Origin of the sequence: Arthrobacter sp. 2RAF22, assembly GCF_052115325.1 — a bacterium.
In the GTDB taxonomy this organism is placed as follows: Bacteria; Actinomycetota; Actinomycetes; order Actinomycetales; family Micrococcaceae; genus Arthrobacter.
This window is the reverse complement of sequence record NZ_JBFRGL010000004.1, coordinates 112,812-158,234: the sequence shown is the minus strand read 5'-3', so window position 1 is coordinate 158,234 and position 45,423 is coordinate 112,812. Positions and strand designations below refer to the sequence as shown.

The 45,423-nt window shown below is 64.9% G+C and carries 40 protein-coding genes; 10 read left to right on the top strand and 30 right to left on the bottom strand.

The window, feature by feature from the left end; translation table 11 throughout:
• Window positions 1-199 precede the first annotated feature (199 nt).
• The gene (locus AB4068_RS06145; RefSeq protein ID WP_059388524.1) at window positions 200-1,099 is read right to left on the bottom strand and encodes a LysR substrate-binding domain-containing protein; all 900 of its coding nucleotides are present in this window, start codon (window positions 1,097-1,099) and stop codon (window positions 200-202) included.
• 125 nt (window positions 1,100-1,224) lie between these two features.
• Here AB4068_RS06145 and AB4068_RS06140 point away from each other — a divergent pair, with 125 nt between their 5' ends.
• A complete protein-coding gene (locus AB4068_RS06140) occupies window positions 1,225-4,704 on the top strand; it encodes a bifunctional proline dehydrogenase/L-glutamate gamma-semialdehyde dehydrogenase (protein WP_441432930.1) in 3,480 nt (1,159 codons plus the stop codon).
• 58 nt (window positions 4,705-4,762) lie between these two features.
• On the opposite strand, the gene AB4068_RS06135 is transcribed toward AB4068_RS06140, so the two are convergent.
• Both AB4068_RS06135 and AB4068_RS06130 read right to left on the bottom strand, forming a co-directional pair.
• Window positions 4,763-5,674, bottom strand: coding sequence for an oxygenase MpaB family protein (locus AB4068_RS06135; protein ID WP_284988806.1), 912 nt, complete (start codon window positions 5,672-5,674; stop codon window positions 4,763-4,765).
• Window positions 5,675-5,800: 126 nt separating this feature from the next.
• A complete protein-coding gene (locus AB4068_RS06130) occupies window positions 5,801-7,267 on the bottom strand; it encodes an MFS transporter (RefSeq protein ID WP_441432929.1) in 1,467 nt (488 codons plus the stop codon).
• Between the two features lie 97 nt (window positions 7,268-7,364).
• On the opposite strand from AB4068_RS06130, the gene AB4068_RS06125 reads away from it, so the two are divergent.
• The 3 genes from AB4068_RS06125 (at window position 7,365) to AB4068_RS06115 (ending at window position 9,907) form a co-directional block, all read left to right on the top strand.
• Window positions 7,365-7,745 carry a MarR family winged helix-turn-helix transcriptional regulator gene (locus AB4068_RS06125; protein ID WP_306963252.1) on the top strand — a complete coding sequence of 127 codons (381 nt, stop codon included), beginning with the start codon at window positions 7,365-7,367 and terminating at the stop codon, window positions 7,743-7,745.
• Between the two features lie 131 nt (window positions 7,746-7,876).
• Window positions 7,877-9,325, top strand: coding sequence for a peptidoglycan DD-metalloendopeptidase family protein (locus AB4068_RS06120; RefSeq protein WP_441432928.1), 1,449 nt, complete (start codon window positions 7,877-7,879; stop codon window positions 9,323-9,325).
• Between the two features lie 96 nt (window positions 9,326-9,421).
• Window positions 9,422-9,907 carry a glutathione peroxidase gene (locus tag AB4068_RS06115; RefSeq protein ID WP_306963255.1) on the top strand — a complete coding sequence of 162 codons (486 nt, stop codon included), beginning with the start codon at window positions 9,422-9,424 and terminating at the stop codon, window positions 9,905-9,907.
• On the opposite strand, the gene AB4068_RS06110 is transcribed toward AB4068_RS06115, so the two are convergent.
• From AB4068_RS06110 to AB4068_RS06100, 3 genes are read right to left on the bottom strand one after another with little or no spacing between them, the layout of a single operon-like run.
• Window positions 9,904-11,589, bottom strand: coding sequence for an amidohydrolase (locus AB4068_RS06110; RefSeq protein WP_441432927.1), 1,686 nt, complete (start codon window positions 11,587-11,589; stop codon window positions 9,904-9,906). The genes AB4068_RS06115 and AB4068_RS06110 overlap by 4 nt on opposite strands.
• A 49-nt stretch (window positions 11,590-11,638) precedes the next feature.
• Window positions 11,639-12,277, bottom strand: coding sequence for a TetR/AcrR family transcriptional regulator (locus AB4068_RS06105; protein ID WP_441432926.1), 639 nt, complete (start codon window positions 12,275-12,277; stop codon window positions 11,639-11,641).
• A gap of 22 nt (window positions 12,278-12,299) precedes the next feature.
• Complete coding sequence (locus AB4068_RS06100) at window positions 12,300-13,772, bottom strand: APC family permease (RefSeq protein ID WP_441432925.1); 1,473 nt, start codon at window positions 13,770-13,772, stop codon at window positions 12,300-12,302.
• Window positions 13,773-14,109: 337 nt separating this feature from the next.
• Here AB4068_RS06100 and AB4068_RS06095 point away from each other — a divergent pair, with 337 nt between their 5' ends.
• Window positions 14,110-15,051, top strand: a complete 942-nt coding sequence (locus AB4068_RS06095; protein ID WP_284988656.1) for a phosphodiesterase — start codon at window positions 14,110-14,112, stop codon at window positions 15,049-15,051.
• 13 nt (window positions 15,052-15,064) lie between these two features.
• On the opposite strand, the gene AB4068_RS06090 is transcribed toward AB4068_RS06095, so the two are convergent.
• The 3 genes from AB4068_RS06090 to AB4068_RS06080 are packed head-to-tail and all read right to left on the bottom strand — an operon-like array spanning window position 15,065 to window position 19,196.
• On the bottom strand, window positions 15,065-16,606 hold the full coding sequence (locus AB4068_RS06090; protein ID WP_441432924.1) for a DUF2142 domain-containing protein: 1,542 nt from the start codon (window positions 16,604-16,606) through the stop codon (window positions 15,065-15,067).
• A gap of 45 nt (window positions 16,607-16,651) precedes the next feature.
• The gene (locus tag AB4068_RS06085; RefSeq protein WP_332602463.1) at window positions 16,652-18,235 is read right to left on the bottom strand and encodes a stealth family protein; all 1,584 of its coding nucleotides are present in this window, start codon (window positions 18,233-18,235) and stop codon (window positions 16,652-16,654) included.
• Window positions 18,236-18,287: 52 nt separating this feature from the next.
• Entirely contained in the window at window positions 18,288-19,196 is a 909-nt protein-coding gene (locus AB4068_RS06080) for a hypothetical protein (RefSeq protein ID WP_307052855.1), read from the bottom strand.
• Between the two features lie 170 nt (window positions 19,197-19,366).
• Here AB4068_RS06080 and AB4068_RS06075 point away from each other — a divergent pair, with 170 nt between their 5' ends.
• Window positions 19,367-19,666 (top strand): type II toxin-antitoxin system VapB family antitoxin, encoded by a 300-nt coding sequence (locus AB4068_RS06075; RefSeq protein WP_059388531.1) that lies wholly within the window; start codon window positions 19,367-19,369, stop codon window positions 19,664-19,666.
• Entirely contained in the window at window positions 19,659-20,393 is a 735-nt protein-coding gene (locus tag AB4068_RS06070; protein WP_441432923.1) for a LytR C-terminal domain-containing protein, read from the top strand. The genes AB4068_RS06075 and AB4068_RS06070 overlap by 8 nt, the downstream gene beginning before the upstream one ends.
• A gap of 39 nt (window positions 20,394-20,432) precedes the next feature.
• Here the strand turns inward: AB4068_RS06070 and AB4068_RS06065 are convergent, their stop codons facing one another.
• The 16 genes from AB4068_RS06065 to AB4068_RS05990 all read right to left on the bottom strand — a co-directional run bounded on the left by AB4068_RS06065 (window position 20,433) and on the right by AB4068_RS05990 (window position 35,835).
• Complete coding sequence (locus tag AB4068_RS06065; protein WP_059388533.1) at window positions 20,433-21,074, bottom strand: TetR/AcrR family transcriptional regulator; 642 nt, start codon at window positions 21,072-21,074, stop codon at window positions 20,433-20,435.
• A gap of 115 nt (window positions 21,075-21,189) precedes the next feature.
• Window positions 21,190-21,888, bottom strand: a complete 699-nt coding sequence (locus AB4068_RS06060) for a DsbA family oxidoreductase (protein ID WP_307052940.1) — start codon at window positions 21,886-21,888, stop codon at window positions 21,190-21,192.
• Between the two features lie 203 nt (window positions 21,889-22,091).
• Window positions 22,092-22,622 carry a GNAT family N-acetyltransferase gene (locus AB4068_RS06055; RefSeq protein ID WP_441432922.1) on the bottom strand — a complete coding sequence of 177 codons (531 nt, stop codon included), beginning with the start codon at window positions 22,620-22,622 and terminating at the stop codon, window positions 22,092-22,094.
• 122 nt (window positions 22,623-22,744) lie between these two features.
• Entirely contained in the window at window positions 22,745-24,079 is a 1,335-nt protein-coding gene (locus tag AB4068_RS06050) for an MFS transporter (RefSeq protein ID WP_441432921.1), read from the bottom strand.
• Window positions 24,080-24,194: 115 nt separating this feature from the next.
• Complete coding sequence (locus AB4068_RS06045; protein ID WP_284988664.1) at window positions 24,195-24,668, bottom strand: heme-degrading domain-containing protein; 474 nt, start codon at window positions 24,666-24,668, stop codon at window positions 24,195-24,197.
• An 11-nt stretch (window positions 24,669-24,679) separates the two neighbouring features.
• The gene (locus AB4068_RS06040; protein ID WP_441432920.1) at window positions 24,680-25,564 is read right to left on the bottom strand and encodes a TolB family protein; all 885 of its coding nucleotides are present in this window, start codon (window positions 25,562-25,564) and stop codon (window positions 24,680-24,682) included.
• Complete coding sequence (locus AB4068_RS06035) at window positions 25,561-26,430, bottom strand: 3-keto-disaccharide hydrolase (RefSeq protein ID WP_441432919.1); 870 nt, start codon at window positions 26,428-26,430, stop codon at window positions 25,561-25,563. Before AB4068_RS06035 ends, AB4068_RS06040 begins: the two co-directional genes overlap by 4 nt.
• 12 nt (window positions 26,431-26,442) lie before the next feature.
• Window positions 26,443-27,441: a sugar phosphate isomerase/epimerase family protein gene (locus AB4068_RS06030; RefSeq protein WP_307052849.1), complete on the bottom strand. Its 999-nt coding sequence runs from the start codon at window positions 27,439-27,441 to the stop codon at window positions 26,443-26,445.
• 47 nt (window positions 27,442-27,488) lie between these two features.
• On the bottom strand, window positions 27,489-28,673 hold the full coding sequence (locus tag AB4068_RS06025; protein ID WP_441432918.1) for a Gfo/Idh/MocA family protein: 1,185 nt from the start codon (window positions 28,671-28,673) through the stop codon (window positions 27,489-27,491).
• A gap of 9 nt (window positions 28,674-28,682) precedes the next feature.
• Window positions 28,683-29,819 carry a Gfo/Idh/MocA family protein gene (locus AB4068_RS06020; RefSeq protein ID WP_306963269.1) on the bottom strand — a complete coding sequence of 379 codons (1,137 nt, stop codon included), beginning with the start codon at window positions 29,817-29,819 and terminating at the stop codon, window positions 28,683-28,685.
• Window positions 29,816-30,565 carry a sugar phosphate isomerase/epimerase family protein gene (locus AB4068_RS06015; RefSeq protein ID WP_441432917.1) on the bottom strand — a complete coding sequence of 250 codons (750 nt, stop codon included), beginning with the start codon at window positions 30,563-30,565 and terminating at the stop codon, window positions 29,816-29,818. Before AB4068_RS06015 ends, AB4068_RS06020 begins: the two co-directional genes overlap by 4 nt.
• 40 nt (window positions 30,566-30,605) lie before the next feature.
• The gene (locus tag AB4068_RS06010; protein WP_059388540.1) at window positions 30,606-31,499 is read right to left on the bottom strand and encodes a carbohydrate ABC transporter permease; all 894 of its coding nucleotides are present in this window, start codon (window positions 31,497-31,499) and stop codon (window positions 30,606-30,608) included.
• Window positions 31,499-32,461 carry a carbohydrate ABC transporter permease gene (locus tag AB4068_RS06005; protein ID WP_059388541.1) on the bottom strand — a complete coding sequence of 321 codons (963 nt, stop codon included), beginning with the start codon at window positions 32,459-32,461 and terminating at the stop codon, window positions 31,499-31,501. Before AB4068_RS06005 ends, AB4068_RS06010 begins: the two co-directional genes overlap by 1 nt.
• A 10-nt stretch (window positions 32,462-32,471) precedes the next feature.
• Window positions 32,472-33,791: an ABC transporter substrate-binding protein gene (locus AB4068_RS06000; RefSeq protein WP_441432916.1), complete on the bottom strand. Its 1,320-nt coding sequence runs from the start codon at window positions 33,789-33,791 to the stop codon at window positions 32,472-32,474.
• A gap of 134 nt (window positions 33,792-33,925) precedes the next feature.
• The gene (locus AB4068_RS05995; protein WP_441432915.1) at window positions 33,926-34,726 is read right to left on the bottom strand and encodes a hypothetical protein; all 801 of its coding nucleotides are present in this window, start codon (window positions 34,724-34,726) and stop codon (window positions 33,926-33,928) included.
• The gene (locus AB4068_RS05990) at window positions 34,723-35,835 is read right to left on the bottom strand and encodes a Gfo/Idh/MocA family protein (RefSeq protein WP_441432914.1); all 1,113 of its coding nucleotides are present in this window, start codon (window positions 35,833-35,835) and stop codon (window positions 34,723-34,725) included. Before AB4068_RS05990 ends, AB4068_RS05995 begins: the two co-directional genes overlap by 4 nt.
• A 177-nt stretch (window positions 35,836-36,012) precedes the next feature.
• Between AB4068_RS05990 and AB4068_RS05985 the strand changes: the two genes are divergently transcribed.
• Both AB4068_RS05985 and AB4068_RS05980 read left to right on the top strand, forming a co-directional pair.
• On the top strand, window positions 36,013-37,233 hold the full coding sequence (locus tag AB4068_RS05985) for an ROK family transcriptional regulator (RefSeq protein WP_284988674.1): 1,221 nt from the start codon (window positions 36,013-36,015) through the stop codon (window positions 37,231-37,233).
• 148 nt (window positions 37,234-37,381) lie between these two features.
• Window positions 37,382-38,581 (top strand): MFS transporter, encoded by a 1,200-nt coding sequence (locus AB4068_RS05980; RefSeq protein ID WP_441432913.1) that lies wholly within the window; start codon window positions 37,382-37,384, stop codon window positions 38,579-38,581.
• Between the two features lie 192 nt (window positions 38,582-38,773).
• On the opposite strand, the gene aceB is transcribed toward AB4068_RS05980, so the two are convergent.
• Window positions 38,774-40,426: a malate synthase A gene (gene aceB, locus AB4068_RS05975; protein WP_441432912.1), complete on the bottom strand. Its 1,653-nt coding sequence runs from the start codon at window positions 40,424-40,426 to the stop codon at window positions 38,774-38,776.
• Window positions 40,427-40,805: 379 nt separating this feature from the next.
• Window positions 40,806-42,140 (bottom strand): isocitrate lyase, encoded by a 1,335-nt coding sequence (aceA, locus tag AB4068_RS05970; protein WP_441432911.1) that lies wholly within the window; start codon window positions 42,138-42,140, stop codon window positions 40,806-40,808.
• Between the two features lie 155 nt (window positions 42,141-42,295).
• Between aceA and AB4068_RS05965 the strand changes: the two genes are divergently transcribed.
• Entirely contained in the window at window positions 42,296-43,807 is a 1,512-nt protein-coding gene (locus AB4068_RS05965; RefSeq protein WP_441432910.1) for a helix-turn-helix domain-containing protein, read from the top strand.
• A gap of 22 nt (window positions 43,808-43,829) precedes the next feature.
• Here the strand turns inward: AB4068_RS05965 and AB4068_RS05960 are convergent, their stop codons facing one another.
• The 3 genes from AB4068_RS05960 to AB4068_RS05950 are packed head-to-tail and all read right to left on the bottom strand — an operon-like array spanning window position 43,830 to window position 45,402.
• A complete protein-coding gene (locus tag AB4068_RS05960; RefSeq protein ID WP_441432909.1) occupies window positions 43,830-44,423 on the bottom strand; it encodes a dihydrofolate reductase family protein in 594 nt (197 codons plus the stop codon).
• Window positions 44,424-44,471: 48 nt separating this feature from the next.
• Complete coding sequence (locus AB4068_RS05955; protein ID WP_441432908.1) at window positions 44,472-45,005, bottom strand: DUF6036 family nucleotidyltransferase; 534 nt, start codon at window positions 45,003-45,005, stop codon at window positions 44,472-44,474.
• A 31-nt stretch (window positions 45,006-45,036) separates the two neighbouring features.
• Window positions 45,037-45,402: an iron chaperone gene (locus AB4068_RS05950; protein WP_441432907.1), complete on the bottom strand. Its 366-nt coding sequence runs from the start codon at window positions 45,400-45,402 to the stop codon at window positions 45,037-45,039.
• Window positions 45,403-45,423 lie beyond the last annotated feature (21 nt).

The following is a 45,423-nucleotide window of genomic DNA, read 5'->3' as shown; positions in this document are numbered from 1 at the left end:
CGTACCAGCGCCTGACCGCAGACCAGACATTCCAGAGATATGCAAGCACCCCAGCCACCCTAAGCTTCCAAAGCTTAGCTACCCCGAAATTCGCCCGCCAACACTGGGAAGCAGGCACAATCCATACACACGTTTTGTCCTATAACCCCGGTAAGCGGAATGATCGTGGAGAATCCGCAGGCACCAGCCAGCCGAACCCCTACGCCCGTTCCGCGGCCACCCGTTCGAGGACTTCCCGGCATGCCAGGATTGCGGGGTGGATCCGGCCGGCGGTGCGCGTCGACGTGAAGACTGTCCGCTTGGGGAGCCCGGGGAGGTCCAGTAGTTGGACCGGAGTGGTCCGGCCCGTCCAGACGAGGTCCGGCATGAGGGCCACGGCATTGCCGGACTCGATGAGCCGGATTTGCGCTTGGAGGTCGGCGGTTTCGTAGCGGACGTCGGGCTCGAAGCCAGCGGAGCGGCATGCTTGTTCTGCCCAGTGCCGGGACGCCGCACCATGCGGTTCCATGACCCATGGCAGGGGAGCCGTATCCGCGAGCGAGGAAATCGACTCGCCACCGAGGCCAATCGGGGGAGTGGCCAGCCTGATGGCGTCGCTGGTCAGGGTTGCGCGGTCCAGGCCGGGGTGGTGTGGTGCTGCGTGCCCTGGGTATTGCTCGGCCACCACGATGTCGAAGTCTCGGGCCCAGGTTTCATAGAGCGCAGTCTCGGGTTCGCGCTGGATCATTTCCACTCGCACTTCGGGATACTCGCCCTTCATGATGGTGAGGAAGTCCGGCATGAGGGCCAGGGCGGCGGTTTGGAACACGGCGAGCCGCACTGTTCCCGTCACTGTGGAGAGGGACGCCGCGAGATCCGTCTCTGCCCGCTCGAGGGTGGCCAGCAAAGCGGCCGCATGTTCCACGAGGATCTCGGCCTGCGGCGTCAGCTGCACCCGTCGACCGGATTTTCTCAGCAGTTTCACGCCCGCTTCCTTCTCCAACAAGGTCAACTGCTGGGACACCGAGGACGGGCTGTACTTCATGGCGTCGGCCACTTCTGCGAGCGTCCCGCGGATCTTCAATTCGTGCAGCAAGCGCAGCCTGCGGACATCCAGCATTCGGCTCTCCAGAAGGGTCGAGAAATCTAATGAATATTCTTCAGAAAAGATCGCTTTTCCTAATCTGATTGTAGATCCATACTGATGGAAACAAAGCACTCTCCGCACCAAAAGGAACGAAGCGCATGAGCACACCAACTCGGGATTCGAGCATCGACGCCAGGACACAATCCACCCCGGAATCCGGACACCTCCAGGAGTTGGCCCACGAAGCCATCCAACTGGTTCGACACTGGCTCACCGAAGCCTCGAAGGTACCCGTTGACGTTTCCGCGCAGCGCCTCGCCGGCGTCCTGAAGGATCCGAACGGCCTGGACTTCACCGTGGGATTCGTCGACGGCGTCATCCGCCCTGAGGATCTGTCCGTCGCCGGCCGCAACCTGGCCAAGCTTGCCCCGAAGGTCCCGGCCTTCCTGCCTTGGTACATGCGCGCTGCTGTGCGCACCGGCGGCGTCATGGCTCCGGTCCTGCCGCAGGTGGTCATCCCGATCGCACGCAAAGTCCTCCGCGACATGGTGGGCCACCTGATCGTGGACGCCACCGATGCCAAGCTTGGCCCGGCCATCGCCAAGATCAAGCAGAACGGCGTCCACCTGAACGTGAACCTGCTGGGCGAGGCCGTCCTGGGCGAACGCGAAGCCAGCCGCAGGCTCGAGGGGACCCTCAAGCTCCTGGCCCGTGACGACGTCGACTACGTCTCCATCAAGGAGTCCTCCACGGTGGCCCCGCACTCGCTGTGGGCCTTCGACGAAGCAGTGGACCACGTGGTGGAGAAGCTCACCCCGCTCTACGAGCTGGCCGCATCGTTCCCCAAGCCCAAGTTCATCAACCTGGACATGGAGGAATACAAGGACCTCAGCCTGACCATGGCCGTGTTCACCCGGATCCTGGACAAGCCCGAATTCAAGAACCTTGAGGCCGGCATCGTGCTGCAGGCCTACCTCCCGGACGCGCTGTCGGCCATGCAGGAATTGCAGGAATGGGCTGCGGCCCGCCGGGCAAATGGCGGCGCTCCGATCAAGGTGCGCGTCGTCAAGGGCGCCAACCTGCCTATGGAACAGGTCCAGGCGTCCATCCAGGGCTGGCCGCTCGCTACGTGGGGCAGCAAGCAGGATTCGGACACCAACTACAAGCGCGTCCTGAACTACGCGCTCACTCCAGGACACATCGATGCGGTCCGCATCGGCGTCGCCGGCCACAACCTCTTCGACATCGCGTTTGCGTGGCTGCTCGGGAAGGAGCGCGGCGTTACGGCGGGCATTGAGTTCGAGATGCTCCTCGGTATGGCCACGGGCCAAGCCACGGCCGTCCGCAAGGACGTCGGCAGCCTCCTGTTGTACACGCCGGTGGTGCACCCGGGCGAGTTCGACGTTGCCATCGCCTACCTGATCCGCCGCCTCGAAGAAGGCGCCAGCCAGGACAACTTCATGTCCGCTGTGTTCGAACTCAGCGAAAACAAATCGCTGTTCGAGCGTGAGAAGCAGCGCTTCCTCGCCTCCCTCGCAGAATTGGACGACGCCGTTCCGGCCCCCAACCGCACGCAGGACCGCAACAAGCCCGCGGCCGCCATGCCAAGCCAGGGCTTCGCCAACACTCCGGACACCGATCCTGCCCTGCCCGCCAACCGGGCCTGGGGCCGTGCCATCCTCGACCGCATCCCGGGCTCCACTGCGGGAAACGCGATCGTTGAAGCCAGCAAGGTCAGCGACCCGCAGGAACTGGAACGCATCATTGCCACCGCAGTGGAACACGGCAAAACTTGGGGCGCCATGCCTGCCGCCGAGCGCGCAGCCATCCTGCACCGCGCAGGCGACATCCTGGAATCCCGCCGCGCCGAACTTCTCGAGGTTATGGCCTCCGAGACCGGCAAGACGATCGAACAAGGCGACCCCGAAGTCAGCGAAGCAATCGACTTCGCGCACTACTACGCCGAGCGCGCCAAGGACCTGGAAACGGTCGACGGCGCCAGGTTCGTCCCAGCGAAGCTCACCGTTGTGACCCCGCCGTGGAACTTCCCGGTGGCGATTCCCGCGGGCTCCACGCTGGCGGCACTCGCGGCGGGATCCGCCGTCGTGATCAAACCCGCAAAGCAGGCCCGCCGCTCCGGTTCCGTCATGGTGGACGCCCTGTGGGAGGCCGGCGTGCCGCGCGAAGTGCTGGCGCTCGTGCAGCTCGAAGAACGCGAGCTGGGCACCCAGCTGGTCTCGCACCCCAGCGTTGACCGCGTGATTCTCACCGGCGGCTACGAGACCGCTGAGCTCTTCCGGTCCTTCCGGCAGGACCTCCCGCTGCTCGCGGAAACCTCGGGCAAGAACGCCATCATCGTCACCCCGCACGCCGACCTCGATCTTGCCGCCAAGGACGTTGTGTACTCCGCTTTCGGGCACGCAGGGCAGAAGTGCTCCGCCGCTTCACTGGTGATCCTGGTGGGTTCCGTAGCCACCTCCGAGCGCTTCCACAACCAACTCGTGGATGCCGCCCGCTCGCTCAAGGTGGGCTACCCGGAAGAGGCCACCACCCAGATGGGCCCGATCATCGAGCCGGCCAACGGCAAGCTCCTCAACGCGCTGACCACCCTCGGCGAGGGCGAGACCTGGGCCGTGAAGCCCGAGAAGCTGGACGAGACCGGCCGTCTGTGGTCCCCGGGCATCCGGTTCGGCGTGAAGCGCGGCTCCTACTTCCACCTGACCGAGTTCTTCGGCCCGGTCCTCGGCGTCATGACGGCGTCCACCTTGGAAGAAGCCATCGCCATCCAGAACGAGATCGAATACGGCCTCACCGCCGGGCTGCACTCGCTCGATTCCGGTGAAATGGGCGTCTGGCTGGAGACCATCCAGGCCGGCAACCTCTACGTGAACCGCGGCATCACGGGCGCAATCGTCCAGCGGCAGCCGTTCGGCGGCTGGAAGAAGTCCGCCGTGGGCGCCGGCACCAAGGCCGGCGGACCCAACTACCTGGTGGGGCTGGGTAGCTGGCTCCCTACGGAGCCCCGCGCCAAGCGCGGTGCCACGCTCAAGGGTGCGGCCGCTTCGATCCTGGCCGCCGCCAAGGCCTCCGTCTCGCTTGTCGAAGCCAGCGAGGCGGAGGCCCTGCAGAAGGCGCTCTTCAGCGACGCCGAGGCATGGGCCACGGAATTCGGCACCCGCAAGGACGTCTCCGGCCTGAGCGCCGAGCGCAACGTCTTCCGGTACCGGGCCATCCCCGTGACCATCCGCTTGTCCGAGGGCGGGAAGCTCGTGGACTTGCTTCGCGTCGTGGCAGCCGGTGCAGTGGCGGGTTCGGCGCTCACGGTGTCCTCCGCCGTCGAACTTCCCGAAGCTGTCATCGCAGCGTTCGCGGGGCTCGGCGTGGGCACCCGCATCCAGAACGACGCCGAATGGCTGGCTTCCGCGGCAGGCATCAACGGTGGCCGTATCCGCCTGATCGGCGGGGACAGCAGCGCGCTGAGCGCAGCGACCGGCGGCCGTCCCGACGTCGCGATCTACCACGGCACGGTGACCCCGGCCGGACGCATCGAGATGCTGCCGTTCCTGCACGAGCAGGCCGTCAGCATCACGGCGCACCGCTTCGGCACTCCGAACCACTTGTCGGACGCGCTGATCTAGCGATTCGTCAAGGAAGCCCGGCGGAACGGCCACACCGTTCCGCCGGGCTCCTCTGCGTCTAAGCCTCGTACCCCAGGCGCCGCAATCGTTTCCGGGCGGCCTGCTCGCTGGGGCCGCTGCGGCCCAACGTCAGGCGCACGACAGCGAGCACCACCCGCGCGGCGAGAATCGACGGTAGCGGGATGGGGCCGATACGGGCTTTTTCCAGCCCCAGCAATTCCCGATATCGGGGCTCCAGGCTGGCGACGGCCGCGGCGAACAGAATCCGGTAACCGGGTTGCAGCGACGCTTTCAACGGGGGGTACCTGATGAATTCGATGGTTTCCCTGAGCCGCTCGTCCGCGCGGAGATGTCCGGAGGCGTACCACTGGTCCATTTCCGCCGTCACTTCCGCGAGGCTCAAGGGAGGGTCCTCGACTCCCATGAGGCGCCCGGCCTGGGCCCATTCGCGGATGTAGGCGTCGGCGCCGCCGGGGACCGCCCCGCCCCAGATCCGGTGCGCCGCAACGAAGGAATCCGCGTACGCAACGTGGACCCAGCGGAGAAGCTCGGGATCGTTTGCTGAGTACTCGCGGGTTTGGCCTTGGGCGTCAACGTAGTTGCCCTTGACGGAATCGTGCACCCGCCGCACGAAGTGGGTTGCCGTGTGGGCTGCGTCCATGGAGCCGTAGCTCACCGTGAAGATCCAACGGATGGTATTTGCCAGGCGGCCGAGGGGATCCCTTTTGAAGCCTGAATGGTCGTATACTCCCGCCAAAGCGCCGGGATGCAGGGATTGCATGAGCAGCACCCGGATTCCCGCGATGATCGTGGACATGGAACCGTGGACGGCCCAGACGGCCGATCCGGGAAGGTGGTACCCGGGGTCGTTTCCCTCGGCAAGCCGCAGCACCCAGTCAGGCGTGGACTGCGGGTGACCCGTAAAAGTCATCCGCAGTTCCGCTTGCCACTTCTTCAGGAAGTTGACCATGGTCCATTGTTGCGCTTCATTCTGCTGGCGCAAGGTGCCGTCTAGTTTACGCAGCGGTACCGGGCTAACGCAGAAGTGCCGGCCCGCTCTGGAATGAGCCGGCCGGCACCTTTCACGCGAGTCCGCTTAGGCTGCGGGCTGCTCGGCAAGTGCCCGACGACGGCGCGCCGGGGACGCTGCCACGAGCAGGGCCGCAATCGCCACCGCAGCGCTCAGGACCAGGCCGGGCCGGTACTGATCGAGCATGGCCGCCGCGCTGACAGGGCCGTTTGCGCCTGCGCCGGTGTCATGCCCGCTGACGAGGGCGGTCGTCACGGCGAGGACGAGTGCCGCGCCAACCTGCGTGCTGGTCTGGATGAGTCCGGCGGCCAGTCCCTGCTCCGAATCCCGGATTCCAGCGGTGGCTTGGACATTGATGGACGGGAAGGCCAAAGCGAAACCGATGCCCAGCAGGATGACCGAGGGCAGGATGTCCAGGACGTAGTTGGGCGACGTTCCAACGCGGAGGAACAAGACGTAGCCCAGTCCCATGGCGGTCAGGCCGGTGAGGATGAGCTTCGGGGCGCCGAATTTCTCGATGAACCTGTCCGCGAAGGGTGCGCTCGTTGCCACCAGGAGCCCGGTGGGAAGCAAGGCAAGCGCCATGCCCAGGGGAGACCAGCCGAGCACCGACTGCAGGTACATGGTGAGGATGAACTGGAAGCTCAGGTAGGAGCCGAACAGTCCAACGGCACTCAGGTTGGCGCGGGCCACCCAGCCTTCACGCAGGATGCCGAAGCGGATAAGCGGGTGCTTGACTCGGTTTTCGATGACGGCGAAGGTTGCCAGCACGGCAGCAGAGATGGCGAATCCGGCGATTGTTGCCACAGATCCCCAGCCCTTCTCCGGCGCTGAAACCAAGGTATACACGAGGCCAAGCATGCCGAGTGCGAGGGTCACCGCGCCCCAGACGTCGTGGCCGCTCTCTTCCGTGGACGGCTTATCCCGGGGAATGAACAACATGCCGAGAAGCACGACGGCGACGGCGATCGGTACCGATACAAGGAAGGTCCAGCGCCAGCTCAAACTGGTCATGAGCCCGCCAACCACCAGCCCGAGCGAAAAGCCGCTCGCGCCGAAAGTGGTGAAGATGGACAGCGCCTTGTTGCGCTCGCGGCCTTCGGCGAAGTTGGTAGTGATGATGGAGAACCCGGTGGGGGCAGTGAATGCCGCGGCCAGGCCCTTGACGAAGCGCGTTGCGATCAAGAGGGTGGGATCGTTCACGAGGCCGCCGAGGAGCGAAGCCGCAGCGAACACGGTTAAGGCGATCAGGAAGATCCGACGCCGGCCCAGCAGGTCGGCGAGCCGCCCGCCCAGGAGCAACAGGCTCCCGTACCCCAGGACGTAGGCGGAAACGATCCACTGCAGGGAATCGGTTCCGAGGTGGAGTTCGTGGCCGATGGAGGGAAGGGCTACGCCCACCATGGAAACGTCCAGGCCGTCGAGGGCCAGAACGGTGCACACCACCATCAGCAGCAGCCACTGGGCCCGGGTCCAGCGGACGGCTGTATGGAGCTGCTCGGCAGATCTAGTGAGGGTGCTTGGTGAAGTCATGCAGATCAATCTATATGACGCGTCATTCAATGACAAGGAATATGACTAGGAATCTTATGACGTGGACTTTATTTGGGGTTTCGACTAGAATCGGGCCATGGCAACAACGCAGGATCGCCAGCTGGTTGAGCAATGGCGCAGCATCCAGAACTCGTACTTCCGCACCGCGGCCGCGATCGACCGCGCCCTCGAAGCCAAGTTCGACATCGGCCTGAACGAGTTCGAAATCCTCGATCTTGTTGCCGAAAGTGTTGACTCTGCCTGCCGAATGAAGGCGCTGGGCGAGCGGACTCCCATGACCCAGAGCGCTGTCTCCAAGGTTGTTGACCGCTTGGAGAAAGCCGGACTCGTGTCCCGCGTGACCTGCGCGGATGACCGCCGCTCGCTGTACCTCGAACTGACCGACGCCGGGCGCACGCTGCATTCGGATGCCGCCGTCGAGCACCGCGCCCTGCTTAAAGCGAACCTCGGCGAGTAGCCCGCCACGGTCCGGCGAGTGTTTCGCGGACCGGCCAAGTATGAAGTCGAGTGTTCCCATTCGATTTCGCAACGGCCACAATGGGACAAGCGCGCCCGTACTGGGGATGAGCGCCCGTCTCAGGAGCCGCTGTGGGAAAGCATCATGAGTCTGGCCAGGTCGTCGACCTGGTGCTCACAAGAAAATTCGGCCGGGTCCTCTCGGCGTGCTTCCTCGCTGTCGTGGTAATCCTCGCTTTCGGTTTCCAGGGCCCGGGTTTGGGCGGAGCGGCAAGCGATGGATCCCTGGCCACTGGCCAAGTCGAACCCGGAATGCTGCCCACCGATGGTGCCACCTCGAGCGCCCAGGAGACCGTGCCCCCAAGCCCGCCGTCGGCCCCGGTCCAGGCAGGTGACAAAGCCACGGTGTCTTTTGAACGCTCCCCGGTCCAAACCCTCGACAAGAACGGCGTTGGCACTCTCAATGTCTCGTCGAGTTCCCTCGACCGGCCGCCTGCCGGGAAACTCTACGCGCCGCTCGAAATGCTGCTTCCGAGCTCTCCCTTCGGGTTGAGGATCGATCCGTTCACCGGATTGCCGGGCGAGTTCCACTGGGGCCAGGATTTCGCCGCGGCTTGCGGCACGCTGGTCTACGCAGCCGACTCCGGCGTGGTCCGGGCCGTGGGTTGGCACCCCTGGGGCGGCGGCAATCGCGTGGAAATCGATCACGGCAACGGCCTTGTCACCACGTACAACCACCTGCAGGGCATTGCAGTGACCAAGGGGCAATCGGTCCGTGTGGGCGAAGTCATTGCCAGGGTGGGAACCACGGGTTCCTCGACCGGTTGCCACTTGCACTTCGAGACGATCCTCAACGGTGTCTATACCAACCCGATGAACTGGACGTTCCTGCCCACCAAGCAGGTGGATCCCCTCGGCGACATCCCGATGGTCAGCTACCAGCCAGGTTCCGCCACCGCGACCTCGGCCGGGTCTGTCTGGTCCATCCCCGGGGCCGTGCCGACCGACCCGGGAGCCGTACCCTCAAGGGAAGCGGTGACCGGCGGGGTGCAGGAAGCGAAGGTGGTGCCGACCGCGACACCGACGGCGTCACCCAGCGGCAGCCCGACGGCGTCACCCAGCGGGACGCCGACTGCGAGCCCGACGCCGAGTCCGACAGCGTCACCCAGCGGGACGCCGACTCCGAGCCCGACGCCGAGCCCGACGCCGAGCCCGACCGGGACGCCGACTGGCACCCCGACCGGGACGCCAACACCGACTCCGAGCGGCACTCCCACGCCAAGCAAGACACCGAGCGGCACCCCGAGCCCTACCTTGACGCAGGCTCCTACCGGGACGCAACCGCCCACGGTGACGCAGGGGCCGACAACGGTAGTCCCGCCTACCGTGACCGTACCGCCGCCGGTGGCGCCGACGTCGAGCCTTCCCGTTCCGGTGCCGAGCGTGACCCAGTCCGTGCCCACGCCGCCGGCACCCACCCAGCCCACGCCGCCGGCACCCACCCAGCCCACGCCGTCGGCGCCCAGTAGCCCCACGCCGTCGGTCACGGCAACTACCAAAACGGCGTCCCCCAAGCCGTAAGTCGTCGCATTCCTTGTAGCCTGTCCAAGCGCCCTGCCGCGCGTAGACTCGAAGGCGGCAGTTTGCCAAGGTTCCCCGTGGTAAGGAAGCGATTCAATGTCCCCGCTCTACAGCATCCCCCTGACGTTCAACGACGGCTCCCAGGCCGACTTCGGGCATTTCGAGGGCAAAGCCGTACTGGTTGTCAACGTGGCTTCGAAGTGTGGGTTCACGCGCCAGTACTCGGGACTGGAGGAGCTCTACGGCAAATACCGTGACCGTGGATTCGAGATTCTGGGCGTGCCGTGCAACCAGTTCGCCGGCCAGGAACAGGGTTCGGACGCCGAGATCGCGGACTTCTGCCAGCGCAATTTCGGCGTCTCGTTCCCGCTCGCGAGCAAGGCCAAGGTCCGCGGCAAGCAACAGCACCCCCTGTACGCCGAGCTGACCCGGACGGACGACGGCTCCAAACCGCAGAAGGTGAAGTGGAACTTCGAAAAGTTCCTCGTGAGCCGCGAAGGCGCGGTGCTCGCCCGCTTCCCGTCCGCCGTCGAGCCCGATTCCCAAGAGCTCATCGAGGCACTCGAAGAGGCCCTCGCCTAGGCTCCCTGGACGGAGTCCAGAGTGACTCCCGCCGTAAGCACCTGACGGCCGTCGACAACGACTTCACCGTCAACAACGGTCAGGATCACCGGCGTCTGCGCGAATTCGTCCGGCGCGGTGGTCAAAGGATTGTGCCGGACCACGGTCAGATCGGCGCGTGCCCCGATCTCTACGATTCCGCCCTCTTCACCGACAGACCTCCAATATTGGCTCGTGTAACCTTCGAGCGCGGCACGCGCGGACAGCGCCTGCCGGGGTTGGACGGGTTCGACGTCGGGCCGGCCGGCCGGGCGGCGCGTCTGGGCCGAGGCGATGATCGCCCGCGGGTCGAAGGGAGCGATGGGCCAGTCCGATCCGAGTGCGACGATGGCTCCGGCGTCGCGGAGATCGCGGGTCCGCCACGCGTGGTTGGCCCGTTCGCTGCCAAGCCTGCGGGACCAGTTGTCCGTGTGGTCAGCTCGGCTGTAGAGGGCGCAATGCGTCGGCTGCAGGCTGGTAGCGGCGCCCGCATTGATGATTTCCGCCAACACCGAATCCGGGATGGACTCGATGTGCTCGATCCGGTGGACCGTGCCGTTCTTGGGAAGGGCCCCGATGGTCCGGGCGACGAAGGACACCGCCTGATCGCCGATGGCGTGCGTCGTGGTGGGGATCCGGTGGTCGTGGAAGAACTTCATGGCCGCGGCGAGGGCTTCAGGATCGTGCCAGAGCGGGTGGAGGGATTCTCCGTGGGCGTCGGGCTCAAAGAGCCACGCCGTGCCGTTGTCGATGGTTCCATCCATCATGAGCTTGATGCCGTGAACGTGCCAGCGCCTTCCGTGCCTGCCCTGCATCGCGAGCATGGCCTTCAGGTCTTCCTCCGTGGCGCCGGGCATGACCCACGGGGAGATCCGCAGCCGGATGGCGAGCTCGCCTCGGCGCTCCAAGGCCTCCAGCACCTCCAAGGTGTCCGGGGCGCCGAAGTCCAGCATCTGGCCCGCCACCAGCCCGGATTCGGCCATGGAACGCAGGAGTTTCTCCAGCCCGTCGACGCGCTGCTCGAAGGAGAGCTCGGGAAGGACGCCGCGGACGAGCTCCTGGGCGGCCATTTCGTAGAGCATGCCGTTGGGCTTGCCGAGCTGGTCGACGCCGACATAGCCGGTGCTCGGCAGTTTCTCCGCTCCGGTGACCCCGGCGAGCTTGAGGGCGGCGTCGGAGACGAGCGAGGCATGGCCGTCGAACAGGGTGATGAACACGAGTTCGTCGTCGAGGATGCCGTCGAAGAGGGAGTTGTTGAAACCCGCATCCCCGAAAATGACAGGGTCGAGGCCCCAAGCGAACAACCAATCGGAGCCGACGGCGTGCGGCGTGGAAGCGGCATATCGCACGAGGGCGGCGCGGACGTCGTCGAGCTCGGTGATCCCGCCCAGGTCAAGGCCGCGGGCGATTTCCGCGCCGTGGATGGGATGGATGTGGGCGTCGATCAGGCCGGGGCAGACTGTTGCCTCGCCGACGTCGATCACCTGTTTGGCTCGTGCCGTCCATTCGGCGGCGGCGTTGGCTGTCTGCTCGCCGTCGGTGCGGCCGACGTGCGCAATCCTCCCATTCGAGACGGCGACGAAACCGGCGGTCTCAGTCAGCGCCTCACCGTGGAGGATGCTGGACGAGAAGATGACGAGATCGATGGGCTCGGGCGTGGTCAAGATATAACTCCTTGTTGTGTTCGGGTTTCCGACGCCGGCCCGGTGAGGATCAGTCGTCGTCGATGGCTGCCTTCAATCCTGCCGAGAGGACATCGGCCAGGAATGCGAAGCGGTCCACAGGGTGCTCTGCCACGGCCTTCTTTGCCGCGAACAGATGGGGATAAGTGCCTTCTTCCTCTTCGTTGATGCTCCATGCGGATTCCATCGTCATTGCGTCGAGGCTCGCGCCGATCGCTGCGCTGTCGAGGGTTTCCAGTGCGGGAATGATGAGATGCCGTGGCGCCCCCGCGATCTCAAACGCTTCGACGTACTGGTCGTAGCGCTCCAAGGCTGCCGGGTGTGACACCGGCTGCGTGAGCAGGAGGGGAAGGAGCGCCGGTACCAGGCTGTACGCCTTGCGGAGGGCGTCGAAGATCTCGCGGATGACGTCGTCGAGGCTGCCGGACGGCAACTCGGGCATCGGAGCTCTGTCTACGAGCGCGCCACGGGCCAGTTCGATGATCTCCTGCCGACCCGTGACGTGCTTGTAGAAAGATGACTGCCTGACGCCCAGGCGTTCCGCGAGCCGAGGGATCGAGAGGCTCTCTTCCTTTTCGAACATCTCAAGTGCCGCGCGGCCGATCGCCTTCCGTGAGAGCCTCGGTGTCCGGGGCCGTCCTAGCTGGCTGGTTTTGCTCGGAGTCTGCATCCCTCAAGACTAGGCTCCGGGATCACTCGGCGTGTCCGATCCGCCGGTATGCGGCCGGGTTGACCTTGCGCAGCACGAGGGCCAGTACGGTTCCGGCGGCAAACAAGAGCGGTGCGAAAACGAGGAGCGTCGTGTTGACGGGGTCCCCGGCCGGAAGGCCGGTGATCAGTTGGGCATTGTTGGCCATCAGGTAGATGACTACGCACATGATGATCGTGGCTGCCACGGCAGAAGGCACGACGTACCAGCGAAGGCCATGGTCCTTGAGTCGCGTGAAGAAGACCACGACCCCGACGCCGGTGAGTGCCTGCAGGAGGAGGACGCCGATCACTCCCGGGGTGTTCGTCCAGATCAGGAACTGGGTGAAGGGGTCCAGTTGGAAGAGGGCCGCGCCGATCACGAGGGCGAGCGCGAGGAGGGTCTGGTCGAAGCCCGCCACGGACGGCGTGCGATATCGAGGGCTGATCCGGCCCGAGCGCTTCGGGAAGATGCCCTCGCGGCTCAAGGACAACGTGTAGCGGTTGATGGTGTTGTGGAAGGAGAGCTGGGCCGCGAAGATGCTGGTAACGATCAACACGCTCATGAGGTTCACGCACCAGCCGCCCGCGAAGTTGCCCGCTGCGATGTAGGCGGTGTCTCCGGCGTCGAGGTGGCCGGCGGCAAAGGCCTGGACGGCGTCCGCTCCGAAGGCCTGGACGATGATCCAGACGGCGAAGGCGTAGAACGCCCCGATGAAGGCGATGGAGATATAGGTGGCACGGGGGACACTGCGGTCCGGGTCGCGGGCCTCTTCCCGGTACAGGGCTCCGGATTCAAATCCCATGAAGGCGGAGAAACCCAGGCCCAGGACGGCGGCGAACTGCGGGGAGAAGATGGCCTGCGGGCTGAATGATTCAAAGCTGATGCCGTGTGCGCCGCCTTGGGCCAGGACGAACGCGGCGACGATGGCGACGATCAGGGTTTCGAGGGTGAGCAGGACGGCGAGGACCCTGGCGCCGACGTCGATTCCGCGCCAGCCCAGGTACCAGACGGCACCGATTGAGACGATCGCGTAGAGCCACCAGGGAAGTTCCACGCCGGTGAAGGATTTGACGGCGAGGTTGGCTTGGATGCCCAGTAGTCCGTAGAGGCCGATTTGCAGGCCGTTGTAGCTCATCCAGGCGGTGAGGCCGGAGCCGAGGCCAACCACGCGGCCGAGGGTTTTCGAGATGTAGCCATAAAAGCCGCTGTAGGACCGGACATGGCGGGTGAGCGCCATGAAACCGATGGCGAACAGGCCCAGGCCGATAGCCGCGGCAATGTAGATGGCGGGCGCACCGACGCCGCCCACAGCGAGGGCGAGCGGGGCGATCCCGACGACGATGGTCAGCGGAGCGGCCGCTGACACCAACATGAACACAATGTCGCGTGTGCCGATTGCGTTCTTCTTCAATCCGCCGTCAACGCTGACGGTCGCGGACGGCACGAGCGCCGTCTCTTCTTTAGTGAAAGCCATTCGCTTATTGTGAGGGGAGGCACAGGTTCGAGTCAAGGGGGTCTGTTTCGGAGCTCGCTTCCAACCGGCGCCAAAACACCGACGCCCGCTCACCTATGTGGTCTTTTGGGCGGACGCTCGCTCATTTTTGGTGAGCGAGCGTCGGGTGGAATGTGGCTAAAGGTGAGCGAGCGTCGTCGAAAATCGCCCTAAAAGTGAGCGGGGATCGCAGGGGGAGCCCCAGTAATTTTCCAACATTCCGACGGTAAGTTACCCTGCGTTAGCCTTTTGTCTGGTTGGATTGGGTTTATTGGGGCAGACACTGGAGGCGCCGTCTCCTACCGACCCGAAGGTAGTAATGGAGCTCATCGAGGCCGAGCACCCGCGGCCAGGACACGTACTTCTGCACCTTAGCGACTCCCATCTGTTGGGTGGGCCGGAACCCCTCTACGGCGCCGTCGACAGCGAAGCCCATCTCAGGCAACTCTTTTCGGAAGTACACGCGTCAAAGGTCCGTCCCGACGCCGTGATCTTCACCGGTGACCTCGCCGATCAGGGTGAGCCGGGCGCCTACGCCAAACTCCGGTCGATCGTCGAGCCTGCCTGTCGAGAGATGGGAGCGCGGGTGATCTGGGCGATGGGAAACCACGACGACCGGGCGAATTTCCGTGCTGGCCTCTTCGACCAGAGCGACAATGACGCTCCGGTGGATCACAGCTACTTCGTCAACGGGCTGCGGATCATCACGCTGGATACCTCCGTGCCCGGCTTCCATCACGGTGAGCTGAGCCAGAGCCAGCTCGACTGGTTGGAATCGGAGCTCGCGACGCCGGCTCCGGACGGAACGATCCTTGCCCTCCACCACCCTCCGGTCCCGAGCGTCCTCGACCTATCCATCCTGGTGGAGCTGCGCGGCCAAGCGGCACTGGCCGACGTCGTACGCAATTCGGATATCCGTTCCATCCTGGGCGGCCACCTGCACTACTCCACCATGGCCATGTTCGCGGGCGTCCCGGTATCGGTGGCTTCCGCGAGCTGCTACACGCAGGACCTCAATGTTCCGCAGGGCGGCACCCGAGGCCGGGACGGTGCCCAGGCATTCAACCTGGTCCACGTTTACGAGCAGACGATCGTTCATTCGGTGGTGCCGCTGGGCAAATCGCCTACTGTCGGTGAGTACGTCAGCCCGGAAGCTACGAGGCGGCGGCTCGCCCAAGCAGGCATCCGGATTCCCCAGCGAGCCACGCACGAACGCGGTTCCATGGCCGATGCGAAGCATCCGGAGATGACCCGACGCTAGGGGCAGCTGGTCTCTACACGTTCGATGCCCGGACTTCCATTGGCGTGGTGCTCGGCGCCGGGCTTACTGGATTCCGGGCCGTCATGGTGCGGTAAAGAAGAACGGCTCCCACGAACAAGACAGCCAGGTAGGCCACAGTAAGGGGAATCCATCCAAACGGCGGCTGCCACTGGGGCGCCGTCAGCATGTCCCGCCAGTTGGACTCGTCATGGAGACCAATGACGTACCGGCGCATTCCATAGATAAAGCTGTAGAAATGGCCAAATACCAGGATAGCGAGCACTACCGATAGCGCCCGTCGTCCTGTGCGGCGGAAGTCGATATCGAAAGAGCGCATTGCAACCCCGCATGCAGTGATCATCACGGCCACAAGCGCCAGGATGTACCGACCCTGCCAGATAATTCCTACCTCCTTCGCAAGGGGAATCTGTAGCACCGGAGGGAGGACGATGATCGCAGCCACCAGGAAAGCGATGGTCAGCCGCGCTGAACGGCTGGGCACGGACAATGCTGCCACGATCACCCCGATGATCAGCGCCGCCCAGACAGTGAGCACCCCGCTTGGCCCCAAAGTATCCAGCCAACCAAGGTAGGACACGTAACCGGCCGCGAAATCGAACGTCTTGTCCAGCATGATAGCGGCGATCCGGGCCGGTGATGTCTCGATCCCCGCGCCCATGAGGCTTTGCAGGCTATCCGCGCTCTTGAGCCAAAGCACGGCGAGCCCGCACGCGACGGCGACCACGAATGCCATCGCCTGCACAAATCGCAGACGCAACACGGAAACGAGCGGACGAAGCCCGAACATCAAGAGTGACGCCGCCACGGCCAAGGCGAGCCAAAGAAGTGAGGCAGCCCGGGTGTTGGCCAGGACAGCAGCTGAAATCGCCGCAGCGGCAAGGGGTAGCCGCCAATGAGCGCCGGAGGCGATTCTCTCCCACGACAAACACAGTGCGCTGAACACAGCCATCGACGCGGCGATTTCCAGTGAATTGGGGTTCACCCCTCCGGACAGGAACAAAACCATGGGGGTCACGGCTATCGACCCGACAAACAATGGCAGTTTCCAGCGTTGAAGGCTCGCCAAAGCAGTCAGGGCAACAGCAAGGAAGGCAACGCTGAGAAGACCGCCAACGATCCGCATGGCGTAGATGGCCTTGGCGCCGGTAAGGAACAGGCTCGGAAGCCCAGCCACCGCGTAGTACATCGGGTTGTAGTTTCCCGCGCTGGTGTATGCCTTCAGCTCTGAGACGTCATCTGACAGCGTAGGGCTGCAACCGGCGGACACCGCCGGATTCCAAGCGAAGCAAGTTTGGAGTCCATCCACCGTTCCCACGAACGCAGGGACGAGCACCTGGGCCCGATCACCTTGATTCGCGCCAGGTTCCCCTCGCAACTGCCCTCGAACAACGGCCCCTGCCTTCACGGTGTGAGCTGGTTCGTCCGGCACGGACATAAGGGGGCTTGCCAGTGCCCAGATCGAGGTGAGGAGCCCAAGAATGGCGAATATTGCGAGAAAGCGTAGGAACCAACGGGGAAGGCTGAGGGGGTTCAATAGACATGTCTGTTCGTTGATCGGGTGCGGAGATTCACAGCTACTTTACTTCTCCCACGGCGCCTTGACCGGGAAGTACTTCTCCATGAAGTCCGTCACGAGTCCGGCCCTTTCGTCGGCAGCCACCTCGGGGAAGCTGCCATCGTTGAGGCAGAAGAAGTCCACATTGCGTTTGGCGAGCAAAGTGGGCAGGTAGTGCAGCCCGGACCACAGGGTTGTGTCCACATACCTGACCTTGGCTGCCGTCTGCGTCACTGCCCGGCCGGTGAGCAACGAGTAGTAGTGGTAAAACGAGTTGGTCACCGAGATGTTGTCCGCCGCACGGAATCTGCTGGCCGCCGTCTTGGCGAATTCGGCGGGAAACTCCCGCTCCATCTCTGCGATTACGCTGCGGCGGAGGGGCGCGGCAGTGTGTTCCAAGTGGCGCGTGGTGATGCGCCCGAACCGTTCCCAGAGAAGCTTCCTGTTGACGCGGGCCGCGTTCTCGAAGCCGCTGCGCTCGGCGTCGTTCTCTCCCAATCCGATCCGGGTGGAGGCTTCGATGAACTTGGTGATTCCGCCGGGAGTGAAGAACATGTCCGGTGCTACGGGCCGGCCGAAGAACATGTCGTCGTTGGAATACAGGAAATGCTCGGAAAGGCCATCAATGTGGTGCAACTGGGATTCCACGGCCTGGGAATTGTGGGTGGGCAGCACTGTGGGGTCCTTGAAGAACTCCTCGCTGCGCATGATCCTGACGCTCGGGTGCTCTGCCAGCCACTCCGGCGCGGGAGAGTCCGTGGCGATGTAGATCCGGCGAATCCAGGGCGCATACATGTACACGGAGCGCAGGGCATATTTGAGTTCGTTGATCTGGCGGAAACGGGCTTCGTGCGCGTCGCCCTCGCCCACCACAGCGTCTTTCATCTGCTCGCGGCGGGCCGCGATGTATGCGGGATCGTTTCCGTCCACCCATGAAAAGACGATGTCGACGTCGAAGTCGATGTCGCTCGCGTGGTCCGCGAACATGTTCTCGATGGTCGGCCAGCTCAGCCCGTGGCGTTCCACCGTGCCCCGGACAGCGTCCTGGCGTAGCATGGTCCGCCGGGTCAGGGAGTTCTCCACCGGCAACACGAGTTGTTCGCCGTCGAACTCCCACAGTTCCAGTTGCACGCCCAGCGATGGACCGTATGTCAGCCCGCCCCCGGGTTCCACGCGGGGACGGAAGAGCCGGAAGATCCTGGCCTTCCGGTTGTTCGAGAGCTCGCCGTCGGCCACCAGCAACGTGGATTTCTTCCGCGCGTCGACGGCCATGGAGTAAAACGGCTCGTTCCGGAAAGCCGAGACCAAAGCCTGGCGCAGTTTCTTCCGGAGCTTCCAATCGACGGCGATCACGGGCCGGTGGTCGTTGCCGCGGACCAGGATGAAGTCCAGCCCCGCCGCGTCCAGCGCGGCGCGGATCACGAGAAGGTCTTCGACCATCACCTGCTGCGGAGTGCGGTTCTGGTTCAGCAAGCTGTAGCGGCCGCGATGGCGGACGACGTCGGGACGGTGCTTGAGGCGCGCCTCGACTGCGGGCGACGTCGGTTCGGGAACGACCGCATCGTCGTCGGACGGGGGGCTACCGAAGTAGATTGCTTGCTGGTCCATGTCTGTGATGGCTTTTCTCCGAAAGGTTGTGGTTCGCGCGGGCTTGGTGGACCTAGCCCACCAAGGCTTCGCGCCAACTGCGCAGGAATGCGCCTCCGGCGTCGTCGTGAATGACGTCGTCGCCCAGGCCGAGGTCTGTGGCTGTAAGAACATCGTAGGGCTTGTTTGGCACGCCGTCGGCGGGCCGGACGTCGACGTGCTTGACGCTGTGGTCATTGTGGTGGAGCCAATCCGCCATGGCGTAGTCCGTGCGCGAATCGCCCACTGTCCGCCAGGCCTGCGGGGTGATGCCCTGGGCGGCGAGGAGCTCCACCGCGCGGCTCGCGCCGAGATCCTTGCCGAGCCGGATGGACTCGATGTCGGTGGAGATGATGGTGGGATCCAGGCGGTAGTCGGCGGCGTCGTCGGACTCTGGCGCGTGGTGGTCCAGGAGCGCGGCGGAGAGCCCATGCCTGCCCATGAGTTCCAAGGCATCGGCGTCGAAGAGCTTCTGCTCGGCCAGGTAGTCGTCGCTTGAAACGTCCAGATGCTGTTCCACTGAGACCATGGCGCGCTTTGTCTCATCGAAGAACATGTGCGTCGCATAGTCCTCTGCCACCATGCGGCGGACGTCATCGCCGTAGGCCTTCGGGACAGCTAGGTCATGATCCACATGGATGGGTCCTGGGCCGCCCGAGGTGTAGCTGAACCACACAGCGCCCTTTTCGCAGATCGCGTGGACCACCGTTCCCGCAGGCATTCCGGCGGCGATCATGGGTGCCATGACCTGCTCGCGGATGAAAGCGTCTGAGCGGCCGGTGTTGAAAATAACGGGGATGCCTGCGGATGCCAAGCCCACGAGGTCGGCGATGATTTCCGGCTTCACGTCGCGCGTCACGGGACTCGCGACGGGGCCGTCGACGTCGAGGAGGAGTGCGAGGGCGGGAGCAGCCGGGTGCGTGCCTGGCATTGAAGCAGTCATGATCCCATTCTGTCAGTCCGCCGTGATGACGGCAGCGCTGTGACGGTCGACGGCGGGAGGCGGCAACGATTCAGCGCGCACCGCCCGTCAACGGTTACCTTTTGGCCACAACCTTGGTGACCGACTTCTCACAAGTTCCCTTGGAGGCCTTACTTCTTTAGGCTTGCAAAGTGATATTCAAAGCTGTGGGCGAGGGACGCCCGTACCCCGACCATGGTTTTTCCACGCCCAAGGACTGGGCCTCGCTGCCGCCCCGTCCTGTCCGGCTCGACGAACTTGTCACCACCAAACGCACGCTTGACCTGGAAGCACTGTTGGCTGAGGATTCAACGTTCTTCGGCGACCTTTTCCCGCATGTTGTGCAGTACCAAGGCCTGCTGTACCTCGAAGACGGACTCCACCGTGCTGTCCGCACCGCGCTCCACCAGCGCACGGCCATCCACGCCCGGGTACTGGTGATAGATGGTTAACGAAACAATCCCGGAGGAGCAGGTGGCAGTGCCCGAAAATGCGGATCCGAGGAAGCGCCGGAAACGTCCCGGTCGTCAGAAAGACCCGACGAGTCTGCACGGTCATCGCGTTGTCACAGGGCCGGAGCTTCGGGCAACTTTTGCCGATGCTCCGGGACCCGAGAGCCACCCGGGGTGGTTCAGCCGCCGCCTCCTGCATGGGATCGTGCTCGCGCTGCTGGTCGGACTGGTGGTTGCCGGACTCGTGGGCGCCTGGGCAGTCATCAACGGCGTGATTCGATTCCCCTCCGCCGTTGCAAGCCCGGCGCCGGCGGCGGTATGTCCCGCTACTGTTTTCGACTACACGCCCAATAACAAGATCAGCGTGAATATCTACAACGCCGCCGGCAGGGCCGGTCTGGCCAAGAACGTCGCGGACCAGTTGAAGGCCCGGGGCTACAACGTTGGCAGGGTCGATAACTCCACCACCAGCTACAACGGCCCGGCCATGGTTGTTTCGGGATCGGGCGGCCAAGCGGCGGCTTTCAACATCCAGAGGAACATCGCGGGCACCGACTACTTCCAAGACCAACGCACGGATGCCTCTGTGGACCTTATCCTCGCGCCCGGCTTCTCGGCGCTCGTGCCGCCGGAACTCGTGGACAATACCCCTGGCAAGCTCAGCTGTCCCCGCCTTGAGCAGCGGATCGCGGACAACGCCAAGCTGCCTGTGATGCCGACGCCTTAGCGTTGGCCTCCAGCGGAGAGGGCCAGCCCCGCGGCCGGGTCAGGCCAAGCGCGCGGGCCGGCCGTCGTCGTCGAACCTTGCTCCTGCGCCCAACTGGATAAACCGCACGGTCTGGACCAGCCGCTCTTCAAGCTCGTCCAGCTCCGTTCCGTTCGCCGCATTGCCGCGTGCCGCGCTGGAGGAAAGAGTTCCGTGGATGAGCCTGGCGAGCTGGCCGACGTCGGTGGGCGGGAGGTAGCCGGCGGCGATTCCGTCGCGCAGGATGTCCTGGAGCAGCAGGTTGAGTTCGCCCACGTGGTCTGCCAGTTTCGCGAAGGAAGCGGGGGAGAGGACGGCCGCCATCGCAGGACCCGGCGGGAGGTGCCGGCGGCTGAGGTCTTCCACTTGGGCGCGCACGTAGAGGGCCAGGCGGTCCACCGGGTTCTGCAGTGCGGCTAGCGATTCACGCAGGTCGCCCAAAAACCGCTCAGTCTCGTCCAGGGCGTACGCGATGAGGAGCTGTTCCATGTCGGCGTAGTAGTTGTACACCGCGGTCCGGCCGACTCCGGCGTGCCGGGCGACGTCGGTCATGGTCAAGCCGGGCAGGCCATGGGTGAAGAGCAGTTCACCGAAAGCTGTCAGGACCCGGCGTCGGGTTTCAGCGCGCTGCGCCGCATTGGTGGCGGCCGTAATCCTAGGCATACAGACACTTTACAGGGATCTGTCAGCAAAGTTGCGTGGGCGTGGCGCGAGCTGGCAGCAGGTGACCTCAAAATCGAGTGCATTGGTCATCAGCTGCCAGTTCGCGCGGGGGATCCTAGATCGCGCAACCGTCCGGGCCGCAGGTTTCGGCGTCGGCGCTGCCGACGGCGACCAGCGGATTCGCTTCCTGCCATGCCTGTGTGAGGGCCTGGGTGAAGACCTCCGAGGGCTGGGCTCCGGAGAGTCCGTACTTGCGGTCGATGACGAAGAACGGCACGCCAGTGACGCCGATCATCCGGGCTTCGGCGATGTCGCCGCGGACGTCCTCCGCGTACTTGTCGGTGCTGAACAACTCTGCGATTTCGGCTTCGGGCAGGCCCAAGTTGCTGCCGAGTTCGGCCAGGTATTCCTGGCTTCCGATGTCCTTGCCGTGTTCGAAATGGCCGCTCAGGAGCAGTTCCTTGGCTTCGTCCTGCTTGCCGTGAGCCGCCGCCAAGTGAATGAGGCGGTGTGCCGTGAAGCTGTTGGCCACCACGACGTCGTCGAAGCGGTAGTTGAGGCCCTCGCCCTTTGCCTGCAACGCCACGTGCTCGAACATCTGGCTGACCTGCCCCGGGTTCATGCCCTTGCGCTTGCTCAGGTAATCGAGCTCCGTGCCGTCGTAGTGCTCCGGGATGCTCGGATCCAACTGGTAGCTGCGCCACTGGATCTCGACCGAATCGCGGTGCGGGAATTCGGCGATGGCCCTTTCGAACCGGCGCTTTCCGATGTAGCACCAGGGGCAAGCGACGTCTGACCAGATCTCAATCTTCATGGTGGCGACAACCGGAAGCGGAGGCCGGGCATTCCCGGAATGGCCTGTTGGGCTGGTCACAGCCTGCGCGTTCACGACGCGCTAAATGGTGTGCGACGCAGATACAGGCAGGCGCTACGCGAATTCCGGCCGCGTAAAACTGTTTGCGTGTCGCCGGGAATTTTGCGCGTCGCAGACCGGGCGGCTCAGGGGTCCCAGGTGTCCTAGACCGCCCGCTCCATCACGAAATCGTGTTCCACCGTATCGCCCAGGCGGAACGACTTGGTCCCGACCTTCGTGAACCCGCTCTTCTCATAGAAGCGGATGGCTTTGGCGTTCTGGCTGTTGACGCCTAGCCACACCCCGGCCGCACCTGAGCCGGCAGCGCGGTCCAAGGTGGCCTTCATGAGCTCCGCGGCAGCGCCAAGGCCGTGGTGTTCCGGATGCACATAGCACTTGCTCAGTTCCGTGGAGGGGGTGAGCGTCAGGGCTGTAGCGACGTCGGTATCGCTCGTGGGTCTGGCCACGAGCATGCTGTAGCCGCGGAGTTCCCCGGCGGCGTCGATGGCCAGGATGGTGGCGTCCGGATCGGCAAGGTATTCCGTGAACTTCTCCGCACTGAGCGTCCTGCGCAGGTGCGCGGCGATGTCTTCGGGCGAGGAGCCCGGCGGGCAGGCGAGCGGAAAGGTGACGGCGGCAAGCTCCGCCAGCCGTCCGGCGTCGTCCGCTGTTGCTTCACGGATGGTCTGGCTCATGCGGTCCTCCCTGGCAATCGGGCGCAGAAACGCCCCTCAAGACTGATCTTAAGGGGCGTTTCAGGAAAGAGTACGACGGCGGGGGCCAGCCGGGGCGTTCCGGTTGCGGGGCGTCGGGCTGCTTAGGCGCTGGCTTCCGCAAGCAGGCGAAGGTCCTCGTCCGGCTCGGGATCCCGGCCCAAGGCGAGGCCGATGATGGTGACCACGGCGGTGACGAGCAAGTATGCGGCGATCAAGATCCAGTTTCCGGTAGCGGCGTAGAGGGCCGTGAAGATCAACGGTGCCACCGCTCCACCCACGACGCCGGCCACCGTGTAGGCGAGGGAACTGCCGGCATAGCGGAGCCGGGCCGGGAATTGCTCTGTGATGAAGGCGGCCTGCGGTCCGTACATGAAGGCGTGCAGTCCGAGGCCGATCACGACGCCGACAGTCAGCACCAGGACGGAACGGGACTGGATCATGAGGAAGAACAGCGGAATGTACACGGCTGTGGCCGCGGCGGTGATGCCGTAGACGAGCCGGCGGTTGAAACGGTCCGTGACGGCTCCCGCGGCCGGGATCAGGAACAGTTGGAAGGCCGAGCCCACCAGGACTRCGCCCAGGACATTGCCGGTGGTCATGCCGAGTTCCTTAGTGGCGTAGACCGCGACAAAGACGGTGAACAAGGCGTACAACACGTCTGGGCAAATCCGGCACAAAGCGGCGGCGAGCAGGGGGCGGAACTGGGTGGTGAGGACTTCCTTGATGGGAGCCTTGGGCCGTTCGCCGGTGGCCTCGATGGCCTTGAACACCGGGGTTTCCTCGAGTTTGAGCCGGATGACCAGGCCAAAGGCAACCAGGATGGCCGAGCTGAGGAAGGCGACGCGCCAACCCCATGCAATGAAGGCGCCGTTGCTCATGACGGCGGCGAGGACGGCCAGGGCGCCATTGGCCAGCAGGTTGCCGGCGGGCGGACCGATTTGGGCTGCGGAAGACCAGAATCCGCGCTTGTTGGGATTTGCGTACTCGCTGGACAGCAGCACGGCGCCGCCCCATTCGCCGCCGACGCCGATGCCCTGGGCCAAGCGAAGGAGCACCAGGATGATCGTGGCCCCGATGCCGATGGTGTGGTAGTCCGGCAAAGCGCCGATGAGGACCGTGGCCGCGCCAATGAGGATGAGGGTGATGACCAGGACGTTCTTGCGTCCGATCTTGTCCCCGAGCCGGCCGAAGACAACCCCGCCAATGGGCCGGGCGAGGTAACCCACCGCGAAGGCCGAGAAGGACAACAGGAGGCCCGTGGTTTCGTCGTTCGTGGGGAAGAAGATCTTGGGGAAGACGAGCGCGGAGGCGACCGAGTAGATGGCGAAGTCGTAGTACTCCAGGGAGGTGCCTGTGACGCTGGCAATGAAGGCTTTGATGGCGCCTGCCGAGGGTTTGCTGCGCCTGGTTGGACTTGGCGAAGTGGTCGCGGACATGGTTCCTCCATGGAACGTTGGGCGGGCTTTGTGATCCCGATCTCAATCGGGGCCTACACCCAATGATGCATCACGCGGAGGAATTGTTCAACAATTTTTTGATAGGAGTTCCTGGTTAGGCTGCGAGATGTTGGCGGATCCCTTCGACAATCAGGTCATGATCCTCCTGCGATGAAAGGCCTGACGCAGTGACCGCCGCGACCACACCGACGCCGCGGACCCGAACGGGAAACGAGCCCCCTGTCACGGCATAGTCGGCGCCGAGCCACCCCGTGGCCACCGGATCGATACCGGCGGAGGACAACCGGGCTTCGACGAGTGCGCTGCTCGCTTCCATCCGCAAAACGAGAGCCGATTTCCGGGCGATCCACGATTCCTGGTCCGGTGTGATCCCGGGTAGCGCAGCGCGGAAAAGGATGAGCCCGGGGCGCCGGATGTCGATGCCGACCGCATGGCCGGCCGCCTGGGCCATGCCCGCGAGCCGCGAGCCGAGCCTCCACGCGTCTCCATGGTCGAACGAGGTGAAAACCAGCTCCTCTTCCTGGCGTTTGAGCGCTTCCAATGCTTCAAGGGCGGGGACGTCATTCATGGTGCCTCTTCTCAGAGATTGATGGGATAGGCAACAAAAGCAAACCGCTCCGAGTCGGGTGACCAGCTGTTGACGTTGAGGGTTCCCTGGCCGCCGAAGAGGGGCCAGGTGTGGAACGGCGTCGCCCAGTCACTCGTGGAAACAACGACGACGTCGACCGGCAAGTCGGCGGGATGGCCCACCGTCCCGCCGGGGAAGCGGATGTAGCTGGCCAGATGCCCGTCGGGTGAGAGGTGCGGGAACCAATCGACGGTGTCGCTTTCAAGCAGGCGCTCCGGCCCGCTTGCGTGGCTGGTCCGCACCCGGGCAAGCTGGGCGTGGCCCGGCTGGTCCGTGAAGGCTTCGGTATTGAAGTACAGCCAGTCCCCATCGGGCGAATACTCGGGACCATCGCAGTGGCCGTCGACGTCGATCGCGGTGGTCTGGCCGCCCCCTGCAGGAATCGTGATGAGCCGGCCCGGCTGCGTGAAGTCACCGGCTTCAATTCCGACGTAGGCCAGCGTCTTTCCGTCGGGGCTGACGCCGTGCAGAAAATGGAACCACCCGTCGTCGTCCGTGATCCTGGTGGCTTCCCCGCCGTCGAGGGCCGCGCGGTAGATGTGGCCGTCATTCGCCGAGAGGTAAATGGTGGCGCCACCGGGTGCGAGGACGTGGTCGTTATTGAGGTCCGGAATGCCAGTGACAGCTATCTTTTCGAGTCCGCCTGTGTCCAGTTCCCCGGAAAGATCCAACCGCCACAGCGCACCGTCTCCGTTGAGGATGAGGGCCCGGCCGTCGAGCGTCCAGTTCGGTGCCTCCAGCAGCAGATCTTCCGTGGCAAAGACGAGCTCGGAAGTGCCGCTGACAGAGGCGATCCATACTTCGCAGCGCTGGCCGGGTTGGAGGGTCCGTATCACTGTGAGCCCCCGCCGGAGCCGGCCGGGAGTTCCTTGATCCGGATGTTCCGCCACCGGCATTGCGCCCCGACACCCCAGCGGGCTTCGCCGAACATGGAGTCGTTGTCGTGGACTTCGAGGGCGATGTGCCCGCGGTCGCCCAGCACCTCGAAGACCGCGTCGGCGTCGTAATTGGGCGATTCCAGGGTGGCGGTATCGAGTTCGGCGATCTTGACGCCGTTGATCCAGGTGGTGATGACCGGCATGGCACCCACGCAGCGGATCCGTAATTCGTTCCAGTCGTCCCAGCGCCAGACTTTCAGGAAATCGTCGACGTCGGCCGCGTAGCTGAGCCGGTCGCGCTTCGCTTTCGTGACCGGTTCCACAGAGGTGGCCGGGTTGTCGGCAACAAGGCCGGTGGGCCGGCCGGCGTCGTCGCGGACGACGTCGATCGCGAACGGAACCGCCGAGAAACTCGCCAGTCCGTTGCCGAAGAAGCCGCCGATTCCGCCGGACGGGCGATGGTCCACGAGGACCTGGAACCCTTCCCAGCTGTCCCGTTGACGCCGGATCATCACGCCGGTATCCGCAGGCCAATCGGGGCGCATCTCAAGGAGCAATTCGAAGTCCCCGAACGCCTGGTCGCTGACCAGGTAGCCGCCGTAGCCGCTCCCGGGGGCGTCCTGCTCGCCGACAAGCACGCCGTCTTCAACCTTCCAGCGGGCAGGATGCTTCTCCGGTTCCACGGGGCGCTCAAGTCCCAGGCTATCGAAATGCTCAAGGACGCTCGGCCCGCCGGGATATACCGAACCGTAGATCCGAGGTGCGGCGTGCCATCCGGCCAGGCTGACGCCGTCGAACAGCGGGACGAACCCGTCATTGCTCACGTCGGACATCCCTTAGTCCTGGCTGAAGGCGGCGTCGAAGCTGGTTTGGGAGGGCGGGAAGTCGAACTTCTTGAGGGCGGCGAGGGCTTCGGGGGCGCCGTGGAGACGGTCCATGCCGGCGTCCTCCCATTCCACGGAGATCGGGCCGTTGTAGCCGATCGCGGCGAGGGCCCGGAAGGACGATTCCCAGGGGACGTCGCCGCGTCCGGCGGAGACGAAGTCCCAGCCGCGGCGGGGGTCGCCCCAGGGCAGGTGGGAGCCCAGGACGGTGTTCCGGCCGGTGGGGCGGAGCTTGGTGTCCTTGCAGTCCACGTGGTAGATCCGGTCCTTGAAGTCCCAGATGAAGGAGACCGGATCGATGCCTTGCCACATGAAGTGCGAGGGGTCCCAGTTCAGGCCGAACGCTTCCCGGTGCCCGATCGCTTCCAGGGTCCGGACGGTGGTCCAGTAGTCGTAGGCGATCTCGGAGGGGTGGACTTCGTGGGCGAAGCGGACGCCGCATTCGTCGAAGACGTCCAGGATGGGGTTCCAGCGGTCGGCGAAGTCTTGGTAGCCGGCCTCGATGACTTTCTCGGGGACGGGCGGGAACATCGCGACGTACTGCCAGATGGAGGAGCCGGTGAACCCGACGACGGTGTCCACCCCGAGTGCTTTGGCGAGGCGGGCGGTGTGTTTCATTTCCTCGGCGGCGCGTTGGCGGACGCCTTCGGGGTCCCCGTCGCCCCAGACCTTGGCCCCGACGATCGCCTGGTGGCGGAAGTCGATGGGGTCATCGCACACGGCCTGGCCCTTGAGGTGGTTGGAGATGGCCCAGACCTTGAGGTTGTATTTGTCCAGGATGGCGAGTTTGGACTCGACGTAGCCGGGTTCGTCCCAGCGCCAGGCGTCCAGGTGGTCCCCGGACACGGCGATTTCCAGGCCGTCATAGCCCCAGCCGGAGGCGAGCTTGGCGACATCCTCGAAGGGCAGGTCGGCCCACTGGCCGGTGAACAGGGTGTACGGGCGGGGCATGGGTTCTCCTTGGGAAAAGTTTCGGGGCGTGCTTCAGGCCAGGGCTATTAGTGGCCGGCGACCTGGATGATGGCGGACTTGGCGTCGGCGGATTCCTCGATGGCGGCCAGGACCTGCTGGACGGCGAGGCCTTCCTCGAACGACGGCGAGGGCGGCGTCCCGGCGTCGATGGCCACAAGGAAGTCACGGATTTCGTGGGTGAAGGTGTGCTCCCAGCCGATCACGTGGCCTTGCGGCCACCAGGCGTCCATGTAGGGGTGGTCGGGTTCGTTGACCAGGATCCGGCGGAAGCCCTGCTCCCGGACGGGCACGGTGGCGTCCATGAAACCGAGCTCGTTGATGGATTCCAGGTCGAACAGGAGCGAGCCCTTGTCGCCGTAGATTTCCATCGTGAGGGAGTTCTTCTTGCCCGTGGCCATGCGGGAGACTTCCACCGAGGCGACCGCCCCGGAGGCGAGGGTCAGCGTGGCCCAGGCGGCGTCGTCGACCGTGACGTGTTCCAGTCCGTCCGCGCCCGGGCGGCTGTCCACGAAAGTGTGCAGCCGGCCGGAGACCTCGGTGACGGTGTCCCCGAGGAGGAAGAGGACCTGGTCGATGGCGTGGGAGGCGATGTCACCCAGTGCCCCGGATCCGGCGGTTTCCTTGTTCAGCCGCCAGGTCATCGGGGATTCGGCGTCCACGAGCCAGTCCTGCAGGTAGGCGGCGCGGACGTGCCGGACGGTGCCGAGCCGGCCTTCCGCGATGAGCTCCTTCGCGAGGGCCAGGGCCGGGACGCGGCGGTAGTTGAAGCCGATCATGGACTGGATGCCGCGCGCGCGGGCGGCGCGCGCGGCGTCGGTCATCGCTTCGGCCTCGGCCAGGGTGTTCGCGAGGGGTTTTTCCACGAGCACGTGCTTGCCCGCTTCCAGTGCCGCGATGGCGATTTCGGCGTGCATCCAGCCCGGGGCGCAGATATCCACGATATGGATGTCATCGCGTTCGATCACCTGGCGCCAGTCCGTGGCGGACTCGCTCCACCCGTACCTGGCCGCGGCCTCGGCGACCTGTTCCGCGTCCCGGCCCACGAGCACTTTCTGCTCGAAGGCCGGGACGTCGAAGTAGCTGGCCACGTTCCGCCACGCATTGGAATGGGCCTTGCCCATGAACGCGTAGCCGATCGCGGCAACACCCAGGGTTGTCTTGCCCGGTTCGCCGTTCTGGGGGGTGGTGGGGGTAGGGGCGGAGCTGGTCATGAGGGATTCCTAGAGGGTGGCGGCCATCGGGTCCCAGTCCTCGGGGAGGGCCTGGGAGGTCACGGCGGAGCTGTCGACGCCTACAAAGGTGCCGGTTTCGGCGGACTCGGAAATGGAGACCAGGGTATCTACCACGTGGTAGGCCAGGGCTCCCTGGGCGCGGTGCGGGACACCGGCGCGCAGGGACCGGGCCATGTCCAGCACGCCCATCCCGCGGCCGTTGGCCGGTCCCGTCGCGGGAATGATTTCCGCTTCCTCGGCCCCGGCGCGCCAGAGCTTGAGGTCGCCGTCGAAGTAGTTCGGATCCGGCAGCTCGAGGGTGCCCTCGGTGCCGGTGATCTCCACGAAGCCCATCCGCAGGCGGGGGGATTCGAAGCTGAAGACACTGTGCGAGGACGCGCCCCCTTCGAACTGCAGCATGGCCGAGACGTGGGTGGGGACCTCGACGGGGAATTCCTCGCCGGCCTTGGGTCCGGAACCGACCACGCGGACGTCCTTGGCTTTGGATCCGACGGCGGCGACCTTGCGGACCGAGCCGAACGCTTGGACCAGGGCGGTGACATAGTACGGGCCCATGTCGAAGAGCGGGCCTGCGCCGTGGGCGAAGAGGAAGGACGGGTTCGGGTGCCAGGATTCGGGGCCGGGGGTCTGGAACATGGTCAGGGCGGTCAGCGGGGTGCCGATGTCGCCGCGTTCGATGATCCTTCGGGCGGTCTGCAGTCCGGCGCCCAGGAAGGTGTCCGGTGCGCAGCCCAGGCGGATCCCCGCGGCGTCGGCCGTCTTCAACAGGGCCAGCCCGGATTCGCGGTCCAGGGAGAACGGCTTCTCGGTCCAGACGTGCTTGCCGGCGTTCACGGCGGCCGTGGCCACCTCGACGTGCGCGGCCGGGATGGTTAGGTTGACGATGATCTCGACGTCGGGATGGTTGAGCGCCAGCTCCGGCGAACCGAACTCGGGGATGCCGTATTCCTTGGCCCGTGCCTCCGCGGCTTCCTCGAACAGGTCCGCGATGACGTGGACCTTCAGGTCCGGGAAGACCGTCAGGTTGTCCAGGTAGGCCTTGCTGATGTTGCCCGCGCCGATGACGGCGACGCCAACGGGTCCCCGGCGGGCGGACGGGGTGGACTGGTGCGTTGCGGCGCTCATGCGTTCACGTCCTGTGCTGCGTTGTTCTGGAGGAAGGCGAGGCTCTGCGCGATGCCTTCGAAGATGTCGCCGGCGTAGTCGTCGAACTCGACGACGCCCACTTCGAGGGAGGTGGCGGCAGCAACGACGTCGAGCACCGGGATGGTGCCCTGGCCGGCAGGCTGCTGGGCCTTGGTGTCGGTGGTGCCGGGGCCGTCCTTGATGTGGATGAATTTCACGCGGTCACCGAGGCGGGCGAGCAGTTCCACCGGGTTCTGGCCACCGACGGATGCCCAGTAGGTGTCGACTTCCAGGACCAGTTCCGGGTCGAGGAGGCCTTCGAAGTACTCCAGGGCTGTCTGGCCCTCGATGATGGACTCCAGTTCCCAGGCGTGGTTGTGGTAGCCGACGCGGATGCCGTATTCGGCGCCCTTCTTGGCTGCGGCGTTGAGCTTGGCAGCGGTGGCCTGGATGTCTTCGGCGTTCTGCCAGTGTTCGGCAGGCAGGTACGGGTCGATGACCGTGGAGATGCCCAGTTCCTTGGCGGCGGCGAAGATCTCGTCCTGGTCCTGGCTCAGCAGCGGCGCGTGGCCGGACGGGGCCGTGAGGCCGTTCTCCTTCAACGCGGCGCCGAGCTCCTTCGCCGTGGCCACGAAATTGTAAGGTTCAACCTGCGTGTAACCGATCTCGGCAACCTTCTTGATGGTGCCCGGCAGGTCTTCCTGGATGGCATTGCGCAGGGTGTACAGCTGGATGGAGTAAGACATGGTTTTCCTTTGCGTTGTCAGTTGCGTGAAAAGGGTTCGGTTATCGGCCGGCGAGGGATCCGCCGATGCCGCCGACGCTGAAGTACTTGTTCAGCGTGGCGAAAACGATGATGGGCGGGAGCATCATGACGACGGCGAGGGCCATGACGCCGGACCAGTCGGTCATGTTCTGCTGGAAGAAGGATTGCACGCCCACCGGCAGGGTAAAGATCTCGTTGGAGCGCAGGAACACGATCGCGACGAGATAGTCGTTCCAGGCCAGGAGGAAGGCGAAGATCGCGGTGGACAGGATGCCGGGCAGGGAATTGCGCAGCACCACCTTCGTGAACGATCCGAACACGGAGCAGCCGTCGATCCACGAGGCCTCCTCGAGGCTGACCGGGATGGAATCGAAGTATGCCGCCATCATCCACGTGGCCACGGTCATTGTCGAGCCGACGTAGATGATGATCAGGCCGAGCAGGTTGTCCACGAGTCCCATGCCTGCGAAGAGGATGAACAGCGGCACCACCGAGGTGATGATCGGCAGCGACTGCATAACGAACAGCAGCAGGGAGTAGCCGGAGACGGCTTTCGAGCGGCCGCGGGAGAGGACGTACCCGGCGGGTGCGGCCACGGCGACGGCGACGATCACCGTGGAAAGCGTGGTGACGAGGCTGTTGGTCAACCAGGTGCTGGCGAGGGTCTTGGAGAAGACACCGGTGATGTTTTCCAGCGTCAGGCCGGTAGCGGTGCTGTTCGGACCCGGGGTGAGGGCCAGGATGACGGTGACCATGATCGGGACGAGGACGATCGCAGTAATGGCAAGGATCAGGACGAACCGCCACCAGCGTCCGCGCATGCCTGCTTCGGAGAGGACGCGGCGCGATTTCTCGGGTCCCGCGACACCGAGTGCGGGTCCGGATTCGGGGTGGGCGTGGAGTACTGCGCTCATTATTCGACGCTCGACTTTCGGATCTGGCGGTACAGGAAGACCGACACGACGACGAGGGTGAGGGTCATAAGGAAGGCGATCGCGACGCCGGGACCGGTCTGGAAGTCCTGGAAGACGCTGCGGTAGGCCAGGACCACGAGGGAGGTCGTGGCGTCGACGGGGCCGCCGCCGGTGAGCAGGTAGATGGTGGGGAAGTCGTTGACGCAGAAGATCGTCATCAGGATCCAGCTGATGTACGTGGAGCGGGCGATCATCGGCAGGGTGATCTGGGTGAACTGCTGCCACTTGCTGGCGCCGTCCATGCTGGCTGCCTCGTAGACGGTGGTGTCCACGGAGGCCAGGGCGGCGGAGATCATCATCATCATGAAGGGGAAGCTGACCCAGACCTTGAAGACCATGACCATGACGGCGGCGAGGTGCGGGTCGGCCAGGAACAGCGGTGTGCCGAGTCCGAGGTTGCGGAAGATGGAGGGGATGAGGCTGTCCGGGGTGGCGACGAGCCAGTTCCAAGCGGTGGAGGACACGACGATCGGCACCACCCAGGGCAGGAGGAGCAGGACCTTGAAGGTGCCGCCCGCCGGGATCTTGGTGCGCAGGAGCAGTGCCAGGCCCAGGCCCACCAGCCAGGAGCCGAAGACGCCCACGATCGTGAACCACAGCGTGAACTGTGCGGCCTTCCAGAAGGCGGGCGAAGACAGGACGGTGGCGAAGTTGTCGACGCCGACGAAGTTGCCGGTGTCGATGAGGGAGCCGTCGTGGGTTGCCTGCACGCCGGCGTAGATCAGCGGGTAGCCGTTGATCAGGATGAGCAGGACGATCGAGGGCAACAGGAGCCAGAAGAACGTCCGCTTGGTCTGCCCCGACAGTTTGCTCTTGCGGTTTACGGACCCGCCGCCGGACCCGCCGGGAGCGAGTCCCCGACGGGCCCGGGCGAGGCCGGACTGTGTTGTGGTGGTTGACATGGCGACGGCTTTACTTCTTGATGACGGATTCGAGGCCGGTCTTGAAGGCCGTGAGTGCAGTCTTGGCGTCGGTCTTTCCGGTCAGGATGGTCTGGGTGAACTGGTTGAGTGCCTGGCCGCCGTCCAGGACAGCGAGGTTGGCGTTGAGAGAGGTGCCTTGCGCGGCGAAGGTCTTCGCGATGGGCTGGTATTCCTTGACGATCTTGACGTTGTTGGGATCGCCGGCAAACTCGGGAAGTTCAGTGATGGACTTGAAGACCGGCAGTCCGTTCATCAGCTTCTGGCGCCACAGCTCCTTGACCTGGCCCAGGTAGTAGGTCAGGAAGGCCTCGGAAGACTCCTGGGAGGGGGTGTTCTTGTACATCATGATGTTGTTCGGGAACACCAACGCTGCTTTGTCGCCGTGCGGACCGGCCATCGGGCTTGCCACCAGGAGGTCTCCGGAGGTGTCGCCCACGCGCTGCGGCAGGCCCAGCACATACATGCCGAAGGCAGCCTTCTTGCTCTTCCACTGCGCATCGAGGTTGTCCGTGGTGTAGCTGACCGCCGCGGGGTCGACGACGCCGTTGGAGACCAGCTCGAGCAGGAATTCAATGGCTTCGACGTTGCGGTCGTTCATGACGTCCAGCTGGCCGTCCTTGGTGAAGACGCCACCGCCGTTGTTGATCATCATCATGATCATCAAGTGGTTGCCGATGTTGTTGCCCGCGCCGGAACCCGTAGCGAAGCCGACCGCACCGATGGACTTGAGCTTCTTGCCTGCCTCGAGCAGGCTGGGCCAGTCGGTCGGAACCGCCACGCCGGCCTGGTCGAAGAGGGACTTGCGGTACCACAGCGGGCGCATGTCCAGCTGCCACGGAACGGCGACGTAGCCCTTGTCCGTCTTGAAGGGCTCCAGCACGCCCGGCAGGAAGTCGTCGAACTGACCGTTCTTCTTGAGCGCCTCGATGACCTTGTCAGCGTAGGCGATCTGGCCCTGCTGCTCGAACTGGAAGGCCTGGAAACCGCCACCGGTGGATACCGCAGGCCCGGTCTTGGACGCGATGGCCGAGGAGAAGGTCTGATAGAAGTTGTTCCACTGGATGATCTGGTAGCTGGCCTTGCCGTTGCTGCCTGTGGGTACGTAGCTCTCTGCAATCTTCTTGGCGGCGTCATTGTAGGCCGGGGTGCCCCATGGCATGTCCCAGAACTTGATCGCGCCACCGGCGCTGGAGCTTGAGCTGGAGCCGCCTCCGCAGGCTGCGAGCAGGGGGACAGCCGCTGCTGCCGCCGTGAGGCCGAGGAAACCCCTGCGGGAGAAATTGCGGCTGGCTTTGGACTGAACATTCATGATGATTCCTTTCGGGACCGCTGCGTGGTCTTCGCGTTTGGTGCGGTCCGGCTCGTCGTCGAGAAGGCTAATGATTGCTTGGTGCTCTGTTGCGCTCGATGGTGCTGGTTGCGTGTTTAAGGAGAGGTGCAGGTTCAGGAGAGGTGCGCGATGGATTCCGTCAGCCGCGCAAAGCCAGCCAGATCGGAGGGGAGAGTACCGGCGTCGAGGTGTTCCTTGAGCCGGCGCCAGGTGGTGCGGTGGGCGGATTCGTAAAGCGTTGGCAGGAGGATTTCCCCCTGTTGCCCGGTAGCGCGGACTTCTGCCGGCCAGGCGGCAAGCGGTTCCGGGACAGCAATGCTGACACCGCCGTCGTCGGTATACAGGCGGAAGTCGACGCCGGCGGCCCGGGAGTTGCTCAGCACGCCTTGGAGCGAAACCGGAGCTCCGTTGGCGAGCCGCCCGGAAACCGCGTAGCCGTGCGCGCCGCGGCGCAAGAGGCGAAGCGCGTCCAGTTGCCCTGTGACGCGTACGACGGCGGCGAGGTGCTCGGTGAGCAGCCGTTCCGGATCCGTTCCTGCCGCGGCCGTCGCGACGGTGTCCAGCATGGCGGCGCGGCCGGCTACCGTGCGGACGGCGTCTTCGGCTCCGGCGAGACCCGGGCTGGATGCCCAGCGCTGGTCCAGGACCACCGCGACGCCGGACGCTTCAGCGGCGTCGAGCAGGGCGGCGGTGTTTTCCGGGACCGGGTTGACGACGACGATGCCCGACGCTCCGCCGTCGATCGCCTTGATGGCCTCGGTGGTCCAGCCCGCGGCGCCGTCGATGGCGGAAATCCGTGCGGCCTCCCCGGCTGCTACCGGGCCGAAGCTCGCTGGAAGAGAAGCCACCGCGAGTGCTACGGAGCCGCTCTCTTCCGCCTGCGGGGTAGCAGTGACCGTGTACTGGGTGCTCATGAGCGGGCTCCTGCATGGCTGTTTGCGTGCTCCGCCGCCGCGAGGTCCACCGTGGCGTCGGCAATGGCTATCGCGAAGGTGAGGTCATTGATGAGGCTTTCGGCCGACGGCGGTTGCTTGGTTCCGAGGGCCAGTTGGGCGAGTTCGCGCCATTCGCCCTCGTAGCCGTTGTGCTCGAACGGTCCGTAGGTGGTACTTGTGGTTCCGCGGGTGATGGTTGCGACCGCGGAACCCGCCTGTACATAGGAAGGAGTGAAGTCCACGCGAAGGGCTGCGTCGTCCGAGATCGCTTCGAAGACCCATTCCGGCTTCCATGTCTTGTTCATGGCTGCCCTGAGTTCGATGATCCGGTCACCTGCGCCCGGTCTTCCAGAACGCAGCGAAATCACGTAGCCGAAGGGCCGCACGTGGCGTGCCTGCAGCACCTCGAGGTCTTCGAAATCCGGCGTGAAGCGGCGGACGAGCGGAAGGTCGTGGATGGCGAGGCCCATGATGCCGCCCCGCAGGAAGTTCTTGATGACCTCGATATCGCTGTAGTCAGGGTTGCCGCTGGCTGGCCGGGTAATGATTTCGGTGGCGAAATCTTCGAACCGGGCATTGGGCGGGAGAACGATGGAAGAACGGATGGTGTGGACGTTCTCGGGGAGATCGCCCCAGTTGGCTTCGGCTGCGAGCCAGCCCGGATCGAAGGTGTGCATGGCGCCCACGATGATCGGCACGCCGGTTTCCGCGCTGACCGCCGAAATCCGGGCAGCCTCCTCGCCGCTCATGGCGAAGGGCTTTTCGCAGAGGACGGCCTTCTTTCCCGCGCGGCACGCGGCGATCACTTGGTCCGCGTGGAACTGGTGGGGGCTGCAGATGGCGACGATGTCGACGTCGGGATCGCCCAGGAGTGCGTCAATGCTGGTGCTGTGTTTGGCGCCGACGCGTGCTGCGACCGATTCGGCAACCGCGGAGTCGACGTCCATGATGTGGCGGACTTCCAGGATGTTCCGGAGCCGGGCCAGGGAAGGAAGGTGGATTGCTTGGGTGACCGGGCCGGCGCCAAGGATGCCGACGCCGAGGGGGCCTGGTGATCCCAACGGTGTTGCCTGTGAGTGGCTGGACAAGATCAGTTACCTCTTCGTAAACGGAGTCTCTGAGTTTCAGCGTGGCTTTGTGGGCTACGTGACCCTTCTCACAAACAACCTACGACGACTTTTGTCGATGAGCAAGCAAAAGTTGAAGATCATTCGACAATCTTTTTGCTGCGTGACAGCCATAAGCAATCGTGCTATCACTGATGCATGACTTCAGCACCCGAAAAAGCCCCGGGCAAGGACGGCTCCGTACAGGACGCCGGGAGCCTTTCGCGTGCAGGAGACCTGTTTCAGCTTCTTCGCGACGGCCAGGCACGGACCCGCGCCGAACTCGCCATCACCACCGGGCTGGCCCGTTCCACCGTCGCCTCGCGCATCGACGCCCTCATGAACTCCGGACTCGTGGGTCCCGCCGGCGAGGCAAGCTCCAGTGGCGGCAGGCCGCCGTCGCGCTTTGCCTTCAACCCTGCGGCCCGCGTTGTCTTGGCGGTCGACGTCGGAGCGACGCACGTAATCGTTGCGGTCACCGATCTCGGTGGAACAGTCCTGGCCGAGCGCCGCCTCGCGCAGGAAGTCGCAGACGGTCCCGAGGTGGTGCTTGGCAGGGTGGTGGCGGAAGGACGGGAGCTTCTCACCGAAGCCGGCCGCAGCCTTGACGACCTCGCCGGGATCGGCATCGGGTTGCCCGGTCCGGTGGAACACGACACCGGCAGGCCGATCAAACCGCCGATCATGCCCGGCTGGGACGGATTCGACGTGGTCCGTTACATGCAGCGCTCGCTGCCGGTTCCAGTCCTCGTGGACAACGACGTCAACATCATGGCACTGGGCGAACGCACAGCGTATTGGCCGGACCACGACAATTTGCTCTTCATCAAGATCGCCACGGGCATCGGCGCGGGCATTATCAGCAGCGGCGAGCTGCAGCGCGGCGCCAACGGCACGGCCGGGGACCTCGGCCACGTCCGGGTTCCCCGCGGCGACGACGTGCTCTGCCGCTGCGGGAACTACGGCTGCCTCGAGGCACTCGCCTCGGGACCCGCCGTCGCCCGCCAGCTGCACGCCCAAGGACTCCCGGCCAGCAACGGCGGGGACGTGCTGCGGCTCGTGGCCGAGGGAAACCTCCAGGCCATCCAGGCACTCCGGCAGGCCGGACGCGACGTTGGCGATGTCCTGGCAACAGTGGTCAATCTGCTCAACCCCTCCATGATCGTGATTGGCGGCAGCATGGGAGAGGCCGGTGAGCACCTCGTGGCCGGGATCCGCGAAGTTGTCTACCGGCGTTCCCTTCCCTTGGCCACCTCGCACCTGCGCATCGGCATCTCGATGGCGGGCGACCAGGCCGCGATCCTCGGTGCGAGCCAGATGGTTACCCAGCACGTTTTGTCTCCGGCAGTGATTGAAGCCACGCTCCAAGCAACCGGCTGAACCAGCTGCTACACGCGGCATAAACCCCCGCGTTGCTACGACCAATTGACTTTGCCCGGATTTTGGGGTCATCGCCTGCCAGTTCGCGCCGTGGAGGCGTGATAGCAATGAAGGTGATGCCTACTTTCCCCGCCTTGCAGTGCGCCCCATGACCGGTCCATTCCTCGCCAAGGTCCCCCGAGGTTGGCTGATCCTTGCGTGCATAGGCCTCATCGCCCTCAACATGCGGGGACCCTTCGTCGCGGTGGCGCCGGTGGTGGATTCCCTCAAACGGGATCTTGGATTTTCCCCCGTGGAACTCGGGTTGCTGACGGGCATTCCCGTGCTTTGCTTCTCGCTCGCCGCCCCGCTGGCCTCTATGGCCGGACGCAGGCTCGGCGCCGAATTCGCTGTGATGCTCACTCTTGTGGGTGTGCTGGCCGGCGTCGTGATCCGCTCCAGCGGCGGCGGTGTTCCGGTCATGGTGGGTACGGTCCTTATCGGCCTCGCCATCACGATCGGCAACATCGCCGTGCCGCTCATCATCCGCCGGGACTTCGCACCGCGACGCCAGGCAACCGCCATGGGTGTCTACACAGCAGCGCTGAACATCGGGTCCTTCCTGACTTCGGTGGCCACGGCCCCGCTCGCGGAACTCGTGGGATGGCGTCTTGCCCTCGCCGCGAGTGCCCTGCTGGCCCTCGCGGCCATCCTGTTCTGGATTCCCACAGTCGGCGCCCGGCAAGCTTTCGTTCCCGCTGCTGTGCCCGCCGCCGGCGGCTCACGAGCGGGCGGCAAGGCTTCCGGGGTTGGCTGGCTGACCGTTGGCCTGACGCTCGGCTTCGCTGGCCAGGCATTCTCGTACTACGGCGTGACCGCGTGGCTCCCGAGCTTCCTGGCCGACGAGCTGGGCATGGGCACCGCGCAAGCCGGCGCGGGATCATCGCTCTTCCAGATTTTCGCGATAGTCGGTGGCCTCGGCGTGCCGCTGCTCGCCCGTTTCGCCAGTACGACGGCGGTGGCGGCCACCTTGGGTGCCTTGTGGCTCACGGTGCCCTTGGGCTTGTTGCTGGCCCCGGGCTGGTGGTGGCTATGGTCGTCCCTCGGTGGAGTAGCGCAGGGCGGCGGCATCACGGTCATCTTCATCGCCATCATCAAGTTCGCGCGCGACCAAGCTTCGGCAGGCAAGATGTCCGCCGTCGTGCAGGGGATCGGCTACTGCTTCGCGGCCTTGGCTCCGACCGTCATCGGCTACGTGCACGGCATCTCCGGCAGCTGGACCGTGCCGCTCCTGGTGATCCTCGGATCGGTCACCGCATTCTGCATCTGCACCACCCTCTCGGTGCGCTGGGTGGCCCGGCAGCGCTAAGTGCGCGCCGCCGTCGTCCCTTAACCCCGCGCGAACTGGCAGCAGATGACCGTTCCCAAGCGGCAAAGTCATCTGCTGCCAGTTCGCACGTGTTGATGAAGGGGTTCCGTCGCTGGGCTGCCGCCCCGACCATCGGGGTCACTTGTTGCGAAGAGTGCAGGCAGCCCAGCGGCGGGGGCTTTATCTACGGGTTCAAGCGGCGACGAGTTCTTCCTTGGTGGCTTCCTCGCGGGCTTCCGTGAGGTAGCGGGCGTAGGCCGGGATGGTCAGGAAGGTGGGGAACTCCTCGGCCAGGGTGACTTCCTCGAAGATGCTGCGGGCATCGTTGAAGCGGTCGTCGTCGAAGCGTTCCAGGCGGGCGAACTCTTCGTCCAGGAGGTCGTTGATCCATTCGCGGGTGATGACTTCGCCGGTGTCGGTGATGGCGTGCGAGTAGATCCACTGCCAGAGCTGTGAACGGGAGATCTCCGCCGTGGCTGCGTCCTCCATGAGGTTGTGGATGGCCACGGCGCCGTTGCCGCGCAGCCAGGACTCGATGTAGCGGATGCCCACCTCGATGTTGTTCCGGATGCCGGTCTCGGTGATGGTGCCCGTGGTGGAGGCGACATCGATCAGGGCGCGGTCGTCGGGGGTGACGTCCTCGCGTGAGCGGTCCAGTTGGTTCGGACGCTCGCCGAGTACGGCGTCGAACACTTCGCGGCACACCGGGACCAGGTCCGGGTGGGCTACCCAGGAGCCGTCGAAGCCGTCGCCGGCTTCGCGGGTCTTGTCCGCGCGGACCTTTTCGAACGCTGCCGTGTTGGCGGCTTCGTCCTTGCGGTTGGGAACGGCTGCGGCCATGCCGCCGATCGCCATGGCGCCGCGCCGGTGGCACGCCCGGACCAGTTGCTCGGTGTAGGAGCGCATGAAGGGCTGGGTCATGGAGACCTGGGCGCGGTCCGGGAGCACGAAGCGGGGCCCGCGGGTGCGGAAGTTCTTGATCACGGAGAAGATGTAGTCCCAGCGGCCGGCGTTCAGGCCCGAGGCGTGATCGCGCAGCTCGTACAGGATCTCCTCCATTTCGAAGGCCGCGGTGATGGTTTCGATCAGCACGGTGGCGCGGATGGTGCCCTGCGGGATGCCGAGGAGGTCCTGGGCCTGGATGAAGATGTCGTTCCAGAGCCGGGCCTCGAGGCGGTTCTCGATCTTGGGCAGGTAGAAGTACGGGCCCTTGCCCTGTGCCAGCAGGCGGCGGGCGTTGTGGAAGAAGAACAGGCCGAAGTCGACCACGCCACCGGCAACGGGCTTCCCGTCGATGAGCATGTGCTTCTCCGGCAGGTGCCAGCCGCGCGGCCGCACCACGATGGTGGGCAGTTCTTCGGCGGCACGGAGCTTGTATTCCTTGCCCTCCGGTGAGGTGAAGTCGATGCGCCGTTCCAGGGCATCGGTGAGGTTCAGCTGGCCCTGGATGACGTTGCGCCACGTGGGGGTGGAGGAGTCTTCCATGTCGGCCAGCCACACCTTGGCGCCGGAGTTGAGCGCGTTGATGGTCATCTTCCGGTCCACGGGCCCGGTGATTTCCACGCGGCGGTCTTCGAGGCCGGGTGCCGGAGGAGCGACCCGCCAGGTCGGATCATTCCGGATTTCCGCCGTCTCCGGGAGGAACCGGGGATCCTGTCCGCTCGCGATCTGGCCGCGGCGGGCGTGCCTTGCCTGCATCAGCTCCTGGCGGCGCTCCGCCGTCGCGCGGTGCAGGGCTGCCACGAATTCCAGGGCGTCCGGCGTAAGAACCTCGTTCTGCCGGTGAATGGGCTGGGCGGTCAGCGTGATGCCGTTGATCGTGTAATTGTCGGTGAAGCTGTTCATTTCAATCTCTCCTCAGAGAAGCAATGTTCGACGGCGGGCCTAGCTGGGTTCGATACGGTGCGTGGCTGGCTCCGGCCTTCGGACCGGGATTGCTCTGCCTGCTATTCCCCGTTTCCGGGTCCGACCTCGCTGAGCGAGGACGGACCCGGAAACGGGGCCCCTTTTACGCAGGCTGCCGCAATACCGGACTCTTCGGCCTCGTGCGCCAGTCGCCAAGCGCCGCAAGGTCGGCGAAGGTGATCCGGAAGCGTGCGTAAAAGGGGCCCTGTCCCCGTCCTCGGCCGAGCTTTGCGAGGCCACAGGACGGGGATGGGGAATAGCACGCGGAGGATTGCCTTTGTCGGCCGCACCGCTGGGGCAGCGGCCCGCCGTCGGGAGGTTAGTGGAACTGGCCTTCTTCGGTGGATCCCACCAGGGCCAGGGTGGATGCGTTCGGGTTGAGCGCAGTTGCGATGTCGTCGAAGTAGCCGGTGCCGACTTCGCGCTGGTGCTTGGTTGCGGTGTAGCCGCGGGACTCGGAGGCGAATTCCTTTTCCTGGAGTTCGACGTAGGCGCTCATGCCTTCGCGGGCGTAGCCGTGGGCGAGGTCGAACATCGAGTAGTTCAGGGCGTGGAAGCCGGCCAGGGTGATGAACTGGAAGGTGAAGCCCATGGCGCCGAGTTCGCGCTGGAACTTCGCGATGGTTGCGTCGTCCAGGTGCTTGCGCCAGTTGAACGACGGGGAGCAGTTGTAGGAGAGCATCTGGTCCGGGAAGTCGGCCTTGACGGACTCGGCGAACTTGCGGGCGAGTTCGAGGTCCGGGGTGCCCGTTTCCATCCAGATGAGGTCCGAATAGGGGGCGTAGGCCTTGGCGCGGGCGATGCAGGGTTCGATGCCGTTGCGGACCTTGTAGAAGCCCTCAGCGGTACGGACCGGCTGTCCCCCTTCGCGGAGGATGAATTCCTGGTCGCGCTCGTCGACGTCGGAGGTGATCAGGGTGGCTGCCTCGGCGTCGGTGCGGGCGATGATCACCGACGGGGTGCCCGCGACGTCGGCCGCGAGGCGGGCGGCGTTCAGGGTCCGGACGTGCTGCTGGGTGGGGATGAGCACCTTGCCGCCGAGGTGGCCGCACTTCTTCTCGGACGCGAGCTGGTCTTCCCAGTGCACGCCTGCGGCGCCGGCCTGGATCATGGATTTCATGAGTTCGTAGGCGTTCAGCGGGCCGCCGAAACCGGCTTCGGCGTCGGCGACGATCGGGACCAGCCAGTCCTCGACGGTCTGGATGCCTTCGGAGAATTCGATCTGGTCGGCGCGGAGCAGGGCGTTGTTGATGCGGCGGACCACCGTGGGGACCGAGTTCGCCGGGTACAGCGACTGGTCCGGGTAGGTGTGGCCGGAGTTGTTGGCGTCGGCCGCGACCTGCCATCCGGAAAGGTAGATGGCCCGCAGCCCGGCCTTGACCTGCTGCACGGCCTGGTTGCCGGTCAGCGCACCGAGGGCGTTGGTGTAACCGCCGGTCTTAGCCTCTTCCGTGAGCTGCTTCCACAGCTTCTCGGAGCCGCGCCTGGCCAGGGTGTGTTCTTCGGAGACGCGGCCGCGGAGGCGGACGACGTCGGTGGCCGAGTAATCGCGGGTGACGCCTTCCCAACGCGGGTCGGCAGCCCATTCGAGCTCCAGTGCGGCGGCCTGCTGCTGAGCGGAGGTGGGCTGCCCTGGTTCAAATGCTGCGGTCATTGTTCTGTCTCCTTTGACGCTACTGTGGCGTGTTGCTGTGCATGTCGCCCCGGCCGACCTTCGCTGCGCCATTGCAGTTCACATCGACCGGGACTTCGTGGTTATTACTTTTCAGCACTTTCAAGGGGCTTTCTAGATAAAAACCATGGAAAGAAATGCACTTCTTCGCGTATCCTCAAGAAATGTCACCTGTGAGCTGGAACCGCGAAGTACCGCCGCCGTCGTCGTCCGCTTCCACCGCCGAACTGGACGTCATCAGCCTGGGCCGCCGCGTGCGGTATCTGCGCAAGCAGGCCGGACTGACCCTCGACGACGTGAGTGCCGCCGTCGGGACCGCCCCGAGCCAGCTGAGCCTCATTGAGAACGGCAAGCGCGAGCCCAAACTTGGCCTGCTGAAGCAGCTCGCGGCGGCCCTGAATGTCGGCATCGAACAGCTGCTCGGAGCGGAACCGCCCAGCCGCCGGGCGGCCTTGGAAATCGAGCTCGAACGGTACCAGCGCGGGCCCCTGTACGAGTCGTTGAACCTGCCGAAAATCCGTGTCAGCTCGCGGCTTCCACTCGATGTTCTCGAGTCGCAAGTGGGCCTCCTGCAGGAGCTTGAACGCAAGCTCAACGAGCAGGTCGCGACGCCGGAAGAGGCTCGCCGCGCGAACGGCGAACTGCGTGCCATGATGCGCGAGCGCGGCAACTATTTTCCGGAGTACGAGGCCGAGGCGCAGAAGGTCCTCAAAGGCGTTGGATACACGACCGGGCCCTTGAGCCAGCACGTCATTGCGGACATCGCGGACCACCTCGGATTCACGCTCCACCACGTGGGTGACCTGCCCCATTCCACCCGTTCAGTGACCGATCTAAAGAATCACCGAATTTATCTCACGCAGAGCCAACGGCAGGACCACGATCCCCGCTCGGTCCTCCTGCAGGCCCTGGGACACTACGTCCTGGGCCACGAGACACCCAAGAACTACGGCGACTTCCTGGCCCAGCGGGTCGCGACGAACTACTTCGCCGCGGCTCTCCTCCTGCCCGAGAACGCCACCCTGGAGTTCCTGCAGAAGGCGAAGGCCGCCAAGGAGATCGCGGTGGAGGACATCCGCGACGCCTTCGCCGTCTCCTACGAAACCGCTGCACACCGCTTCACCAACCTCGCGACGAAACACCTGGGCATCACCACCCACTTCCAGAAGACACACCAGAGCGGCATCATCTACAAGGCCTACGAGAACGACGGCGTGGCCTTCCCCCAGGACCATACCGGCGCCATTGAGGGCCAACCGGCGTGCAAAGCCTGGACTTCGCGTGCCGTGTTCGACGTTCCGGACAAGTTCAGCGCCTACAGCCAATACACCGACACCGTCTCCGGCACCTACTGGTGCACGGCGCGCACGGAGCGATCGGCGGCGGGAGAGTTCTCGCTCAGCATCGGTGTTCCGTACCAGCACGTGAAGTGGTTCCGCGGGAGGGAGACGACGGCGCGGGCTACCTCGACGTGCCCGGACCCGAACTGCTGCAAGCGCCCGCCGGCGTCGTTGGCTTCATCCTGGGCAGGCAACGCCTGGCCGTCCGCCCGCGCCCACTCGCACCTGCTGGCCGCCATGCCGCCGGGCGCGTTCCCCGGCGTCGACGAGACTGAGGTGTACGCGTTCCTGGAGGCGCACTCGGGGTAGTTTCGTGCGGCACGTTTGGGGTCTACTCCTTGAGGGCCGGGTAGCTCAAGTGCGTGACACCCACACCCTCGACGACGGTCGGGTTGCCCAAAGTGAGCGGCGCGTTCCCAACGCGGTCGAACATCCGGATACCGGATCCGAGCAGCAGCGGAACCAGATCGACGCGGATTTCGTCCAGCAGGCCGGCATCGAGGCACTGCCGAATGGTGTCCGGCCCGTGCATGCCGACGATCTTGTCGCCGGCAGCGGCCTTTGCCTGCGCGACGGCGCTTTCCAGTCCGTCGGTGACGAAATGCACCGCCGTGTCGGGGCGGGGCCACCCCTCCGGCATCTGATGCGTCACCACATACGCGGGCACGCCGAACGGGTGCTGGCCGCCCCAAGCGTCGGCGCGGTCGGAGGTGCGTCTCCCGGTGAGCATCGCGCCTACCTCGCCCATCAAAGCCCGTAGGTGTTCAGCGCTCGCTTCGGAAACATGGAACGTGAAGCCCGGATTGAAGGTAGGGACGTCGACGTCGCCGGCGAAGTACCAGTCGAAGACCTCGTCAACGCCGTCCTCGAGATCGGCCACGTAGCCGTCGAGGGACATCGACATGAACGCCACTACCTTGGTCATTACCTAGCTCCTTCGGTTTCGGACGGGTTCGGGCCGGCCGGGGCCGGGTCAAACGGACATGGCCCAAGACAAAGCCGCATCCCGTCGAGGCTCGGATGGGTCTATCAGCCTGATTCTGTCCACGAGCCGGACGCGCTCGATGAGGGATGACTCGATGAGTGCAAGAACGAACGCGTGGTCTTTGGGGCGTGCAGCAATGAGCTTCGCCGCGCAGAGATCGTAAGGGTCCAGGCAAAGCCCGGTGCTGTTTCGGGTCCGCTCATTGCGCACGCCGACCAGGCGGTACTCCCAGTCGTCGGGGAGCACCGCGGTCTCCCTTTCGGCCGCCTGGACATAGAACCCGAACTCCTTGTGGAAAGGCGACCACTCGCCAAGGGCAGAATCGATGCTGTCCGCGAGCGTGCCGGCGTCGTCGTCGGAAAATGGCGCGATGTCGACGGCATCCGACATGGTGATCGTGGCAGGTAATTGGTCCTCCGTGAACGATCCCAGAATTGACTGGCTGCCGATCACGATCACCCGGTCGCCGTGGATGACATCCGTGGCGGCCCGGATGGCGTGCTCGAGCTCATCGCGGCGCATGGCTGTACCGTACCCCTGCCCAGGCCGATTGTCAGTACCCGCCCCGTCGCCTCTCGCGCTCAGACAGCAGCGTCGCCACCTCTTCGATGATCTCGTACGGCATAGGCTTCCCGAGGGGGAATTTCAACGTCCCCTTGGCCGCCCGGAACGGGGCGATTTCGCGCTCGAAGTCCTCGCCGCCGTCGGGCACTGGATAGACGGAAATGTGGTGCTTCCACGCCGCGAAATACACGACATAGTGGCCGTCGAGCGTGATGGTGGGGATCCCGTAACTGATCCTGTCCGCGGCTCCGGGCACTGCTGCCAGGGCCCGCCGTCGGACCTCGTGAAGGATGGGTTGCACCTCGCCGGGTTGCGCCGCGATGTAGTCGTCCACCGTGTCAAAGTTCGCTGCCATGTGCGTCCCTCGCTCCGTTCC

Bases quoted from the DNA above. Each gene is read 5' to 3' on its own strand.
- AB4068_RS06085 (WP_332602463.1), bottom strand. From the start codon at position 18,235: ATGGACCAGCAAGCAATCTACTTCGGTAGCCCCCCGTCCGACGACGAT.
- AB4068_RS06070 (WP_441432923.1), top strand. From the start codon at position 19,659: ATGGTTAACGAAACAATCCCGGAGGAGCAGGTGGCAGTGCCCGAAAAT.
- AB4068_RS06080 (WP_307052855.1), bottom strand. From the start codon at position 19,196: ATGACTGCTTCAATGCCAGGCACGCACCCGGCTGCTCCCGCCCTCGCA.
- AB4068_RS05950 (WP_441432907.1), bottom strand. From the start codon at position 45,402: ATGGCAGCGAACTTTGACACGGTGGACGACTACATCGCGGCGCAACCC.
- AB4068_RS06015 (WP_441432917.1), bottom strand. From the start codon at position 30,565: ATGTCTTACTCCATCCAGCTGTACACCCTGCGCAATGCCATCCAGGAA.
- AB4068_RS05960 (WP_441432909.1), bottom strand. From the start codon at position 44,423: ATGACCAAGGTAGTGGCGTTCATGTCGATGTCCCTCGACGGCTACGTG.
- aceB (WP_441432912.1), bottom strand. From the start codon at position 40,426: ATGAACAGCTTCACCGACAATTACACGATCAACGGCATCACGCTGACC.
- AB4068_RS06105 (WP_441432926.1), bottom strand. From the start codon at position 12,277: ATGCAGACTCCGAGCAAAACCAGCCAGCTAGGACGGCCCCGGACACCG.
- AB4068_RS06045 (WP_284988664.1), bottom strand. From the start codon at position 24,668: ATGAATGACGTCCCCGCCCTTGAAGCATTGGAAGCGCTCAAACGCCAG.
- AB4068_RS06125 (WP_306963252.1), top strand. From the start codon at position 7,365: ATGGCAACAACGCAGGATCGCCAGCTGGTTGAGCAATGGCGCAGCATC.
- AB4068_RS05985 (WP_284988674.1), top strand. From the start codon at position 36,013: ATGACTTCAGCACCCGAAAAAGCCCCGGGCAAGGACGGCTCCGTACAG.
- AB4068_RS06140 (WP_441432930.1), top strand. From the start codon at position 1,225: ATGAGCACACCAACTCGGGATTCGAGCATCGACGCCAGGACACAATCC.
- AB4068_RS06060 (WP_307052940.1), bottom strand. From the start codon at position 21,888: ATGAAGATTGAGATCTGGTCAGACGTCGCTTGCCCCTGGTGCTACATC.
- AB4068_RS05965 (WP_441432910.1), top strand. From the start codon at position 42,296: ATGCACTTCTTCGCGTATCCTCAAGAAATGTCACCTGTGAGCTGGAAC.
- AB4068_RS06020 (WP_306963269.1), bottom strand. From the start codon at position 29,819: ATGAGCGCCGCAACGCACCAGTCCACCCCGTCCGCCCGCCGGGGACCC.
- AB4068_RS06095 (WP_284988656.1), top strand. From the start codon at position 14,110: ATGGAGCTCATCGAGGCCGAGCACCCGCGGCCAGGACACGTACTTCTG.
- AB4068_RS05980 (WP_441432913.1), top strand. From the start codon at position 37,382: ATGACCGGTCCATTCCTCGCCAAGGTCCCCCGAGGTTGGCTGATCCTT.
- AB4068_RS06030 (WP_307052849.1), bottom strand. From the start codon at position 27,441: ATGCCCCGCCCGTACACCCTGTTCACCGGCCAGTGGGCCGACCTGCCC.
- AB4068_RS06115 (WP_306963255.1), top strand. From the start codon at position 9,422: ATGTCCCCGCTCTACAGCATCCCCCTGACGTTCAACGACGGCTCCCAG.
- aceA (WP_441432911.1), bottom strand. From the start codon at position 42,140: ATGACCGCAGCATTTGAACCAGGGCAGCCCACCTCCGCTCAGCAGCAG.
- AB4068_RS06135 (WP_284988806.1), bottom strand. From the start codon at position 5,674: ATGGTCAACTTCCTGAAGAAGTGGCAAGCGGAACTGCGGATGACTTTT.
- AB4068_RS06025 (WP_441432918.1), bottom strand. From the start codon at position 28,673: ATGACCAGCTCCGCCCCTACCCCCACCACCCCCCAGAACGGCGAACCG.
- AB4068_RS06005 (WP_059388541.1), bottom strand. From the start codon at position 32,461: ATGTCAACCACCACAACACAGTCCGGCCTCGCCCGGGCCCGTCGGGGA.
- AB4068_RS05955 (WP_441432908.1), bottom strand. From the start codon at position 45,005: ATGCGCCGCGATGAGCTCGAGCACGCCATCCGGGCCGCCACGGATGTC.
- AB4068_RS06055 (WP_441432922.1), bottom strand. From the start codon at position 22,622: ATGAGCCAGACCATCCGTGAAGCAACAGCGGACGACGCCGGACGGCTG.
- AB4068_RS06145 (WP_059388524.1), bottom strand. From the start codon at position 1,099: ATGCTGGATGTCCGCAGGCTGCGCTTGCTGCACGAATTGAAGATCCGC.
- AB4068_RS06100 (WP_441432925.1), bottom strand. From the start codon at position 13,772: ATGGCTTTCACTAAAGAAGAGACGGCGCTCGTGCCGTCCGCGACCGTC.
- AB4068_RS06010 (WP_059388540.1), bottom strand. From the start codon at position 31,499: ATGAGCGCAGTACTCCACGCCCACCCCGAATCCGGACCCGCACTCGGT.
- AB4068_RS06000 (WP_441432916.1), bottom strand. From the start codon at position 33,791: ATGAATGTTCAGTCCAAAGCCAGCCGCAATTTCTCCCGCAGGGGTTTC.
- AB4068_RS06130 (WP_441432929.1), bottom strand. From the start codon at position 7,267: ATGACTTCACCAAGCACCCTCACTAGATCTGCCGAGCAGCTCCATACA.
- AB4068_RS05995 (WP_441432915.1), bottom strand. From the start codon at position 34,726: ATGAGCACCCAGTACACGGTCACTGCTACCCCGCAGGCGGAAGAGAGC.
- AB4068_RS06065 (WP_059388533.1), bottom strand. From the start codon at position 21,074: ATGCCTAGGATTACGGCCGCCACCAATGCGGCGCAGCGCGCTGAAACC.